The following is a 57,671-nucleotide window of genomic DNA, read 5'->3' on the forward strand; positions in this document are numbered from 1 at the left end:
GGATTAATTGACAATATTATATGTGGGATTTCGATAATGTCTTCTGGCTTATGATATAAACATATTGCAAGTTTGGGCCTATACTTCTTAATTGTTTTCAAAGCGCCTAAAAGGCTTTGATATTCGGCCCCTTCAATATCCATTTTAATAAAAGTTACCCCCCTTAATAACATCATCAATCGGTACAGTTTCAACCATGATATTGCCACAATCCGTTATCATTGCACCCGCATTATAATCATCCCCGTTAAATGCTAAAAAACCTTTATTACTCCATGTCCCTTTCTTAATTAAGTTCACCTTGTTCATAATTCCCATTTCATCAAATCGACATTTACATCTATTGGCTGAGCTTGGATTTGCTTCAAATGCATATATTTTTTTCCAGCCTTTGCACCATTTTGTAAATTCTATTGATGTGCTTCCATCATAGCATCCTGCATCCACAAAGATTTCATCTTTACTTTCTGATTTAAAATAATCAAAATATTGTTTTCCACACACACCGACAATATTTCCGCCAAAAGGATTAAGAATTCTTTCCTGCGGAAAACCTGAAAAAACAATTTGATCATATAGTTCCTGTCTATATCTCGGAGTTGATATAATAGCAATGCTATTGCGATAATCTTTCATCAGTTTAGCCACATCAATGGCACAAAACCCCTTTTCTTCAAGAGCATTTCTGACTTTCGTACTATTATCCAAAAAAACTATATTGAAATCTTTATAACGTGAATTTTTTAATATATTATAGGTGCGCATACCATATCTTCCCGCACCGCAGATTATAATACTTTCTATTTGATTAAGAACACCAAAAATATGATCAACTTCGTCCAACCTCCAATTTTTAGAGATGTATGGAAGCTGATCAAGGAATTCCTCGTTGTTTTTATAAATAAGAGCATTCATTCGCAAATCATATATCTTTTTTGATTCCTCATCCTGCAGTTTTCCACGAATATCATTAACCTTTTCTAACATATCGTACATAATTTTTGTCTCTATCATATCTTCTCTCCCAAGTTTTCTGTATTTATATTAAAACACATACAATATCGTTTCATCAGCAGTCGAGCTGTATTGTCTTAATGCAAATTTATAACTGTCATCATATTTTAACAATAGTGCAGGAATCTCAATAATATCCTGAGGCTTGTGATACACGCTTAATGCCATTCTTGGTCGATATTTCTTTATTGTCCTCTCGGCTCCCAAAAGAGCGCGATACTCAGCCCCCTCAATATCCATCTTAATAAAAGTAGCCCTTCGTCCGCTAAGCACATTATCTATGGTGTCTGCCTCAACCACAACATTCCCTTCATCTGAAATTCTTGATGCGCCGGAATGAGTACTTGCAAAAACCATTTTTGCTCTTTCATTCCACATACATTTTTCAACAAATTCTACATCATGTATGCCATTTTTGTTGTAGTATTCCTTACAACGCTCAATACAGTATGGATTTGCTTCAAATCCGTAAATAGCCTTATATTTTCCCTTAGTCCATTTTATGAAATCATCGGATGATCCTCCGTCATACACTCCTCCGTCAATAAAAATTTCATTATCCTCCGGAGTTAAATAGTCAAAATATTGCCACCCCACTATCCCAAACAATATTCCTATATATGGGTATAATATATTTTTGTTTGGAAATCCTTCATGTAAAAGTTGCTGCAATATGTCCTGTCGATACTTACTGCTTCCTATTACACAAATACAATCACGGTATCTGGTTCTGAGTTCTTCTGGCGATATAACATCGCACCCAAACACTTTCTTCCCCCAGATTTCTTTATTGTTGTCACAAAAAGAAGGAAGGAATATCTTTATATTTAGATCCCCTAAAAAGACGATATATCTGTTTACCGTTAATGCCGCATCCGAATATCACTATTCCTGATATGTCAAAAACAGATTCACACATACGATCCATCTGATATACTTCCCATTCCCAGTTGTATTTTTCCGCAATATCAAGAATATCATTTCTCAAATCATCAACATCTCTGTAAATCATATTTCTGAGCCTGGCATGAAATAAATCCTTTGATAATTCATCAGTCAGTCTGCTTTCAATCCTTGTTATCAGTTCCGAAATATTGCCCATATCACTCATTTGCATGGTTTCTTCCCCCTTTAATCACACTATAAACATACTACATTCTTCTTAATTTCTTCACCTGGTTGATACCAGATAATTTATGAATATTTCAAGACTGTTATCCGGACTTTCAAATGTGTTCTCTCGGAAATAACAGTTTTGAATTGAAAACTCAGTATTATTTTCTTTTATCATTCCATCGGCCGATATTATATAATTCCGAGAGTTATTTTCTTTATAATTTGTAACATCAACATAGATACTGTCATAGCCTGTTTCACATATATTCCAACAAACCTCATCCTTCCTAACTTCAAATAATTCCTCTATTTTTTAGAGTATCGATTGATTCTGAGCATTTTATTGTAATATACTGGTGAAAAATAAACATACTCTCCCAGTATCCTAGAGGACGAAAATCTCATATTCCATGGGCAATTTCTGTCTACTTTCTTCAATTGGATCACTTCAATTATTTCATTTTTCTTTTCATCCCATATCAATACTTCGTCTCCAATTCCCGATAACCAGAAGTACTCACCATCAAAAGTTACAGTCAATATAGACAAATCCACATTTTTTATCTTAACTTTTTTGTAGCCTTATTTTCAAAATCAAAAATACATATTGTTCCATATCCAAAATTCGGCCAATACATTTTATTATTGACTCGACAACCATTATCAAAAGCAATGGCTGGTTCAACATTTTCACCCTTCCATATAGCATTTTTTGCATCTAAAGAGTGCATGTTCAGCACCATCCGCTTACCACCATCAAAAGGCTCGCCAAACATATATATATCTTCTTCATAAGCAATAGCTTTTTTATATCTGTATCCCCCAATATTCTTCACATACACGAATTCCAGACTTTGAGTATCTAAAATAGATATGAATTCACCATTAACATAAGGAACAAATACCAGCATATTCTTATATTTTACGCAATCCGAATACATAAATTCATGCCAGACATATGGTTTATTCATTTCCTGAATCACCCGAAGAGAAGAAGAACCCTTTTCAAGCATAAAGGTGCCAGGCGAATTATATGATTTAAAATACAAAGTCCCATTAATATTTGAAATTGCAATAATTTGTGGATATTTAATTTCTTTTTTTCATCCTTTTTCAATCCTGTTTTAAGTTAGTATTTTTTTATTGGGGTAAACTCATATCTACATGCATATCAAAGATTTCAATTGTGATATGCCGCCAATCAATATTGAGAATATCAATTTCAGACTTTCATCTGATTTCATCCTCGATAATTTTGCACATCGCATTCATATTCTCCAACGAATATCTTTGATCTACCGGTATAGGAAGAATATTAGCCGCATATTCATGTTCAACCGTTCCCACTGGGCACTCTTTGATAACATTCGGCCAGAGTGTGGGCAAATATACAAGCTTATCCGCCAGCCTTTTTTTTGTTTTCATTCCATCAGAGATGAGCAGAGGATATGCGAACGGCGCTTCAGACTTTACTGGTTTTAGCCCATTATATTTTGATAATCTGTCTGATACATATTCCCAGTTTTCATTGCGTCTTGCCTTTATGGCTCCATAATCTAATGCCCTGAGGATATTCTCACTTATGAGAGACATCCGCTTGACTGGCTTACCTTCAAAATATTCATTATTGTATTTATATCCCTCATAAAATTTTGAGGCATTTACCTCAAATCGCCCCAAAAGAAATTGCATCCTATCATTGACAATATCCCGTTCATATTCCTTATCATTATTTAAGAATGTATATAGGAACGCTCCATCTGGCACACCAAAAAACTTTCTGCAGGAATATATAGTATGAACTCCTACTATTGGACTAGCAAAATAATCCTGTGCATTATCCAATATTATATTTCTGTTTCTTTTTACACTCTGCCTAATATATTCTTCAGTAAGCTGTCCGTAAAAATTAACTAAATACAGAAACTCATCTTCCTGTACATCGAGTTCAATTATGGGCTTAAAAGCTTTGTCAATATGATAAAATCCTATTTCCACACCATATTTCTCTATCATATGTTTAACTGTTTCGCACAGAAAATATGGAAGAAATACCTTCTTAATTGTTTTCGCTTCAAGCATATAACCAAGACAACTTCTCCCACAATTCAAAGCTATTCCATCCGAATGAAGAATGTCCCCTTCAAATTTTTCAAATTCTATATATCCGCCATATTCCATTATTGAACTCGCCTTTTCCTATTCTATAATTTTGTAGTCTTCTAATATATCCTTTATTTCATTACCTTTACAGAACATCATAATATCTAAAATTGATAACCCCTGTTCAAAATGTCCGATTCTTTGTATATATGGCTTTAGCTCCGATTCTAAAAATTGTAGCTTAATATTGTTACTCTTATACTTTTCTTTGTCAAAAAAGCTTTGCCCTCCCGGTGGATTAACATAAACATTCCCTTGTAATGCTTTAGTTATATATAATGCCCACTCGTCCGGTGCACATATCTTCCCAATTTGTAAATTCATTTTTGAAAAAACACTAAAATCTCCCTTAACCCCTATGAACTCACATGTTCTGACAATTGACCTACAATTTAGTTCTGACAAATTACTATATTCTGATTCATATAGAACATCTTTTACAAAATTCATTACTATATCATAGTTTGGTGCTTTTCGCTTATAAATAGTTAATTTTCCAACTATTGTTTCTCTCCATTTTTTATTATCAGCAATTTCTATATCCTTAATTGGAGTTTCCTGTGATGCTTTTTTATTGGAACAATTATATAATCCGGATTTCCATTCTGATTTAATACTCGATTTCTATTCACCCATCCGTGGCTGATATACTGTGGCGTATCGAAAAATATGAACTTATCTACATATTCTATCAAAGAGAAATAACCAATGTATGGAAAAAAATACGGTTGCATTATTCCAATCTTCATTCACGATACCTCCTTTTTTGTCCCTTTGCCATACAAAGCCTCCCTTTAAAAGAGATCCGCAATCATATCTACTTCTTCATCCGATAACCCCTCGTATAACGGCAAAGTAAGCACTTGTTCTGCTAACGACCTTGCGCAAGGGATATCAATGTATCTGTATTTATTCTTAAAGCACGCCTGGTCTGATGTTACAGGATAGAAATATTTTCTTGCATGCACACCATTTTCTTTTAATTTTTCATATATTTCATTTCTGCTGCTTTTATATGTATTAGTAATTAATATGGGGAAGTATGCATAATTTTTTGTGGATTTTTCGTTTCCTTCAAAAGTGATAATCCCTTCAATTTCTCTTAATCTTCTGATATAATGTTCAACAATATGCTTTCTCGCTTCCATAGCGCTACTGATATGTTTTAAATTGCACAAACCCATAATTGCACAAAATTCATTCATTTTTGCGTTTGCGCCAACCTGGGTAACCAGTTCTTCTCCACGTATACCAAAATTTTTAAGATTATAAAGTTTTTCATATATTTTATGGTCGTTAAAAGTAACTGCTCCTCCTTCGACCGTATTAAACACCTTTGTCGCATGAAAGCTGAATACAGAAGCATCCCCATATACGCCTATTCCGTTGCCCTCATGCTCGATCCCAAAAGCATGTGCTGCATCATATATTACTTTTATGTTGTACTTTTCAGCTATTTTCTGTATTTCTTCTACGTTACACACATGCCCATATACATGCACCGGAATAATCGCGACCGTTTTCTCAGTAACTCAAACTTCGCACTTGAATAAGTACCTATGCACCTTGAAAATTCAATAATAACTGACATAAAAATAGCATGAAACCGTCTGGTTTTGATATAATTGAGTTGTTCAGAAACAATCATATATCCGGAGGCTCATGCTATGAATAAAAGTATAACACAAGACAATCAAAATGATAACCAGATTTCGAAATCTATCAGAAGATTTTTTACACGGTTTCATCTTTCTTCTGCATTGAAAACTGCTAATGCCTACAAAAAGAAGGGAATTTCTGCAGCACTGATTTTTCAGTATCTGTTTCTTTTGATATTTTCAAACAGAAGTATGTATATGAACCTGCTGATTGGAAAAGACTCACCGGATTTTGCAAAAGATACGGTTTATCGTTTTATGAAAATGCTCCAGATTAACTGGATTCGGTTCACAACGGTTTTATCCAGCCGAATCATTAGGGATGCCATTGCTCCACTTGATTCCGCAGACCGTGTCAACGTACTGATCATTGACGATTCCATGTTTGAACGTAACCGTTCCAAAAAGTGGAACTTCTTGCAAAGGTATATGACCATGCAAAACATTGTTATAAATTTGGTTTTCGCATGCTTACATTAGGCTGGTCAGACGGAAGCACTTTTCTCCCGGTCAACAGTGTCCTTCTCTCCACCGAAAATAAAAAGAACAGAATCAATGAAGCAAAGGAAACGGATAAAAGAACGGTTGGATATAAGCGCCGTATGCTTGCTGTCAAGAAAGGAACGATCGCCATGCTGGAACTTTTAAAATCTGCTAAAAAGGCTGGTATTCCGGCTAAATACGTTCTGTTTGACAGCTGGTTCTCTTCTCCAAGCTCTTCATGCTGTCAAAGAAATCGGATATGATGTAATTGCAATGGTAAAGAAAACACCTAAAATGTTCTTCCGGTATAACAGCGAAGATATGCCGCTGACAACTATTTACAAGAAAAACAGGAAACGGCGTGGACGTTCCCGGTATCTGCTTTCCGTCATGGTAGATGTTGTAAAGGAAGGAAAAACCATCCCTGCCAAAGTGGTCTATATCCGTAACAAAAACAAGAGAAAGGAATATCTTTGTCTCATTTCCACAGACGTGAGTCTGAGTGAAGAAGAGATTATCCGCATTTATGGAAAACGTTGGGATATTGAAGTATTCTTTAAAGTCTGCAAGAGCTATCTTAATCTAAGTAAAAATGCAGATCCCTATCTTATGATGCAATGACTGCCCATACAGCAATCGTTTTTACAAGATATATGATGCTTTCCCTGGAGAACCGGGAATCTAATGATACCCGTTCTATGGGGGAACTGTTTTTATACTTTTCTGATGAGATGTCTGATATCACATGGATACAGGCTTTTCAAATACTGCTTCAAATGTTCAGAACTCTGCTTGTGGATCAGATAGATATATCTGATGAAAAAATCGACGAGCTGGTAAAAGCATTTATGGATGCAATACCTGCACTTTTAAAATCGAAGCTGCAAGTGGCATAATTGACTGAACATTGACAACTAAATACTGCCAGATATTGAATTTTCAAGGTGCATAGCTAAAATCTATGTGCGAAGTTTGAGTTCTTTATCTTATCCTTCTGGGGCGTTACTCCCCCAAAATACCATTCATATCCCTTATATTCCGTATACTCTTTAAAATTCTCCAGATTCACTCCTGCATAAATCATTGGATGGGTAGTCAGATAATTCATTTCATGATTTTGAACCACTTCTGTCCCTACTGCAAAGCTGCAAAATGCACCTATTGATTCGATATACGGATGGTTTCTGCATAACGGTCCATAGCTGTATTTTCCGATTGCAGTTACCCCCCTGCTGAACTTGACACGCCTGAAATCTCTGCAATATTCTCATTTTTTAAATACTTTACAACATCCGCTTTCAAACTGTCATAAATATTCTGATCTATACTGGACAATATCAAACAATAGTCCCTGCAATCAATCTTTTCCAGATAAGATAATTCCCTTATTTTTAAGTTATACTTACACAAATGATTATCTAAAACGTACGCTTCTTGTATACCATATGAAACATTTAGTATCCTCTTAACCTGCATCCCAATATCACCGAATGGGAAAATAATAAATTTATCAAATCCCTGCTCTAACTTTCCTTCAATACATTTTTTTATCTGACTTGTAAGTCCTGCCATAATCCTTTTATTTCCTCATTCTGACACTTTACTCACTTAGCTCTAACAATTCTTTTAATGTCATAATTCTGCATGTTACTTTTTTCGCAAGAGCAGCTCGGATTTCTTCTATATCGCGTACTGTGGTAGTGACAACCAAATCAACCGGCTCCAGCTCCTCATCTAAGTTTTTAATCGGTACATTCCCATATACCATTTCTTTGTTTCTGTCTATCTCATAAACTACCAGACTCTTAATCTCGTCGTATAAACGCCTCCCCAAACGTCCCATACCATATATGGCGGCCGTATGATAATTACTGCATATAAGCTGTTCTGTCAGACAAACTCCTGCCTGCATTTTCTGTAAAAAATAATCCAATAATTCTATAACCTTTACATCATAATTCTTAACTCCCTCATTGCCTTTCATAATTTCCTTTTTCTTTTCCACTATCCCCTCTAAAAGACCTTTTTCACACAAGCATTGATAAATCTCTTTAAAAAACAGCTCGTCTTTTTTTGAAATAACTTCTGCAATTAATTCAGGGAACTTCTTTTGTACCAGATCTAAATCGAAGGATTTCTCATATTTTTCTAACTTTCCTACTGCAATCAGCTCCATTACCGTATGCCTGCATTTATCACAGTTAAAGGTACAATTTTTCTTATACTGATATTCCATCCCCTTTCTTCCAAAAAGAAAGGGCCCCCGACAGACCCGCAGATTATCATAAGTTACCGGAAATCTTGAAATATACTCCACCTTATCCAGACGATCCATGTCTGTTCCAAATAATTGTATTCTGTAATTCTCAGTGCTTAGACAATAATACAGCCATGGGGAAGAAAACCTGCCGCAAGCCTGTACCCCAAATGTTTCCAATCTCGTATCAGCCGCAAAATAGTATATCTTAAACAACTGCTTTAACAATAAGATGGCTCCTGCATCCCGAAATGTTCCTGCAAAACCAGTTCCAACCGGAAACTCCTCCTGAATATTCGAGTCAACCGTTACCAGAGTTAAACAGGCTCCCCATTCTCTGTTTAACTCTCTGCACACCCTCCATGCTTCTTTCACATCTCTTTGAAAATTTTTTCTCGCAGCGTCGCCTCCATACTCTCCAAACCCCTGAACATTAAAAAGGGTCAAATGGGTCAATGGAAACAGTCCTTCCATATGCTTCAATATCGTATAAAATGAATCTACTCCCCTGGATGCCCCTGTTCCTATCCCTGTTCCTTTACTCAGACCTTTATATATGGGATTCGCTTCAATTCTGATTGGGCGAAACGGAGCCGCATCCTTCAAAGACGGAATCAGAATCTCCGTCAACTGATACAATAAGTCTGCCGACACACTGGTTTTATCTGAAACATAAATATCGTATCCGTTTATCATACAATATGGCAATAATGCAACCAAAAATGCGTCTACCCTGTCGCTGTATAAATAGTCTTGATATGCTTGCTCTACCTCATACCACAGTGTTCTGGTCTGCACTTCTTCTGATTGCTGTACAACATCTACGCTTATTCTTACCCTCCCTTCTGCTTTTTTCGTTATCTTCACCTTGCCTTCTATCTTCAGATAAAACATTTAAGAACTCCTCTCATTTTTCAATGTATCCCTTAAATAGCTGTCATGAGTTGCATAACTTCCATATTTTTTCTCCAATTTCTATACTCTTCATATTCACGTTTTTATTCCCAATATCCATAAACGCTTCAACCATCTGCTCTAAATTACTTGCCGTCTCATCATCTTCATATATCACATTTTTTTGGATTATTTTTGTTTTCATTAAACTTTTTGCATCTCTATAACTTTTTCAAACACTTCAACGGAACAAATTACCTCACAGATCTTTGCTCTGTCTTCCGAGAGGATTATCATTCCGTTCCCTGACCATGGCAACAGGAGCAGTTTGCCTTCTACAAATTGATATCCGATAAAAAGGCTTCCGCTTGTCTTCCTCCGAAAGAAGCCTGTCGGAATATACTCTTTTCCTATACGCCATTCATCTTTTTCTTCATCCAGTTCTAGTATTTCTTCCATTCTGTCAGGTAATAGAATCAAATGTGTCCTCCATCGAAATATCGTCATATATGAATGGAAACAAGTTGTATTTGTGTCTGTGATTTTATATTCATAACACTTATTTGTGTTGTAATCCCACCGTATAACCCAACATCTATCCGATAAAGTAAAGTATATTTCTTGTCTGTCAAAATACATATTTCTGATTTTGTATTTTTTAGGCAGATGATAGACTTGAACCTTCCACTCATCCAATGTAATACAGAAGATAACTCCGTAATCCCCACATATAAACAACATATTTTCAGCAATACAGGAAGAATATAGTCCTCTAATATCCTTTTCCTGATTTTGCCGGTATACATCGTCGAACTGCCTCTTAAGTTTTTCCATTATTTCAAATGAGCGATTGTCTGTGTGAAACATAACAAATGGAACGCTTATATCAGAAGGAATCATAAGTATGTCACTATTAATCGCATATGCCCTTGAAATAAAAAATACCTCTTGTCCCTCCATACCAGCAAAAGAAAAGGTATTGGCGGCTTTATCATAGATACTTATTCCTTTTCCAGTATATGGGATAAAATATAGTTGATTATTGATACAGACAACCTGTCTGTGTAAGTTCTTTTTTAAAATTTCTTCTTCTTTAAAATGTCCAAGGAATTCTGCCGTATCTGTCCCTATTGCGATCCGAAACAGTCCATTAAAATTTCGAGCTGAAAAATACATATACGCTCCGTCTATATGCCCATCCATAAAAAGAAGATTCTGTTCTCTTGCTTTATTCACTCTTTTTCATCCTTTTTAATACTGCCAGGTACATTTTATCGTATCATACTTTATCTGTGCCCATATTATACATAATAAGATATATACACTAAAGCCTTTTCTATTTGCACTATTATACTTTTAAACATTGCATTTGTCAATCATATGTAAAAAATCTCGCAAATTTATAGTAATTCCCGCCCTTGTTACTGAATCGTTTATAAGGTAACAAGGGGGCGGCTCCTTAAATTTTTTCTGCCGCCCTGCACAAAATACAAAAGCTTTCTTTGTTTCGGAAGGTAGGGGATACTATCCTAAACCCCTCTAATATCCCCATCATCAAAGGGGTCTCCGCACTCCGGACAGAACTTCGGCGGTTTTGTCGGATCTTCAGGCTCCCAGCCGCATTTATCGCAGCGGTATTGAGGAATCCCCGCCGGCTTTGGCTTTCCGCACTCTGAGCAGAATTTCCCCTTATTCACAGTACCGCAGGAGCAAGTCCATCCTGCTGCCTGATTCGGTTTCGGCGCGCCGCATTCCACACAGAATTTCCCTGTATTGCCCGAAGCCCCACATGAGCAGGTCCACCCTCCGGCCGACCCATGGGAGGAGCCGCCTCCGGCCTGCGATGCCCCATATGCTCCGCCGGCCTGGCTTTGTCCCTCCGGCCTCTGTCCCATAGTATACAAATCCTTAAGATTCACCCCTCCGGCTTGCGATGCCATGCCCATTCCCATGAAGCCAGACATAGCTCCGTTCTTATTCCCTGCCGCCGCGCGCATGGCATCCGCCTGGGCGCCCACCAGTGTTGCCGCCGCCATATTGGGATCACGCATGACCGCCGATTTCTGAAGCTGCTTGATCATCTCCTCATCTTCTTTAGACGCCGTCACACTATTGACACCCAGAGAATATACCATAATTCCCCGAAGCTCAGTCCATTTTTTTGACAAAACATCATTGAGGGCGTCCGACAACTCCATGGTATGGCCCGGAAGGGCGCTGTATCGGATTCCAATCTGTGAAATCCTTGCAAACGCAGGCTGCAATGCTGTAAGAAGCTCTGATTTCAGCATAGAATCAATCTGTTCTCTGGTATACACATATCCCACATTTCCACACACATTGGCATAAAATACCATCGGATTCACAATCCGGTAGGAATACTCCCCATTACACCGTATGGAAATGTCCACATCCAGCCCAATATTTTGGTCCACTACACGGAAGGGCACTGGATTCGGCGTACCGTATTTATTTCCAGGAATCTCCTTAATATTCACGTAATAGATTCTCTGATTCCTTCCTGTGCCGCCTCCAAACTGAAACCGCCTCCAGGCTTCTTTCGCAATTCCCTTTAAGCCCTCCACAAAAGAACCTCCGAACACAGAAGGGCTAGTGCTTGTGTCATAGGTATACGCCCCTGGCTCCGCACAGGCGTCGATTACCTTTCCATCCTCCACAATAATCATACACTGCCCGTTCGCCACGGCAATGTGGGAGCCGTCTGTAATAATATTGTCGTCCCCTTTTCTGTTTGACGAACGCCCTGATACCTGCTTTACTCCCTTAGCCACCAGTACATCTGCATCCAGCGCATCACAGTAAAAATATTCCTTCCACTGATCCGCCAGTGCCCCGCTTGCTGCTGACCATGCTGCCTTAATTAATCCCATAATTTTGATCCTCCTAAACCTCTTTATTTGGACGAAATCCGCCCAAAAGGACATGTATTACGATATGCCCTTTGGGTGTCTCTTTATATCCATACAGATCCATCAAAACTTTCCGCTGGTTCCAGAACTGCTGGAATGCATCCCGCTGCTGCCGCTGTCGCTTGAATGATTCTCAGTCTGGCGCTTCGTGCGCGTCACCGTATGATACAAAAATCGGTCTGTCTGATTATACAACTGAAAACTTCCTGCTCTCATATATTCCATGGCGCCATTCCTTAACACTCTGGTATTCATACTCTTTTTCCACGAAAGCACCACCCCTAAGGATACACAGAATGAAAGCAGAAACGACAGCCCAATAATCGTCGGTATCCGCCAGCCCTCTCCATATGGATGCTCCTCTGTATAAGGCTTCCCTTTCTCTGCCGCTGTTAAGTAATCCTCCGCCATAGATACATATCTTTCAAATGCATCGTAAAACTCTCCGTCAGACAGGTCATCCAAAATCTTCTCTCCCAAACGTTCTCTTCCGTATGTAGTAAACGCCTCCTGGGCGGCGCCGAAGCCTACCAGTCCCCAATCCCTCTTTGCCATACTGATGGCGAGCATCACGCCGCTTCCCGAAGACTCTGTCCCAAGTCCATACTCTGTAAAAATCCGGCTCTGCCAGTCCTTAATATCCCCGCCGCCAAAATCCGGCGTAGTAATGATATAAACTCCTGTATTGTACTGCCTGGAGACTCTGGCACATTCCTCCTCAAGAGCATCTTCCTCCTCAGACGAGAGAAGTCCCGCATCATCCTGCACCCATCCCTGGAAGCTTGGGGTATTTCCCCCCAGCAGATACATATAGCATTCCAGCCTGCGCCCAAACTGCAAATCCAATGATACACAGCGCTGCTACAAACAAGAACCTTTTTACTACGGAAAAAAATTTTTGCCCCTGTGCTGTCCCAAACTGCCCTATTGCTCATCATAACACACCTCCAAACAACAGAAGCCCCAGAATGGAACAAACTAAAGTTCCAATCGCTGTGAACCCACAGAGGTATTTCCAGAACGCGCCTTTATCTACCGGAAGCTCTCCTACCATCTTTCCGGTCTGCCCGTTGATGGCAAACTGATACTTCTTTCCCCCGTAAACTGTCTCAAACAGCCAGACAGGTAAAAGAGCATACAGCACTTTGCCGTTCTGGGATGCAAGATGACGCTTTTTCACAATCACAGACTCATAGCCCTGTACCGTACCGCGTAAGACCTGTTCCGCAGTATTATATAAACGCTGCTTTGCCCTGGCCTCTGCCGCCTTTTCATCCACATCATATTTATCCGTCTCATAGCCTGCAAGATAAGCAGGCTCAAAGCTCGTCAGTCCATTGTAATCAAAAGGCTCAATAGACTCTGTCGTGCTGTCGTCCATCTCCACGCTGCCATCCACAGGCACATGGATAAACTCCATGGTCCCTGCCCTTGAAACCAGATAGTAGGAGGTGTCCACATAGTCATACTCGCTGTCACTCCACATCCTGACACGTGTTGCATTAAAACTCATATCTGCGCTTGCCTTACAGTCAAACAGCCAGTAAGGAACATAGCATCCTCTGATATTTTTTAAATAACTACGGTCTCGGAAGTTCTTCGGAAGCAGACGCTTTCCCTTGCAGAATTCAAGCAGCTTCTTACGCGCCTCGTCCCCCTTTACCATAAACGGAATCATAACGTCCGGCTCAAACTCTCCTGTCGAAGCCGCTTTGATTACCACCACATTGTCACAATAGGGGCAGACTGTACTCACAGTGTTCTCATCTGCCTCAATCTCTGCCCCGCAGGACGGGCAGATATATAAGCCCTCCTCCGTCCGTTTTGCCCCTTGCGCCTCTTTTCGGTACTCCCACTCTAAGTCCTGCTCTCCCTCCAGACGTTCCTCCTGTTCATACTCCTCCATTACCTCTAAATCATACTGATTATCGCAGCTATGACAAGAAAGCTTCTGCGTCTTGGGAGAAAATTCAAGTGGCGCCCCACAGCAGGGGCATTTATATTGTACAAAATCCATTCTATTCTCCTTTTTAATCACCCTAATTCATACCCAAAGGGCACACCTTACACTTTAAATGCCCCGCTCTATTAAGGTTTCAAACTTACGTTAAGCTGCTAAGGGTATCAAAAAACTCCGGATATGATACATCAACGCACTGGCTGTCTTCAATCACCGTCTCACCCTCGGCTAATAGCCCTGCGACGGCAAATGCCATTGCGATTCTGTGGTCCAGATAACTCCTGATACGCGCTCCCACAAGTTTTTTTCCACCCTCAATAATCATTCCATCCTCTGTGGGCGTAGCATCACACCCCATGGCCTTTAGATTCTCCGTAACCGTATCAATCCTGTTGGTTTCCTTCACCTTCAATTCAGCCGCGTCCTTAATCACTGTTGTTCCCTTTGCACAGGCCGCCATAACCGCAATGATCGGAATTTCATCAATCAGGGTGGGAATCATCCTTCCTTCTACGGTTGTTCCACGAAGTTCACTGAACCTGACAAGGATATCAGCAGTAGGCTCGCCCCCCCATATCCCTGCAATTCACATAAGTAATGTCTCCCCCCCATGGCTTCGCAGACCTTGAGTATTCCCGCCCTGGTTGGATTAATTCCTACATTACAGATTAGGAGCTCGGAGCCTGGGGACAAAAGACCGGCTGCTATAAAATATGCCGCTGATGAGATATCACCAGGTACTAAAATCCTCTGTCCATAGAGCTGCTTACAGGGACGTACCCCTGCCGTTGCGCTGCCATCTTCATGTAAAACGGAAACAATTTCTGCCCCGAACCCTCCAAGCATCAGCTCCGTATGATTACGGGAAAGAGCCGGTTCAGTCACAGACGTGTCGCCGTCAGCGTAAAGCCCTGCAAGAAGGATTGCAGACTTCACCTGTGCCGAGGCAACCGGAGATTGATAACTGATACCGTGAAGCGCGCCAGGCTCTATCTTAAGAGGCGCACATCCATTACTCCCTACGCTCTCTATATGGGCACCCATACGACTTAAAGGCGTCATAATCCTCCCCATAGGACGGGAATTCAAAGACTCATCCCCAGACAGAACTGATGCAAAACCCTGCCCTGCAAGAATACCAGACAAAAGCCTTGTAGTCGTCCCGCTGTTACCTACATTAAGGGTCTCCTTCGGGGCAGACAGCCCGTAAAGCCCTCGTCCGTGTACCACAAGCCCCTCCTTTTTCTTCTCAATCTCAATGCCCATTTTCTGAAAACAATGAATCGTAGACAGGCAGTCCGCACCCTGCAAAAAATTCGTAATCTCCGTAGTTCCTAATGCAATAGAGCCGAACATGACAGAGCGGTGGGAGATGGACTTATCCCCTGGAACCCTGACCTCTCCCTTAAGTCCGGCTCTCGGATAAATGGTTTTAACGCTCATAGACTATATACCTGAATTTCTGCAGTAATTCCGCCGCCCTCTTTGAAGACGCCTCATCATAGAATTCAATGCGCAGAACCCCTTCTTCAAATTCTCTGTTGTGAACAATCCCGATATTCTTAAGATTCAGATTGTTGGATGCAAGAATCGTGGCAATCGCCGCAATTCCTCCCGCCTCATCAATAATGTCGCAGTAAACCTCATATGCCTTTTTAATAGGTCCCGCAAGGGAGGCCGGAATGGAATTCCGATAGTTTCTTGAGTTGTCAAACAGATGATAGATTCCCTGTTCATCCTCCCTGTCAATCAAGTCTTTCACCTTCTCCAATTCCATAACATATTCTCCAAGAATACGGGAAATATATTCTTTATTCTTCAGACAAATATGCTGCCACATCGTAGGTGATGAAGACGCGATACGAGTAATATCCTTAAATCCTCCGGCGGCAAGATTCTTCATCAACTCCTCCTTCGTATCCGTATCCCGCACAAAATTCACCAGGCTTGCTGCAATGATATGGGGAAGATGACTGATGGTTCCGGTCACATAGTCATGCTGCCGGTAATCAAGAAGAACCGGTATTGCACGCAGAGCCTGCACGAATTCCATATAGCGGTCAATCTTCTTCTGTGATACACCCTTTCCCGGAGTCAGAACATAATATGCATTCTCAATCAGCATTGCCTTTGAATTCACATAACCGCTCTTTTCAGAGCCCGCCATGGGATGCCCTCCGATAAAATACGGCTCAATTCCCAGAGCCTCCACCTCTCTGTGAATGTTCGTCTTTACACTCCCCACATCCGTCAAGATACAATCCTCATGGAGATATTTTGCTGCCTGCTTCAAAAAAGCCGTATTAAAAGAAACTGGCGCACACAGAAATATGTAGCTGCAATGATGAAAATTATCATCAATAGTAGTTGCAGCTACATCAATTACAGACTCCTGTGTCGCCAGCGCCAACGTTTCCTTATTCTTATCAAAAGCCACGATCTCATAATCCGGAAAATACTGCCGGATTGCCCTTGCAATCGACCCTCCAATCAATCCCAGACCAATAAATCCTATCTTCTGCCTCATAATTCTTCTCCTTTGAATAACGTCTAATTCATTTTACCTCAAATTTACTCCTTTTGTCAATATTTCAACAATTTAAACCGCTAAAGCAACAAATTAGACATTACCCTTTTTTACAGAAAGATTCAGCAGAATCCGCGTCACAAACCTGCCATCCTCTATGGCAAAATCCACCTCTCCGTTATAACGCAACGCCGACTTAATAATACTCGTGGTACCAAGCCCTTCCCCTTTTGCCGATTTGGGAATCCCCTTTTGAAATATAACATCATCGGTACAGGTATTGGTACACTGAATAATAATCTTCTTTCCCCTTTTCGTAATATATATATCTATCTCCTGTTCCATTTTGCCGGAATTATTACATCCGTGAATGGCATTATCAAATACATTTGCCAGTATCGCAACCCAGTCAATATCACGTATGACCGTGTCTTTAGGCACTTCTGCATCAATATTTACAACAATTCCCTTTGCTCTTGCCTGCCTTGCATAGACAGACAGGATACCGTTCACAGCCGGATGCCCACAGATTAGCTTTGCTCTCCTGTTTTCCACATCCTCCCCGTATTCCTCCAGATAAGCCAGCAGGTTATCCATATTTCCCTTTTCCACATAATCCCTGATCAGTAGAATGTGATGCCGCGCATCATGACGGATTCGTGCCGCCTCCTTCTCTGACTCGCCTACAATGTCAATCTGGCTTCGCAGAAGCTGTTCATTCAATTCCAGCAATTCCTTCTCTGTCTGATAATGATGCTCCCTGCCCAGATGAATGTACAGGTGGAGAATCGTGTACTGCAGGACTCCCGCTATAAACAGCACAAAGAACGCACGTACCATATTAAAAATGGAAAATCCCTGGAGATTCGGCCAATATGCCATGATTGCTCCTAGAAATATAGAAATAAACAGAGCAAAGGTACTGAACAAATCCATCTCATCAACCAGAAAATCCACACTTTCCAAAAATAGTTTCCTAAGCTTCTTCCATGTAAAAACCAGCATGACTAAATCGCACAGGAAACGTACCAGAATATCCACCCACAGATTCCCGCCAAACCACCAGCGGGATACGTCTACTCCCAGGAATGTACCCACCGAAAACAGATAGAAGGATGCTGCTATTTTATACAGAGACAGATAGATGACCTCACAGCTCATGAGACTGCAGAAAACCCCGACGATAGGAAGAATGGAAAACGCCGCCATTTTGACAAAACTTGGATGATCCAAAAGATACCAAAGATTGTAGCCCACCAGCATCAGCACCCCAAAAGTAATATAGCAGTAAATCGTCTTTTTCATGGAGAATCTTGGACGATCCAACATCAGAAAAAAAGACAGCATCAACGTAATACTCATTCCATTCCGCAAAAATGCAATCCAAAAAGAACCGCCTAACATCTTTTTGTCCCTCCTCGCTCCAAAAATGTCATTTCATGACACTTCTTTTTCATTATATCACGAAGAGGATTATTATTTTTAAGGTGGGATAACTCGTCATTTATCTGGGATAAAAAAAGAGACCGTCGGGAAACCACTCCCTCAAGTCCCTCTAACGCTTTATTAACTGTCAAAATAATAGGAAAAATAGACCTTTTTAAATTCCGCGGATACGTTTCTCGGAATATAGATTCTGCATTCATTATCCATGAGAATTTCTTCCTTCTCCACGGAAATGACATGGTTCAGGTTTAAAATATAAGACCGGCCGCATCTGCTAAACTGTACGAAATGTTCCAACATCTCCCACATCTCTTTGGCCGTTATTCTCACCCGACATTCTTCTGTATCCAGATACAACATCTGATAATTCTTCTGAGACTCACAGTAGACGATATCATCCGGCTTCATCTGCCGAATACCGCCTCCTGCAACCTTCATCACAATCTGCTCCTCCCCTGCCTTCTTCATCTGCTGGAACACAATTTCCATAGCATGGAAGAACCTCTCCTCATCCAAAGGTTTCACAAGATATTGGAGTGCATCCACCCCGTAGGCTTCCAGGGCATACTCCTTTGACGTAGTCAGAAAGACAATAAGCGTACCGCACTCCTGCCTGCGCAATTCCTCCGCCGCCTCTACACCGGTCTTTCCCGACATAAATATATCCAAAAGCAAAAGATCCGGCAAATATTCCCTCTCTGTAATCCTCTCCAAAAGTTCTTCTGCACTCTTGAATCGGTCAATCTTGTATTCATCCGTTTCATTTGACTTCAGATATGCTGTCAAAAAATCTTCAATTATGTCCAGCTCCCTCTCATCATCATCACAAAGGGCAATGGAATACATTAAGGCGACACTTCCCTTCTAAAAGACCTCTCTATTCCTCAGAGGTATATTCCTCTATAATCGGCGGAATCTGAGACAGCAGGTTATCAATATCCTCAAACATGGCGCTCTTAGTCGTACCGTGTCTTGCCGCTTGATTAATATGCTTTATAACTTCCTGATACTGCCCTCTTACCTGCTCGAAGAACCCGCACAAAATCTGAAGTGCGTTCTTTGATTGATCGATTACGCCAGAAATCTCCGTATGAACATTGACCGCGCCCTCCGCAGACTGGGTAATCTCATCGAACATGTCATAGGTTTTCTGCACCTTCTGGATGCTCTCCCCAAGAGCCCCCTGGGATGTGGTGATACTGCCGTTCAATCGTTCTGTACCCTGCTCCACATCTTGGATGCCCAAGTCTACCTCCTTTGTCAGACCCTTAATCTCGTCTGCCAGCTTCTTGACCTCTACAGCCACCACGGCAAACCCTCTGCCCTGCTCGCCTGCCCGCGCCGCCTCAATAGAAGCATTAATGGCAAGAATGTTGGTCTGGTCAGCAATAGAAACAATCTTATTTGTACACTGCTTAATCTTCTCTACAGCCGTCTTAAGCTCCTCAAACGTCTGCTCCATCTCACTGAAATAGTCCGCAACCTGCATAGAACTGCTCTTAAGCTCTGTCACCTCGTCCTGCGCTTGCTGTACTGACTGGGCCACCGTATCTTTCACCTGCGCAAATCCACCGGATGCCTGCTCAATGCTCATGAAATTATGCTCGAAATCTGAAAGCCTCTCCTGGAAGCTCTCTGTCTCCCTTAAAACTGTATCAAAAGAGCCCCTAATCTCATTCAATTCCCACAGAGAATCCACTTCCTTCTGGACCATTTCCTTCTCATACTCTTTTAACGTATTCATTACATGGACCACAGGATATAAGTTATCCTCGTTCTCCGATCTCATGTCTGCCTCACGCTTATTCCTTCTCCAAAACAGCATTGCCCTCTCCCCCCTTTACTCAAACACCACGCAAGTCATAGACTGGTTCACAAACCGGTTGTTATAATGTTCTCCATATCCTACAAGACCGGCATGGTTCCCCAGCTTCTCCATATCCTTAAGATATTCCTGCATATAGTGATTCTGTGTAAAGAGCAGATACCGAAACAGACAGTTCACGGAAAATACTGCGGAGACCTTTGAAAAATCCTGCCGAATCGTCTGAATCGTATTCCTCACAGTCTCCCGATAGTCCCCAAGCTCCAGCAGCACCAGAACGTCCGAATCATTTACCTGTCGGAAACAGACCAGTGAATCGCCCTTTACTTCTTTGATGGAAATAATACATGTATCATCCCCGTTCAATTTACCGAAAGGATTCTGGAATGTACGAGTCGTGATCTCCTGCTCTGTTACATGGAGGATCTCCTGATATACCTGCTTAGCAGGTCTGCCGTTCAGCGCCCCAAGCACATAATTGGCCTTATCTGTCCGAGATGCAATAAACCGGTGGTTCTCCATCTGATGGTAAATATTCTCTTTATATGCTTTTACTCTGCCGCCCTGATTCTTTACTATTGCGTAAGCTACGGCATCTTCATATATCCTGCCGTTTGCCGATACCTTACCTCCATCGCCGGTTCCGCCTACCAGCGAAATATTCTTGCGCTTTAACACAGAATAAATCGTAGTCAGCACACAGGCATCGTTTCCGGCGCAGAAATCAATACACACCGTATCATTCTGAGCCGCCTTAACACTGTTCACGTCCTTTACAAGCCGGTCTATATACCTAACAGGCATCACGGACACCTGCTCTAACACATTCGCCGCCGCAATAACTCCTTCCGTAAATGCTACGACGCCGACACCCTTCTCCACTACTGCTGAATCATAACACATTCCGATACATCCAATACTTGGAACGTTCGGATAGAGCTCCTCTAACTCTTTTACATGTCTTTCAAACTGTTCACTGTTGGAAAACAGCATAAGGAGCTGCGGTCTGCTGATACCGCGAACCGCTTCCTGCAGATTTCCACTCTGGCTTTTTCCAAAAATCTGTTTCATTATGTAGTTCCTCTCTTTGCTTGTCGAATAGTGAATATATTATATGTGATAAATGTACATTACGTCAATTAAATTTTCCTTTTTATGTTAATAATACTTCACATTTACCGTCTTCCCCAGACTCTTGGCACACTCTTTTAACTGCTCCACAAGGTTCATACGCACGCTCAAATCAAAGGGCAGGTTCGAGTTCTTATGGGCTACGTTCATTGCTTTCCCCACAAACAGATTCAGTTCCGTACACTCCTCTATGATCAGCTTCGCCAGCTTCGCAGCTCCGTTATCCGCATCCAGTTCATCGAAAAACGCCTCGTCAAATTCATCCTGTTCATACCGCTTCAGAAGCCCCAGGGACTTTCCGATGGTGAGGACGCCCTCTGTCACCAGATCCAGTCCTTCAATCGATGCAGTCGGCGGAACCGTAGGGTCCGCATAATTAACTGACGTCACAATCTCTCTCTTTAATACTCTGGATGTGATATTGGCGCTTGTACCGCCGCAGACCACCTTCCTTCCCTCCTGCTTCATGAAGTCGCGGACTACCCTCTCGTCGTCCTCCTTATGAGTCGGAGGTCCGGTAAATATATTGACAATCCGCCGCTCAATCACCCTTGCCACAGCAACCGTGGTGTCATCCCCTGGCTTATTGCCGTACAGATCGTCGCAAAGCTGGCTCAGCATTGCAGCAAGACGGGATGCTGAAAGAGTCTGCTTCGTGCATTTTAACGTGTAATCCGCCATATCCTCCCAGGTCCACCCAAGGTTCATCAGCTCTCCTTCGCCTGCCCAGATTACCCCGTCGCTCATCAACACGAAGCAGTCCTTAAGACTCACATTGAAACGGTACTCTCGGATGGCTTTGCCCTCGATTACCCTCTCCTGATATGGGTAATTCACAATCTTCCCATCTCTTACGAAGATACACAGCGGATTGTCGAATTCCACAAGATACGCCTCCCCGTTGTGAAAAATCTGCAGAATACTGAAGGTCGCATACGCTACCTCCCGAACCTTACAGACAGGAAGGGTCTTGGCAATCGTCTCCACACAGGAGTCAATGGCAGCCCCCTCAAGGAACATAGTTCCCAGAATCTTAGAGGTAAGGGTCGCCAGAATATTCGCCTTGACTCCGCTTCCCATACCGTCTGCCAGTATCACAATCTGGGAGTCCTTTGTCTTCAATATCTCAACCTTATCCCCGCACAGTTCTTCCCCATGCTTGTTCAGGCTTTTCCAGGATACATCTACACTTACACTCATACTATTCATCCTCTTCAAACAGAATCGAATCCCGAAGCTTTGACAGAGTCACCTTCGTCTCAGCCGTAGTTTCCCCCAATAATCCAGCAATCTCCTGGGCAACCATCATCTGCTTATCAATAACCTTCTGAGCCATCTCCACCGTCTCAATCTTCAGGTTATAGTGCTGCTCCTTGGCCTTTTCTTCCTTCGTGATATCCTGGTAGGTTACAAGCACAGATTCCAGGCTGTCGATATAGATAATTGTCTCCACTACCTTAAGCTTCACAGTCTCCAAATTTATCTTCTTATGGATCATCTGCTTCTTTGTCCTTAACACTTCCGCAATATCCTTATCATCAATGAACTCAAAAATATATCTCTCCAGGGCTTCTTCCCTGGATACGCCAAGCATCTCCATGGCTTTCTTGTTACACTCACGAATCCGCATATCTTTGCCAATGATCATAATCATGCTCGGTGTCACATCCATGACAATATTCGACATAGATTCTGCTTGAGCAAGGGCATAAGGAAGGCACATGCCAATCTCCGCCTTCTTCTGGAACACAGCCACAGCCTTCGCACGACAGGTGGCATACCCGCAGGCTCCGCAGTTTAACTCATCCTCTCTGGTGTATTTTCCCATGGCATGGAGAACTGCCTGCATCTCCTTATCATCCGGCTGCCTGTCAACCACCTGGCGGTCTGTGAATTCCTTATAAAGCAATACGGCGCTTCCATCGATTCCCTGGGCTTTTTCCCTATGCTTCACCTGCCTCTCGATATCCATCTTGGCGCGGATTAATGACTGCTGCCATTTATCCGAAGCAGGCCCCTTGATGCATCCGCCCTCACATACATTTACCTCGAAAAAGCACTTGCTAATCTCGCCCATCTTCAATTCTTCAAACAATTCCATACAGTTCTTAAGACCGTCAATATGTACCTTATAGTAGGAATCCTTTGACGTATCTGCCAGCACAGACTGAATCACACCGCCGCTTAAAGGATAGAGCTGGTTCACCTCTGGGCTTGGATTGCCCACAGGCTGGTCGTCACACTGGTGGATGTCGATTCCTTCTGCCCTCCACCATTTGGTAATCTCCTCAAACGTCAGGATTGCGTCAATGGCGCCTCTTACACGCTCGTCTCCAATCGCCTCCTCCTTCTTGGCAATACAGGGACCTAAAAAGACAACTTTAACCTCCTCCCCATAAATACTCTTAATCAGACGTCCATGAGCCACCATGGGAGATACCACCGGCGCCATCATAGTAACCAGAGAAGGATAGTATTTTTCAATCAGGTCATTGACGCTGGGACAGCATGTGGTAATGATATTCTCCATCTTTCCCTCCTCAAGAAGCCTTGCATACTCCCTGGTCACAAGGGCCGCCCCCTCTGCCGTCTCACGCACTTCATAAAATCCCAGACGCTTTAAGGCGTCCACCACCTGCCCCGGCCGGTCGTACTCAAGGACTCCCAGATAGGAGGGCGCAATGGAGATGACGGTCTTCATCCCCTGCCTTAAGTATCCCTTCACCCGTTCCATGTCGCTTGCAAACGTCTTCGCATTCTGAGGACAGACCTCCAAACAGTGTCCGCAGTTAATACAGTGGTCTTTCATGATGTGCGCCTGCTCATTTACTACAGAGATTGCCTTTACTTCGCAATGGCGCACGCATTTATAGCAATGCCTGCAGCTTGCATCCCTAAAATCGATTACCCGCATCTTTTCGCCTCCTGTATGATTTCTTTCTTAAATTATATCAAAACAAAGATACCCTCTCAAGTTATTTTGACAGTTTTTTCACGTTCTTGTGAGTCAAAAAACTTGCCCTTGGCTGCCTGTACCATGCCATGACAAAAATAAGAAATAGCACCCCGCTTGAACAAAGTTAGGTGCTATCTCTAAATAATCTGTAATGCCGGAAACGGAAGGGTTCATTCTACCGTATCGGCCGTCTTACTAAGAATATTTATATATTTACAGACCTTTTCACATAACTGGTATGCAGAGTCTCATGTGCCTTGTGGCTTCCCGGTGCGCCCAGATAATCTTCATAGAGCTTCTTAATCTCCGGATTCTCATGTGACTTACGAATCGTCTTCGCCGCATCATTGCGATACAATACGCCCGCCCGAATTCCACGTACATCCGTAAAGTTACGGACATCGCCGGATACCTGGGGCTGTCCTCCGCCATTCACACATCCGCCCGGACATCCCATGATCTCGATAAACTGATAATCCGCTTCGCCTGCCTTCACCTTATTAAGCAGCTCTCTTGCATTGCCAAGACCTGATGCAACGGCAACCTTCACATCCATACCTGCCACATTGTAGGATGCCTCCTTGATGCCCTGGGTTCCACGTACATCCGTAAACTCCAGATTTGCAAGCTCCTCGCCTGTCAGCGTCTCAACCGCCGTACGCAGCGCCGCCTCCATAACGCCGCCGGTTGCCCCGAAGATTACGCCTGCTCCGGTGGACTCGCCCATTGGATTGTCAAACTCCTCATCAGGAAGCATTGTAAATTCAATGCCACAGCGCTTAATCAGCCTTGCAAGCTCTCTTGTGGTGATCGCAATATCCACGTCCGGAACACCCGCCGCACTCTGGTCGTCTCTGCCAATCTCAAACTTCTTTGCCGTACAAGGCATAACGCTTACGGAGACAATCTTCTTCGGGTCAATCCCCTCCTTCTCGGCAAAATATGTTTTCAGCATTGCGCCGAACATCTGCTGAGGTGACTTACAGGTTGACAGATTCTCTGTCATATCTGGGAAATAGTGCTCACAGTATTTAATCCATCCTGGTGAACAGGAGGTAATCATCGGCAGTACGCCGCCGTTCTTAATCCTGTCAAGCAGTTCGTTGGCCTCCTCCATAATAGTAAGGTCTGCCGCCCAGTCTGTGTCGAATACCTTATCAAAGCCGATTCGCCGCAAGGCTGCCGCCATCTTGCCCTCCACATCCGTTCCCATGGGATAACCGAATTCCTCTCCAAGTCCTGCGCGGACAGATGGAGCGGTCTGTACCACCACATATTTCTCCGGGTCTGCAATGGCTTCAAGGATTTGCTTCGTATAATCCTTCTCGTACAGCGCGCCTGTCGGACAGGCTGCAATACACTGACCGCAGGATACACAGCTTGTCTCTCCTAGTCCCATCTCAAATGCCGAACCAATCATAGTGGCAAATCCACGGTTATTCGGTCCAATGACACCGATTCCCTGGGTCTTTTCACAGACTGCCACACAGCGGCGGCATAAGATACATTTATTATTATCACGAATCATATGAGCGGCGGAATCATCCAGCTCATAATGGTTCATTTCACCCTCATAGAAATCCTCGTCCTCCACGCCGTACTCATGGCATAATTGTTGCAGCTCGCAGTTCCCACTCCTTACACATGACAGACATTTCTTATCATGGTTGGACAGAAGAAGCTGCAAAGTCTTCTTTCTTGACTCGATCAGCTTTGGCGTATTGGTATATACCTCCATTCCTTCGTTGACCGGATGTACACATGCAGCTACCAGGTTCCTGGCTCCCTTTACCTCAACAACGCACATCCGGCATGCGCCGATCTCATTGATTTCCTTCAAATAACAAAGCGTAGGTATCTTGATTCCCGCAAGGTGCGCTGCTTCAAGGATCGTAGAGCCTACAGGAGCGGATACATCAAGACCATTGATTTTAAGATTAATATTTTCCATATTCTCCATCCTCCATTACTCTTTATAGATAGCGCCGAAACGACATTTTTCCATACATGCGCCGCATTTTACGCACTTATCCTGGTTAATCACATGCGGTTCTCTTACGGAGCCTGTGATTGCGTCATTCGGACAGGTCCTTGCACAAAGAGTACATCCCTTACACTTGTCCGCATCAATCTTGTAAGAAAGAAGGGCTTTACATACGCCTGCCGGACATTTCTTGTCAACAATATGTGCTATGTATTCATCCTTAAAGTAACGCAGAGTGGAAAGTACAGGATTGGGGGCTGTCTGTCCAAGTGCGCAAAGAGAATTGGACTTTAAGTGAGCCGCTAAATCCTCCAGCTTGTCTAAGTCCTCCATGGTTCCCTGTCCATTGGTAATCTTCTCTAAAATCTCCAGCATTCGTCTGGTTCCGATACGGCATGGCGTACATTTTCCGCAGGATTCATCTACCGTGAACTCCAGGAAAAACTTTGCAATATCCACCATACAGGTATCCTCATCCATAACAATCAATCCGCCGGAGCCCATCATAGAACCAATAGCAATCAGGTTGTCATAATCAATCGGCACGTCAAAATGCTCTGCCGGAATACATCCGCCGGATGGTCCTCCGGTCTGGGCTGCTTTAAACTTCTTGCCGTTTGGAATACCGCCGCCAATTTCTTCTACAATCTCACGTAAGGTGGTTCCCATAGGAATCTCCACCAGTCCTGTATTCTTTACTTTACCGCCGAGAGCAAATACCTTCGTTCCTTTGGACTTCTCTGTTCCCATATCTGCAAACCAGCTTGCGCCGTTTAAGATAATCTGCGGGATATTCGCCAGGGTTTCTACGTTATTCAGAATCGTTGGCTTCTGAAACAGACCCTTAAGCGCCGGAAATGGCGGACGCGGACGCGGCTCGCCTCTGTTGCCCTCGATGGATGTCATAAGCGCCGTCTCCTCGCCGCAGACGAAGGCGCCTGCACCCAGACGAAGCTCAATATCGAAATCAAATCCTGTATCGAAAATATTCTTTCCAAGCAAACCGTACTCTCTTGCCTGACTAATTGCAATATTCAGACGCTCTACTGCAATCGGATACTCGGCGCGGACATAGATATATCCCTGAGATGCGCCGATAGCATAACCTGCAATGGCCATTGCCTCCAGTACTACATGGGGATCACCCTCCAGTACGGAACGGTCCATGAACGCTCCCGGATCACCTTCGTCTGCATTACAGCATACATACTTCTGGTCTGCCTGATTCGCTGCGGCAAACTTCCACTTTAATCCAGTGGGGAAGCCTGCGCCTCCGCGCCCCCGAAGCCCGCTGTCTAAAATAGTCTGGATAACCTCCTCCGGCTTCTTCGTGGTCAGCACTGTACCCAATGCTTCATAGCCGCGGGTTCCAATGTATTCCTCAATATTCTCAGGGTTAATAGCTCCACAGTTGCGTAGTGCAACTCTGTGCTGCTTTTTATAAAACTGCGTATCCTGAAGAGGCAGAATCTCATTATTCCCTTTCACGGTCTCATCATACAGAAGCCTCTCTACTACATTTCCTTTTACCAAATGCTCCGATACGATCTCCGGTATGTCCTCTTCCTTTACCATTGCATAGAAAGCGCCTTCCGGATATACAATCATAATCGGACCTAATGCACACAGTCCAAAACATCCGGTCTTGACTACCGCAACTTCTTCCTCCAGCCCGTTTCTCTTAATCTCTTCTTCTAATTTTTCTCTGATCTTCTGGCTGCCGGAGGAGGTACATCCTGTTCCGCCGCATACCAAAACGTGCAGGCGGTACTTAGATCCTGTCTGTACCTCATGTCCGGAACGAAGGTTGATTTCCCCCTGATTTTTTTCTCTAATCGCTTTTAATTCTTCCAGAGATTTCATTCTATCCTTATTCCTCCCTTATGGTCGTCAATATGTTCCTCATACTATGATATTCCCTGTCTTTTTTACTCATATTTAGCCAGAATATCGTCGATATCGTCCACAGTAAGCCGTCCGTATACCTCGTCGTTAATCATCATAACCGGAGCCAGACCGCAGGCTCCGACACATCGGCAGGCGTCCAGAGAAAACTTACCGTCCGGAGTACATTCTCCGCCCACAATCCCCAATTTTTCCATTAGTTTGTTATAAATATCTCCGGAGCCTTTGACATAGCAGGCTGTTCCAAGACAGACAGATATACGGTAACGCCCCTTCGGATTCAAATTGAACTGTGAATAGAACGTTGCAACTCCGTAAATCTTCTCCAACGGAATCTCCGTCTCATCGGAAATAATCTTCTGCACCTCATAAGGCAGATATCCGTAGATATCCTGCGCTTTCTGCATAATCGGCATTAAAGCGCCCTTCTCATCCTTCAGCCCATGGATTACGTCCAGCAGTTCTTTCTCCTGTTCTTTCGTTCCATTAAACTGAACTGTAGATTTGTTAGAAAGCATTCGTATTTTACCTCCCTTGATAAAAGTTTTTGTAACATTTAAAATCACATCCGCTAAATTTCATTCTACCACATAAATTTTCAAAAATCTACAAATTTTCCCTCTAAATTGCGTTAATTTTCTGACATCTTTGTTTGATATTTCACTATCAATATTCTTTAACTATTTGCTCTGCCTTCTCTCTGATTTCCCGCACCTTCTTATGGTTCTGCCCGCCAGAACAGAAACCTATCACCAGATTTTCCCGCCGGATGATTCCTGGAAAATAGAAGTCGCACAATTCCTTTCTGTGGGCAGTATTAACCGGAATATTGACTGCCTTGCAGTCCGCCACAATGCGGGTGTTGCATACAGGGTCATCTGTGGCCGCAAGCACAAAATCTGCGCCTTTCAAAAGCTTTACGTCATAGACGTCCAAAATCCACTGAATCTGTTTCTCTTTGCTTAACTTCTTAATCCGATCCGTTACCTGAGGCGCTATAACCGTAATGTTTTCTGTAAATCCCAGAAGTGTATCAACTCTCCTTGTGGCAATCTTTCCTCCGCCAAACACCACCATTTTTTTCTCCGATATATCCACAAATAATGGAAAATAGGGTTTTTTCATATTCTGTCCCGCCTTTCGTCTCCCACCAGCCTGCGCTAAAGCTTATTTGACATCTCTTTAAGCCGTCTCCTACGCTCTTGATAATCCGGTAATACCTGCTCCACAATTCTCCAGAAATTCCTGGAATGGTTCATTTCTGTCCGGTGGGCAAGCTCATGCACAACCACATAATCTAACAGCTCATTTGGCATCAATGTAAGCTTCCAGTTAAAATTCAGATTCCCTCTGCCGCTGCAGCTCCCCCACCTTGTCTTCTGCTCACGGATGGTAATCCTGCCGTAAGTAACGCCCATCAGACAGGCATAATATTTTACGCGCTCTGGCAAAATTTTCTTTGCTTTCTCCATGCCCTCCCTTCGCATCTCCTCTGTAATTCTAAGCTTTTGCTCATGGACCTCTTTGAGCGCCTTCTGATTCTTGATAATCCAATCTCTCCGTTCTTCTAAGAATTTTTCCACCTGTGCACGCGATACAAAGCAAGGGGTGCGCACTACCACACGTCCTCCCTCCTTTATTTGGACTGCTATCGTCCTGCGGCGGGTACGTATCCATTCATATGTAATCTCGTCCATTTTAATATTTTTCTCCTTAATACTGCTGCTTTCATTCTTCTTTTTATCATATCACATAAAAAGAATTCTATATAGAAAATTTTTATTTGCTGTACTCACATTTCTGACTGTAACTAAGCAGAAATAAATAAAAAAACCATAGTAAGCTATTTATTTTCATTATTCTGATGGTAAATATCCTACATGAAATGAGATGAATCCTTTGAAACAACTTTTTAGTATATTTTTTGGATCATTTTAAATAGCTTGCTATATATTATAAAAAGGGCTGCAGGAAAATGATTCCGTTACCTCATTCTCCTACAGCCCCTCTTTCCCATGGGTTCCAAGATTTCTACTGATCAATTAATCCCATCTTCATATTCTTCTGAGTCAATATTTCCCATAAATGCATTTATGAACTCATCCGTAAGATGCAGCTTCCACACGCCGTCCTCTTTATACGCCGTGACTGTAATATCCTCTGTCCATGTATGTTCCGTCTCGTCAATAAATCGAATCAAATCATCGTCACACTCATTTACAGCCTTTGATATATTCTTGATGACAAAAGCAGCCCCAAGTCCCGTATCATTTACAGTATCCTCCACAATCCACAGAATATAACGCTCCACGGCCTCCGCCATATCCTTATTAGTAAGCTTAATCCTTACACTTGCCTTCTTACCGCCATCTTCTTCCCGTACCCCGTCAATCTCCCAGGTCAAATTCTCCACAACCTTCTTGGCAAACCTGCGTTTTTCTTTGTATCGTCTGCTCTCGAAAACATGGGGATTTAAAAGGTCCTGAAAGACCTTATACTCCTTCTCCACAGCAAATCCAAACAGCTTTAAGCAGGCTCCTTCATAGTTGTCCGTATATGCATTGAAGGTCTCTAAGTCCAATTCCTTTACTGAGCTCATCACCTGCTCTGCCGCCTCTTTTGGAGTATCTGCGCCCTCCTTTCTGACCTTTCCTGCGCAGGAAGTAAAAAGAACTGCGCTTGTCAGGATTAGTGCGATTCCCTTTTTGGCAAATATCCTCATATGTCACTCCTCCTTTTTTTGTGTTCTGCCCACATCTTATTCCTTCAACGCAGACATAGCAACCCACAGAACACAAATCGACGGTATTGCGACAAGAAAATACTCCTATGAAAATAATTCTTTTGTCTTTCGCATCCTCTCTACAACGGATACATGGAAGGGACACCTCTCCTCACAGCCTTTGCATCCGATACAGTCTGACGCATTTGCCCCAAGCTGTCCGTAATGCGCGCGTACAGTTCCTGGAATCTCCTCCTGCATGACGGCAAGATCATATAGTTTATTCACCATAGCAATATCAATCTTAGAGGGACACGGCGCACAATGACCGCAATAGGTACACTGGCCTAAGGAAAATGCATGGTTGGGAGCTTTGGCAAGAACACTAGCGTAATCCTTCTCCTGCTCTGAGGCTGTCTCATATGCCACGGCTTCAGTCACATGCCAAGGATTATCGAAGCCCACCATCACAGCGGCAACAGCCGGACGAGTCAAGGCATAATGCAGGCACTGAACAGGCGTAAGCGCAACCCCAAACGGCGACGTCTGAGCATGGAACAGGCGTCCTCCCCCATATCCCTTCATAACCGTAATCCCTACTCGATTCTGCTCGCAGAGCTTATACAATTCCTCCCGTTCCGGAGCAATCCCGCTAAGCTTCTCGTCATATGTTTCCGCAAAATATTCCTCAAGGTCTGTTACAGGCGGCATCATGTCAAAAGCCGGATTGATGCTAAAGAGAAGCATTTCAATTTCACCATGCTTCGCAGCCATCATGGCAGTCTCCGGATTGTGAGTGCTCATGCCGATATGGCGAATCTTCCCCTCCCTTTTCAACTGCCTTACATATTCCATAAATTCTCCGTTTATCACCCTGTCAAATTCTTCTTTTGTATCAACAAAATGAATCATTCCCAGGTCTATGTAATCGGTCTTAAGCCGCGTCAGCAGATCCTCAAATGCAGGCTTCACCTTCCTAAGTTCTCTTGTCCGGACATACTGACCATTTTCCCAGATTGAGCCGATATGTCCCTGTATCAGCCATTTTTCACGCCGTCCCATAAGGGCCAGACCAATATTAGAGCGGACGTTTGGCTCAGACATCCAGCAGTCTAAAATGTTGATTCCCTCTTTTTCACAGGCGTCAATAACTGCCTTAACTTCCTCTGTATTATGGCGCTCCAGCCATTCCCCGCCAAGCCCGATTTCACTGACCTTTAATCCCGTCTTTCCCAATTCTCTGAATCTCATAGATTATCCTCACTTTCTTTACATTATATACAAACTACAGTACGTCCGGTATTACGGCAGAAAAATAGAACCAGCCGTCCTCGCATTCCAATATACTAATCCCATTATTCTTTTCGATTACCCCATTGATATTTAGCATCCCCAATCCGTGACTGCCCTTTTCCTTCTTCGTCGTTGGAATTCTTTTTCCCTTTACCAAAGCCTTCTCTTTCACCGGATTGCGCACTGAGATTGTAAGCTGCCCTTCCTCCAGCATCATCTTAAATTGTATCACCTTATTCTCATCTACTTTCTCGCATGCTTCGATTGCATTGTCCAGCAGATTTACAAGCAGAGTGACTATATCCTCCCTGCCCATTGTAAGATTTGACAGGTCATTAACTGCCATCACAAGGGAGATTCCCTTCTCCTGCCCGCGCAGGTACTTTTGGTTCAGCACAGTGTTCACCACCGGATGATTAGTATTGACATAATCCTCTCCTTTTCGGATACTCCCGTTCAATTCCTCAATATAGCCAAGGGCCTCATCTGTCTGGCCCTCCTTTAACATCCCTTGAATACATGCCAACTGATTCTTATAGTCATGAAAAAGCCTGCGATAGCGCATATCCTTTTCCTGTATATTCTCAATCATCTCCATCTGATTCTCAAGTCTGTCCTGCATCAACTGCGCTTCCCTCACCTTTCGCTCTTTCTCCATTACGCTGCCGATGAAGTAAAATATCAACACATTAATCACACTATACCCAACTGCCACTACCATGACACCAATCTTATTCAGGGTATTCGTATACCACACGGTAATACTCATCAGTGTCGTCACAATCAGACTCAGCACAGGAAGCCATGCAAAACGGCTTAAGTCCTTTTCTTCCCATCTGTCTGACCATCCCTTACAGAGCTGATGAAAAAAAAGAGACAAGCACAGAAACAGGATATTACAAAACCAGTCCGACATTCCCCATGATTTTTCAAAATGCCCAGGCAGGGCATAGACCATAGCTACAGCCAGAAGATTCAAAGCCCAATAGATTGCACACCAGAATACAGTAAGCAGAATAGTCATTCTGATTCCCGCCTGATAAAAAATCTGTATCACAACGCAGAGAATTAGAATAACCCTAAGGGGCTGCAATAGATACCCCGGCGCTTCCGAAACCGATATGAGCATAAATCCCACCCCAAATGAGAGTGTTGACAACAGCCCCGCCGCAAACGCCGGAAGCGGAAGTTTTTCTGTCCATCCCTTCCCAGAAAGCAATGTTCCGAAGAAAGCATTGCAGCTAATTCCAGTCATAAGGCTAAGGACCAGACATTTCATAATTACTTCCATCTACCTACATCTCTCCTTTATATGCCACAAACGCATCCCTAACCTTGGCAAATCTGAGGCGCGGCACCGAAAATTCTTCCCCACTGTCTAACACAGCCTGGTAATTGCCGATTCTTTTGACATGCTTCATGTTTACAAGGAAACTTTTATGTATCCTAAGAAATCCATATCTTGCTAGTTCTTCCTCAATCTGATCAAGCTTCCCATAGGTCTCATATATGGTCATTTCCTTCTCCATATAGAAAAAAACACACTTATGTTTTCTGCTTTCTACATAAATGATGTTGTCTGTATACAGCGTCCTCTCCCCCTCCAAAAAGGATAACGTAACCTTTTGAAGCTGCATTTTCTTGAGAATTGCATCCATACACTCTGTCATCTGCACGTCAAGGGCATCTTTCATAATGTAACGGACTGCTCCTACCTTATATCCCTCCAGCGCATAATTTATAAATGCTGTCACAAGCACAATCCAGGTTTCCGACTGGTAACTGCGCATCTGCTGCGCCGTCCTGATTCCATCCACCTCGTCCATGTTGATGTCCAGAAACACAATGTCATACTTTACTAGATTGTCCCTCTCTGAGAGAAACTCCTTTCCAGAAGAAAACTCCTCTGTGGATGCATTGAGATTATGGAGGTTCAGATAATCTTGAAGCAGGGCGCAGATTCTATTTCTATAGTATTTCTCGTCGTCGCAGACTGCAATTTTAAGCATCGTATCTCCCCCTTGCCCTTTTGGTATACAATACTGCCATGCCTTCTCTCACTCTCAAAAAGGCATGGCTGTCATGCTCAACTTATTATACAGATTATACTTAAAATATCTTAGTCCTTGACAAGCCTTCCCTTCTCCAACATTGGGGGCAATAAACTTCTGGTATGCATACTCCCACAGAACCTTAGAGCCTTCTGCCGTATTCTGGTTGCGCCCCAATACCTGACTAAGACGAATCTTATGCTCCATCCAGCTCTTACCATCCGTTGCGGCATTTAACATCAACGGCTGGATATGGTCCATCCCATGGGCAAACCTAGCCTCTGCTGTCTCTGCTGTCTCAAACTCCTCCCACAATTCTCTAAGCTTTTTCCCCTGATCCTCTGGAAGAAGCCCAAAGATTCGGTCTGCCGCCGCAACCTCCCGCGCCCGCTTAGTCTTTTTACCTTCTTCGTCATAAGCATAGGTATCACCGGCATCAATCTCAACCAAATCGTGGATTAAAAGCATAGTCACTGTTTTTAATACATCAATCTTTTCATTGGAATACTCGCTCAAAAGAATGGTCATGATGGCCATATGCCACGCATGTTCTGCATCATTCTCCTTCCTTACGGCATCCGTCAGATACGTCTGTCTTCCAATGAATTTTTCCTTGTCAATCTCACGAAAAAAATCAAACTGTTTATCTATCCTGTTTTTTTCCATCTTTTCCTCCAAACATCTCCCTTTACCTGCTGTTCTCCACCGCGCAGGAAATCGCCTCATTGTAGGTGGGATGAGCACGCATGGCGTACATCAACTGGGCCGAGGTCAGCCCGTTGGCAATGGCCGTCGCCAATTCCCCAATCATATCGGTAGCACGGGGGCACATCAACTGGGCGCCCAGAATCACATCACTGTCAGCCGCAAACAAAATCTTGATGACTCCCCGTTCCTCCTTCGATATGATGGATTGGCCGTTTACATCCATCACATACCTGCCGCATCGAATCGGAACGCCCTTCCTCCTGGCTTCCTCCTCCGTAAGCCCCACTGACGCAATCTCCGGATCTGTATACAGACAGCTCGGTACAATAGATATCGGCACAAACAGGCAGCTTGGCACCATCTCCACAATAACAGAGGTTGGAACGTCGTTCATTCGCTCTACAACATAAGTCGCCTGGGCAGAGGCCACATGGGCAAGCTGGATTCCGCCTATGACATCACCCACCGCATAGACGCCTGAAATATTCGTTTCAAAGAAATCATCCACCACGATACGTCCATTTTCCTTCCGTATCGGTACATCCGTATCAAAAAGTCCTTCCGTATTCGCCGTTCTTCCAACGGACACCAGAACAGCGTCCACCTCCGCCTCCTGGTTCTTCCCATGGCACACATAACGGCATCTCAAGTTATTTCCCTTTTTCGACACTTCCTCCAGAATACTCTCTTTATGTATCTTAATTCCTCGGTTCGTCAGAATTTCTTCCAGTGTATCCGAAAATTCTCTGTCCATATTGGGAAGCAGACGGTCGGACACCTCAACAATGGTCACCTCCCCGCCAAGGGCATTGAATACTGTTGCCAGCTCAATTCCGATTACGCCGCCGCCAAGAATCAGTAGGCTTCGATACCTGCTTCTCTTTGCCGTCAGCAATTCCTCGCTGGTCATTACTCCAGGCAAATCCATCCCTGGAATGTCTACCATCCGCGCCTTTGCCCCTGTGGCAATCAGAGTGTATTTTCCCGAAAAAAATTCCGTCCCGCCGTCCGGCAGCGCCACCCGCACTCTCCTGTCACTCTGAACCGTCGCCGTTCCCCTTACAGACGTTATCCCAAGCCTAGAAAATTCCCTCTTAAGCTCATCTTGCATCTTTACAATGGACAAATCCTTATATTCATATATCTTACGCAGGTCGAAGCCCACCTTCTCCGCAAATAGTCCAAATTTCCCGCACTCCACCATATCACGGTACAGCGTGGCCGTATGAATCAGCGCCTTCGTAGGAATGCACCCACGGTTAATACAGGTGCCTCCCACCTCCCCCTTATCAATAATGACAACCGACATCCCTAATTTTGCCGCTTTCTTGGCCGCCACATATCCTCCTGGACCAGCGCCAATAATGACTAAATCATACTGTTTCCCCATCATTTCCCTCCTCCTGATTACAACGTATGCCCCCTGGCCTCTGGCTTGACGGCATGTCTACTCGATCTGCCAGTCCACCGGCTCTACTCCATTAGCTTTTAGAAATTCATTCGTCTGACTAAAGGGCCTGCTTCCAAAGAAGCCCCTGTTAGCCGAAAATGGGCTTGGATGTGAAGACTTTAAAACCAAATGCTTAGGGTTCGTCAGCATCTTCCCTTTCCGCTGTGCCGGCGCCCCCCAGAGGATAAATACAATGGGACGATCCTGGCTGTTGCAAGCCGTAATCGCCGCATCCGTAAATTCCTCCCATCCAAGCCCCTGATGGGAGTTGGCCTGATGGGCCCGTACTGTAAGTACCGTATTCAGCATCAAGACTCCCTGCTGCGCCCACTTGGTCAGACATCCGTGATTGGGTATCCTGCATCCCAAATCATCCTGCAATTCCTGGTAAATGTTCACAAGAGAAGGGGGAACCGCTACCCCCTTTTGCACGGAAAAACATAGTCCATGGGCCTGCCCATGGTTGTGATAAGGGTCCTGTCCCAGAATCACTACCTTCACTTTATGTAACGGAGTCAGATGAAATGCATTGAAAATATCATCTGCAGGCGGAAAGATTAATCTCGTCTTATACTCCTTGTTTATGGTTTCAAATAATTGTTTATAATAAGGCTTGTGAAACTCGTCCTTGAGCGCTTCCAGCCAGTCATTGTTGATTGCCGCCATATTTCCCCACCTTCTTAATCTTTATGTTAAATCCACTACAAGCGTACCGCTACGCCCTTCCCCCGCAGATACTCCTTTACTTCCCGTATCTCCAGCTCTTTATAATGGAACAGCGACGCCGCCAATGCCGCGTCTGCCCTTCCTTCGGTCAGCGCTTCATGAAAATGCAGAAGGTTTCCGGCGCCGCCTGACGCAATCACAGGAATGGATACTGCATCCGCAATCGCCCGTGTGAGCTCTAAATCATATCCTGCCTTCGTTCCGTCGCAGTCCATACTGGTGAGAAGAAGCTCTCCGGCGCCTAAGCTTTCCACCTTAGCCGCCCACTCCAATGCATCAATTCCCACATCAATGCGTCCGCCGTTTTTGTAAATATTCCAGCCGCTTCCGTCTGCCCGACGCTTCGCATCAATAGCCACCACCACACACTGGCTGCCGAATTTGTCTGCTGCATTGCTGATTAACTCCGGCGTATTGATTGCCGAGGAATTGATAGAAATCTTGTCCGCCCCTTCTCTTAGCAGAGCTTTAAAGTCGTCCACAGTCCGGATTCCCCCGCCTACCGTAAAAGGAATGAACACCGTCTCTGCCACCTTGCGCACCATATCCACAACCGTCCCCCTAGCGTCAGAGGACGCAGTAATATCTAAAAATACCAGCTCATCCGCACCGGCTTTATCATAGGCCCTGCCAATCTCCACCGGATCTCCCGCGTCTTTTAAGTCAACAAAATTTACGCCTTTGACCACCCGTCCGCGATTCACATCCAGACATGGAATAATTCTCTTTGTATGCATATCTTCTCCTCCAGCTTCCTAACTATATGGATATAAAATTCCTGAGTATCTGAATTCCCACGTCGCTGCTCTTCTCCGGATGAAACTGGCAGGCAAACACATTCCCGCTCTCCACAGAAGCGTGAATCTGTGTCCCATACTCAGTCACCGCCGTCACAATGCTCTCATCTGCCGCTTTCAAATAATAGGAATGTACAAAATACACATAAGCTTCTGAAGGAAGCTTCTTAAACAATCTTCCGTTGTTTTGAAGCTTCAGTGAATTCCATCCCATATGTGGAATCTTAAGTCCTTTCCCTTCCGGTATACGCAAAATCTCCCCCTTTAGTATACCAAGCCCTTCCACCTCCGGCGACTCGTCGCTTCTTTCAAACATCAACTGTAGTCCCAGACAGATACCAAGAAACGGAGTTCCCTTATGAACCACCTCATGAATCACCTCGTCAAGCCCATACTGGCGGATTTTTCCCATGGCATCCCCAAACGCCCCCACGCCTGGAAGTATGACCTTATCAGCAGAAAGTATTGTCTCTTTGTCTCTCGTAATCCTTACCTCCTGCCCCAGTAACTGCATTGCCTTCTCTACGCTCTTAATATTGCCGGCATCGTAATCAAGTATCGCTATCACTTTCGTATCCCATCCTTCCCATCATATACTGCTGGTATGCAAGGATTTCCCATATCATAAAATCCCCCAATTTTTCAAAATTGGGCCTCACAGCTATATAGAATCATTGTACATCAAGTTCAAACCAGAATTCAACACCATTGTCATAATTATTTACACCATATTTCTGATGGAAGGACTCCATAATCGCTTTCACAATAGACAGACCGATTCCGTTTCCCCCGTACTCTCGGCTGTGAGCCTTATCCGCCTTATAAAACTTCTCCCAGATATGCTCTATATCCTCCTTTGCAATGGGCGCTCCTGTATTAAACACTGTCAGCCTGGCTTTTCCATCTACAGTCCTGAGTTTGATTTCCACCACCTTTTCCATGCCTGCATGGTGAAATGCATTGCTTACGTAATTGCGGACCACCTGCTCTACCTTTAACTCATCTGCCCACACATAGACTGACTCCTCCTGCCGGAATATGACGTGGATTCCCTCCTGCTCAGACAGAATCTCCATACTCTGCAGAACTCCGTTTATAAGCGCTGTCAAATCAAACCGTTCAAACACAATATCTTCATCCCCGAATTCCAACTGGTTCAGAGCAAGCAGATTCTTCACCATCTGGTTCATCTTCGCCGCCTCGTCCATGATGACGTCACAGTAAAACTCCCGACTCTGAACATCGTCGCTTATGCCCTCCTTTAATCCTTCTGCGTATCCCTGAATCAGCGCAATGGGAGTCTTAAGCTCATGGGAAACATTTCCCAGAAACTCATTGCGCATCTTTTCCAACTGCTCTTTCTGCTCAATATCCTCCTTTAACCGATTGTTGACGCTCTTTAACTCAGAAATGGTGCTCTCAAGCTTCTCCGACATACGGTTAAAATTCGCCCCCAGTTCTCCAATCTCATTGCTTCCTCCGCTTTTATATTTCGCGTTAAAATCCAAATCCGCCATCTGGTCTGACAGCGCTGCAAGCTCTAATATGGGGGTCGTAAGCCGCTTAGAGAAATACCATGCAGAAACGACCGTCAACAGAATCAGAATACTTCCGATTGAAAGGAGAAAACGGTTGGAAATCTTCGCGCTCTCCTTGATTCCCTCAAGGGGGCTTCTAAGCAGAAACTGGCTTTGATCCTCAAGCTCTCCCCACATCTCAATATATTCCGTCTGATTCCAGGGATTCCAGGACTGGTTTATCTGGTATTCCTCCGTATCCTCCAAAATCTTGCTGTCCTTCTGAGCCTGATTTAAAAGATAACCCAGGAGTTGATTCTTAAGCTGCTCCTTATCATGAACATTGGTGAGATACCCGCCTCGTCCGTCCGCTACCAGAAATGAAATATTGTTCTTCTCCGCATGAAAGGCCAGATGCCCCGCCGCCTCCTCGTCCGTCAGCATCCCGTCTTTTAATATTCCATCCTTTATGGCCTGGTTCAACTCCCCATACATATCGATAAACTGTGTCTTTTTATTTCCAATATAATAAGGCTCAAGAAGCCAGAGATTAATGAGGAAAAGAGCCGCCACAAAACTTACCAAAAGACCAAGAAAGACGGTAATCATCTGCCGCTTAATCGAATGCTTCATCATTATTCCACCTCAAACTTATAGCCCATTCCCCAAATTGTCTTGATGTAATTGCCCTTCCCGCCAAGCTTGCTTCTTAATTTTTTTACGTGTGTGTCGATGGTTCTTGCATCTCCGAAATAGTCATAGTTCCACACATTGTTAAGAATCTTCTCTCTGGACAGTGCAATTCCCTGATTCTCGACAAAATAGGACAAAAGCTCAAATTCCTTGTAGCTAAGCTCGATTTCTTTTCCGTCTATCTTCACCTGATGGGCCGCCTTGTCAATGCTGATTCCACCGGCATCAATCACTTGTCCTGCATCAAGGGCATTGACGCGCCTTAAGATGGCCGTCACCCTGGCTACAAGAATCTTCGGGCTGAAGGGCTTTGAAATATATTCGTCCACGCCAAGCTCAAATCCCTGCAGCTCGTCCCTTTCTTCTGAGCGGGCAGTCAGCATGATGATGGGCACCTTGGAGGTCTGGCGCACCTCGCGGCATACCTGCCAGCCGTCCATGTTGGGCATCATCACGTCTAAGATTAGGAGGGCAATGTCTTTGTCCTGATAAAAGTGCTCCATCGCCTCTATGCCGTCTGAGGCTTCCAGCACGCAAAAGCCCTCCCTTTCCAGGAAATCACGTACCAGCTTGCGCATTCTGCTCTCGTCGTCAACGACTAATATTTTGATTCTGTCCATATGATGTAACCTCCGTGTGAGAATTATTGTTTTGAGTTGATTGTATTAGTATAGCAGGTAAATATGGAGAATGTGTGAAAGCATATCAAAAATACCTAGTATGTTTACTATAGCAAAAAACAAGAATGCAGACAAGGCAAATCTCCCTATACTCACCATACTATACTCACAATCTAAAAAGACCCGGAAGGACTATTATTTCCTCCCAGGTCTTTTTACGCATAACAGCTTTTGCACTTATATAATAGACAAATCTTCTTTATTAACAAATTTTTCCATTATCTTTGTAATACCCTTAGATACTTTAGAAGATATTTCCAAATGGTTTTTCTTTTCTTCAATAGACTTTATGAAAGAAACCAATTCATATCGAATTCCTTCCCCATCTAACTGGTAGAAGTATCTTCGATTTAAAGCCTGATCTTCATAGCGAATTTCAAAATAGTCTGTTTTCCACCATGGCGCGGGAACATAAATATACCCCTTCGTACCGGAGATAATAAGCTCACCTTCTGACTTCACCCCATTACCTATTTTGATTGATGCTACAGCGGATGGGTAAAGCAAATTCATTTTAACGAACATATCATGCTTTTGCTTTTTATCCGCATAACGTACCGCAATTTTAACCTCCTTATATTCTGTACCTAATATTTGAAACACAGGCAATAATGCAGTAGGCCCCCATTCATATATATTATCCCAGCTACATTTAAACGCATCTGAGCCTACAATATCTTCAGAAATTAAGCTTGTACAAGTGGAATCCACAGATACAACCTCACCAATTTTTCCACACTTTAAAAGCAGCAGTAATCTAGCGTAAGCTGTCGCATAGGCTGTCTTGACAGCATCCATCAAAATCACCTCATGAGCTTGGGCCAGCAGGGACAGTTCATCCCATTGCTTTTCAATCAAAGAACGCGGTGCTTCACACAAAATATGCTTTCCTGCTAAAATTGCCTCTTTAATCTGGCGATAATGTTGGTTCGGCTGAGAACGTATATATACTGCATCAACCTTTTCGAGCAATTTTGAATAATCATCGGTCAAAATCGGCAAACCTCTTATTTCTTCAGATAAATACCGTTCATCTTGAGCACAAATTCCAACTACATTTAATCCGTTTACAACATCACACTCTTTATAAAATTTATTGAGAAAACTTGATTCTCCCACAAGTCCCAGCGAAATAGATCTTCTGGATTCTCTAATTTCCGAGCTGGACACTCCAAGTGTTCTGGGTAGATATACAACATTACAAAATTCATTCAAATAATCAAAATATCCAATCCAATCCGAACCTACCGTAAAGATATCCACGCCATATTTTCTTATATCTTCAATTTTTTGTCCTTCATATTCTTCAACAATCACTTCATCTGCAATCCCCGTTGCCTTGACCGCAGCTATTCTCTCCATAAGAGACTGCTGATTATTGATTTTACCTCGTGTTTTATCATAGTCATCGCTGGTGACTCCAACAATTAAATAATCCCCTAATTCCTTTGCCCGCTCAAGTAGTTTAATATGTCCATAATGAAGAACGTCATATGTACCGTAAGTTATAACCCTGACCATGCTCTCCCCCCTGTTAGATGATTCCTCTCTTCTGTAAATCCTTAAATGCACTAATGAGAGTATCATAATCATCCTTCGTCAATAACCCAATATGTCCCACCCGAAAAACAGAAGTTTTCAATTTACCTCCATTTGGACACACCCAGATTCCATACTCGTCTTTCAAAATTGTAAAAATATCATATGCCGAGGCCGTTGTGGGATGAAGAGGCGTAACTGCATTTGACAGTGATTCAGATACAACTTCAAAAGGAAGCTCTTTTATCTCCTGCCTAAAATATCTGGCCAAATCTGCAATCTTTTGGATTTCTGCCGATACTCCGCCGTCTTTATCAATACACAGAAGTCTTTCGTGTATCTGTCTTAGAATACCTACGGCCGGAGTAAAAGGCGTCTGCCCGCGCTCCATATTCTTAATTGCATCTTTAAGATCAAGATACATACATTTTACCTTAGAATTCTGTACTCTTTTCAATGCCGCAGGCGCTAACACAATGATTGAAATTCCCGGAGGACAGGCAAGTGCCTTCTGAGAGCCAGTAATCATAACGCTTGCACCAAGTTTTTCCATATTAAATTCATCTGCTAAAAAAGAACTGATTGAATCAACAACCAAAAACAATTTGTTCCTTTTACAAAAATCACTTATTAGGTTCATGTCATAGTAAACACCCGTTGATGTCTCATGAGCATTAACTACAAATGCTGTATAGCCGCCTCCATTATATGGAGCAAGCATATTCTTTGTTACCTGTTTTCCCTGGTCTAGCTTAATCTCCGTAAATGGTATCTCATGGAGGGTTAAAAGTTCTACAAAACGCTGTCCAAAGCTTCCGCCATTTACAACCAATACCTTATCGCTTGATGTTAAGGTATTCAATATAGCTGCTTCCATAGCTGCTGTACCTGAACCTGTAATGAACACAGCCTTTGAACCGTCTGGTGCAGCGGAAAATTTCAACATCAGTTTCTCATTTTCAAGCATAAGTTCTGAAAATTCATTCGTTCTAAAATATGGAACCTGCTCCGCACCGATTTCCCGCACTTTTTCACTTGACTGTACTGGCCCCACTGTAAAATTAATCATTTCTTCCTCCTAAAAATTAAAAGTATCTTTTTTGCTAAAGTAATAGCAAATTTAAATTCTTCGGCACCCATAAACAGCACACAAATCATTGCCGAAACTATTACTGTGCAAATGATCACTCCAAAAACAAATCCCCTAAAACCAGTTAAACCCAGTAATTTAACAATATATTCACAAATAAAACAACTTACAAATGTGAAAAGAGTATACACACTCAGTTTTACAAAATATTTTTTGGTTGAGCTATGAAAACCATATTTAAATAATATATATGGCTCAACCCATAAACTAGTTGACAAAGTGCTTATAATCGTTCCTGTCAAAATACCAATAAGTCCTATTTTGCTTCCTAAAAATATAGAAATAACAAGATTAATCCCGGCTTCAACTAAAGCTTTATATCTGTCATACCAAAATAATCCATAGGCATCCCTGTAAGTTAAAACCGTTCTTCTAATTTGATAGATGTAAAAATTGATCGTAATACAAACCAAAACATTCGTACCCAAAATCATACTTTCACCAAACCAAGCATGTATCAGAAGATTTACCGTCGCATACAAAGAAGCCGCAATTATACAATCAATCCAAAAATTCATGAAAAAAATTTCATATAAAATTTTTTCCGATTTTTCTTTGCTTTCCGTAACGCCCATATTGCCGATACTGGCTGTCAATGCCATAAATAACTGTCCCATCACAATATTAAGTGCATTCGTAATTAAAAGGTAATTTGAATAAATACCAACCGTGACAATCCCTATAATTTTTGACTCAAACTTCGCACTTGAATAAGTACCTATGCACCTTGAAAATTCAATAATAACTGACATAAAAATAGCATGAAACCGTCTGGTTTTGATATAATTGAGTTGTTCAGAAACAATCATATATCCGGAGGCTCATGCTATGAATAAAAGTATAACACAAGACAATCAAAATGATAACCAGATTCTGAAATCTATCAGAAGATTTTTTACACGGTTTCATCTTTCTTCTGCATTGAAAACTGCTAATGCCTACAAAAAGAAGGGAATTTCTGCAGCACTGATTTTTCAGTATCTGTTTCTTTTGATATTTTCAAACAGAAGTATGTATATGAACCTGCTGATTGGAAAAGACTCACCGGATTTTGCAAAAGATACGGTTTATCGTTTTATGAAAATGCTCCAGATTAACTGGATTCGGTTCACAACGGTTTTATCCAGCCGAATCATTAGGGATGCCATTGCTCCACTTGATTCCGCAGACCGTGTCAACGTACTGATCATTGACGATTCCATGTTTGAACGTAACCGTTCCAAAAAGTGGAACTTCTTGCAAAGGTATATGACCATGCAAAACATTGTTATAAATTTGGTTTTCGCATGCTTACATTAGGCTGGTCAGACGGAAGCACTTTTCTCCCGGTCAACAGTGTCCTTCTCTCCACCGAAAATAAAAAGAACAGAATCAATGAAGCAAAGGAAACGGATAAAAGAACGGTTGGATATAAGCGCCGTATGCTTGCTGTCAAGAAAGGAACGATCGCCATGCTGGAACTTTTAAAATCTGCTAAAAAGGCTGGTATTCCGGCTAAATACGTTCTGTTTGACAGCTGGTTCTCTTCTCCAAGCTCTCTTCATGCTGTCAAAGAAATCGGATATGATGTAATTGCAATGGTAAAGAAAACACCTAAAATGTTCTTCCGGTATAACAGCGAAGATATGCCGCTGACAACTATTTACAAGAAAAACAGGAAACGGCGTGGACGTTCCCGGTATCTGCTTTCCGTCATGGTAGATGTTGTAAAGGAAGGAAAAACCATCCCTGCCAAAGTGGTCTATATCCGTAACAAAAACAAGAGAAAGGAATATCTTTGTCTCATTTCCACAGACGTGAGTCTGAGTGAAGAAGAGATTATCCGCATTTATGGAAAACGTTGGGATATTGAAGTATTCTTTAAAGTCTGCAAGAGCTATCTTAATCTAAGTAAAGAATGCAGATCCCTATCTTATGATGCAATGACTGCCCATACAGCAATCGTTTTTACAAGATATATGATGCTTTCCCTGGAGAACCGGGAATCTAATGATACCCGTTCTATGGGGGAACTGTTTTTATACTTTTCTGATGAGATGTCTGATATCACATGGATACAGGCTTTTCAAATACTGCTTCAAATGTTCAGAACTCTGCTTGTGGATCAGATAGATATATCTGATGAAAAAATCGACGAGCTGGTAAAAGCATTTATGGATGCAATACCTGCACTTTTAAAATCGAAGCTGCAAGTGGCATAATTGACTGAACATTGACAACTAAATACTGCCAGATATTGAATTTTCAAGGTGCATAGCTAAAATCTATGTGCGAAGTTTGAGTTTTTGATATTAAAATATTATCTGTGGAATTAACAACAGAACTTCCTACTTTATGATAGAGCAATGCCACAGTATTCTTTTTTATTTCACAAATAATCCCACTATCCAGCTTTTCAATATCCTTTTCTTTTAAATAAGGATACATTTTATCTGCTTTACGCGATACACAAATATTTTCTGCTATGGTGCTTATCAAATTAACAATTAAATATAAAATAAAATTACATGTTGCAATAAGTACGCCTATTTGAGCCACATTCATAACTATATAAAACACATAGCGATAAATTGTGGCTATGTAACGTTTCTGATCTGAAATTATGAGCGCTCTTTTAAATGAATAAAAATATGAAACTGACGTATTCAGCAAAAACAAGAAAAATATCAAATGGAGCTGCGGTATGCTGTTTGTTTCCGAAGCCTTCATAAAGATCTCCAAAAAAGGCATTAGGAGGATCCCTATCACAAGAATTGTAACTCCAATGACATAATATGTTTTTCTATATAAATCCATAAGCCCCTTTATTCGCGGAATATTGCTTTCTGCTAAAGGCTTATATAAACTATAATTGATAGCGGTTCCAACTCCTAATTCTGCTAACGAAAGCAGACCAACTATATTCCCAAACAGGCTATTAACGCCTAAATATACCTCACCTAGTTTTGAAATAAAAATAATTCTTGCAATAAAACTTATGATAATGCTTATTCCTTGCCCGGATACAGCCGCAGCTACGTTTATTATCGAATTTTTTGTCCTGCTTTGTCCTTCCATATATCATCTCGACCATCCATGAATAATATTATATTGTACATCCGAAATAACGGTATCCCCACTAAATACAGTGTTGTAACTGTAATACTCATTTTCGCCCAGAAATATGCTGCTAAAAATCATATACAAAAACATGGCAAAATACAAATATGTCTTTAATTTTTTTCTTTTTTTCGGCTCCATCCCGCTAAACATCGTAGGTAATATTAAAATAATAAACTGGTAAAAATAAATAGCCATTCTATTAATAATCCATTGTCGAACTGCTACCAAATTAATACCCAAACCAATTATCAAAAAGATGATCTCCTGATATCGTTTTTCATTTACTGTTTTGACATTCTCTTTATATTTCAATATTACAAATGTCAATATCATATATATGACACACATTCCGGCGACAGCCGCTATCAGTCTAAATTGACCGCTGCGTCTCCAGTTAATATATTTCTCATAGCCAGCCGCTGACGGAATTAACCTTATGGCAAATGACAGAACATGACTTACTACCAATCCAACTCCTATTCCACCTATTACAGACATCCAGTACTTTCCAAAACTAGGTTCCATTCTACGAACCAAATACATCACTATCACAACAAATAAAGCTGAATAATGAAACCATGTGGCAAAAACAACAAACAATACAAATCGCACTGGTTTTTTTCTGTCATGATTAAGATAAGCACACATAATAAAAGCCATTGCAATATACTGTTTCAGAATATTGTTTGAATATGCATAATATCCTAAAAACATATAACAAAGCAAAGCACAGGGAGTATCATCAATTTCGCTTCGCAGCATATGAAAAAGATAAGCATATGACAGCACTGCAATTACCACAAAAATTGCAAATTCATAGTCAATAAATGATTTTATAATCCATGACAAGACAGAATACCCACTTTGCGGCTGTATCAATATTTCCTTAACGGATGTATATTTTTCTTTTACTTGGTTAAAATATGTATAATAATTATAAAAATCTGATCCAGTATTTAGTCTAATAGCAGATATTGTGGTTATGATTAAATAAATAATTACGTCTGCAAAATACAATCTTCCCAGCCTTTTTTTACCCATGGAAAAAGATATCGAATTACCTTTATTATTTAATACCCCATATAGATAACATATTATTACACTAAATGAAGCGTATAATAATCCCCATGAAAGCATGTGCATATATCTGGCAAACATCATCCTATACTCCTGTATATTTCCTTCATTCTATAACAATAATTTTTTACATCATATCCTGCATCAGAGACCTTACCGCCTTGTGCTGTCCGATCATCGCTAAGAACATATTTACAAATTCTTTTAGCCCATAATGATTCGTCCTGATTATCCTTTATAGGGAGATATATAGCACTTCCAGTCACATTTGTCTCCTTTGGTATTTTATCGGATAAAAAGACTTTTGCCCCAGAAGCAAGTGCTTCAACTGCCACAATCCCAAACCCTTCATATAAAGAGGGAAGTATAAAAACATCTATTCCAGACAGAAATGCATCCATATCACGCCTCTCACCAAGAAAAATTACATTCTTATTTAAATTAAGTTTGTTGACATATTCTTCTATTTCTGTCTGTAGTTCTCCTTTTCCCACCAGCAATAATTTCGCATCTGAAATCGTTCTAGTTACTTCCTTCATAATCCGAATAATAAAATAATGATTCTTTTGACTTTGAAACCTGCCAATATTTCCGATAACTAATTCATTCTTTATCCCTAACTCATCTCTAAACAGCCTTCTTTTATATGAATCAAATGTAAACTTCTCTGTATCAATCCCATTTGGTATAATCTCCACATGTCCCTGTTCCACAAGCGACTTTGAAAAAATCCATTCTGCCGCACCTTTTGAACATGCCAGATAATGTGTACCATAGGTCTTTAGCTTACGCTTCATCAATCCTTTGACAAATTCTTTTAAGTTCTTTTGACTGGGGATAAAATTGTGCGAATGTAAGATAATTCCTTTTATACCTTCATCCTTTGCTGCTTTTCCTGCAAGTAAATGAAAGGATAATCCTCCGCTATTGATGTGAACAATGTCAGGCTTCTTTTCACGATAATATAATCTTAGCTCACTGTACAATAACCTTTGTTTTTTTATAGAATCTGCATAGATTGGAATTTCATCTATATATCCTCCACGCTTAAGGATGTCCTCTCGAAACATATTATACGTTGAGGTTCCGCAAGTCAAAAAGATGACCTCAAATTCATCTTGGTTTAAATGATAAAATATATTGAGCAGAAAAGACTCCACACCTCCATATAATCCCTTACATGAATTTATAAGTATCAATCTTTTTCTCATACTACATATCCTTCCGTCTCAAATGTGTGCCTGGTATGATTTTTCAATCCACGCATCAAAACTATGCTTTGCGACTCTAACTTCTTCAGGTGGAAACTGCATATAATCGCCATAATATTTCTTTAGATGTTCAATATAGTTACTAGCTGCAAAACACTGAAATCCCTCAAATTCCAATTCTTTTGATTGCTCATAAACTGACTTTTTTACCACTTCTTTATATGCAGCTGTATCAGCATTAGGCGCTACAAATTTACTATCCATATAAGGATATTTTTTTGCAGCTTTTAAAACCTTGTTGCGGTATTTTTTCGTATTTTTGGATTTAAAAAACGGCTGAATAATTGGCCCTATCTTTTTTGCCATGCCAGTATTTACGTGTTCAAAATCTGCACGACACAATGCGTGCATAGAGCGAAGCAGAAACATCTTCTTAAAATATATCTTTCTAATTAGACTACTTCTTGGCGTCCCATCATATACAAAAATACTTATTCCAATTTTTAATTCTTCCTTCTCACGATATTGACCGGACAGCATTCTTGATTCTCGGTATACAACCTGTGGAATGTAACCATTAAAACTATCATCAGTCTCTGCTGCCATCAGATAACAATGCTCTGATATTGCTTCTCCTTTTTTCTGTAACCTAACCAATTTCTCATAGTCCGGTCTGGACATGCTTACATCAATATCATCATCCCAAGGAATAAATCCCTTATGCCTGACAGCGCCAATCAATGTCCCTCCCAGAACGTTTACTTTCAAACTATGCTTCTTACAAAACATCAAAAACTCTTTAAATATATTTGTCTCTATTAACTGCAATTCCCTTAGTTCTGTAACCTTACGCATCTGCTTCCTCATTTCCTTTTATTCAAAAAGTCATCCCATAAATAATTTTGTAACGAATTATCATCTAATCCTTTTACTGCTTCTGTCCAGTTCAAACGATTATCTAAAATGTTACCAAAATCACCTATTCGTTTTGCCGGATTTCCTGCATATACTCCACCTGATTCCAAATCCTTTGTAACAATGCTTCCCGCCGCAATAATTACATTCGAGCCAATTCTTACATTGGGTAAGATAACACTCTTAGTCCCTATGAATACATGGTCCATGACCTCTATACAGCCATAGTACTTTGAGCATTCTCTATACCCCCCCCCCATACTATTAAACACCTTATAAATAACATCATGATTGCAGAATACAACATCAGCGGCAACGCTTACATTATTATGAAAAATAATATACTTTGGGTCTGCCGGTATCTTCCTTGGGCAGAAATAAAAATTTTCTCCTACAGCTCGAAATACATTCTTTTTTACAATCCATTTTGTTCTCATCGTTCCCCAGGGAAGCAAAGACACAAACAATCTAAAAAATTGATATCGTAAATCTTTAAACATATGTACGCCTCACAATCTGCAATCTATATTATAGTCAACCAACAGTCTGTTTATAGAGTCTACAACCTCGTCTGATAATTCTATACCGACACATTGGCTTTTTTCATACTCTCTCAATTTCCTTTCTCCCGGAAAAAGTATGGTGCTATCGTCTTTTGCCTTTGAACAATGGATATTTTCAATATATTGGTCTATCATTCCATAGAAATCTGCCGACATCACTAATTCAGGATTAATTGCTATAAACACCTGTCCAACATTCATGCTGTTGTTATCCTCGGAATAAAATCGCCCTACACCATTCTGATATGCCGCCCCTGAAAGTAATCCTGCAATAATATCGATCATCATAGACAAGCCATATCCTTTAGGTCCGGCCATTGGCAGCACCAGCCCTTTGATTGCTTCTATTGGATCTGTAGTAGAATCACCATTGATATCTAAAGCCCATCCATTTGGAATCCTTTTTCCTTTTTTTCTCGCTTCATTAATTTTGGACTTTGCCACAATACTTGTGGCCATATCAAATAATATTGGTCCTTCATTCTTGCCTGGTATACCCACAGCAACAGGATTTGTCCCCAGCATTTTTTCATACCCTCCCCATGGCGCCATCGCTGAAGGACTGTTACAGAAGGTAATTCCTATTAATTTCTTATCTGTTGCCATTTTAGTATAATAAAATGCAGGTCCATATGTATTACAATCTTTACAAAAAACAGTATATACGCCTGCATTTATCCCATGTTTTATTACTTTTTCCATACAAAAGGCTGCCGAATACATACCAATACTATTCTGTGCATTTACAGACATGAAGGCGGGAAATTCCTTTTCAATAATCGGCTCAATCCCTAATTGATATCCGCCTCTCTTTATGCGCTCCACATGAGAGGAAAAAACTGACAGACCGTGTGTGTGTACTCCATAGCTATCTGAAGCAATCAATACATCTAATAAAACATTTGCCTCTTTATTACTTAGTCCTATTTTTTCTAATATGAGCAAAGCACATTTTTTTATCTTAAAAATTTCATATCTTTTCATCCATATTTACCTCAATGGCTTAATTATCAATGCGAAAAAACTTATTTTTTCTCAATCGTACCATTACCAGTAGTAAGTACGGTATTTTCATTGTTGGCATTCGTCAAGACTTTAATTACTGTCAAAATAAGAATCTTCAAATCCAGCAGAAAAGATACATGTTCTGCATACCAAATTCCCATTTCAATCCTATCTGCCCATTGAACTTCTTTCCTTCCATGTACCTGTGCCCATCCTGTCACTCCCGGACGAACAGAAAACATTTTCATCTGTTCCTCCGTATACTGCTCTATTGGCCATGGATGATACGTCAAAGGAGGGCGGAAACCTATTAAAGACATATCTCCTTTTATGATATTGATAAACTGAGGAAGTTCGTCAATACTGGCTGCCCTAATCAACTTACCTATTCGGGTAACCCTTGGATCACCTTTAAAGGAATATTGTCCCGACCCCTTTTTTTCAGCATCCATACACATGGACCTAAATTTATATATTATAAATTCATTACCATATCTTCCTAATCTTCTCTGACGAAATAAAACATCCCCTTTTGAATCCATTTTAATTGCAATGGCAGTTATTACCAAAATTGGTGAAGTAATAAGCAGACCAACTAACGAAACTCCTACATCTATAAATCTTTTTATGTAATCACGATAAATTTTCCTTTTCATCTCAGCCCTCAATTACTTTTAATAATTTTATATTGCAAGCCGCCTTATAATCTCTTTTATTTCATTTTCATTCCCCTTAAAATAATTGCTATATACAGAAACCTTTTCCTCGTAATCACGAATATCCTTAACACCTTTTATAAATGTTTCGCTAATTATTCCAAGATGTTTTACTAAATCTGTATTACAAAAGCTTCTGGATAGAATAACACGTGTCGAACCTAACCGGTAATGCTCTGTAATAATTCGTTCAGCAGGCAGCTCCCCTTTTCCAATAGCCGCAATGCCTCCAAATCCATAGGGGATGCCCGCTTTTTTGAATTTGTAGCACAAATCCTCTACTGTTCCGTCACTGAGAAGTTCAAACATAAATTTCTTTTTATATGCAAGGCTCAAATCATTTAGTCCTATCATGATTTCATCAATGCCGTTAATCTTTAATATATCATCAATAATCTCGACAGCTTCTGGCGTCTCAACCAACAGCATTGTTTTGACTCTGCCTTTTACATATTCTATAAACTTATGAACCTCTCCAGAAGTTTTAAAATATGGCAGCATGATAAGATCTGCCCCATATTCTACAGACTTGTCAATTTCTTCTTTTGAAGATATTTCTCTTTCTGTTTCTTCATGAATAGGGTTAATTCTAACAAGCAGCTCTGCCTTTTCGATTGCTTGTGCAATCTTTCTGACATCTTCCAGCGTATGATGATTCTGAACTGTATCCATGCCGCCCTGACGATTAGCCTTTCCTATATATTCCATGTCAACAAAGATTCGATCAACACCTGCAGCTTCTGCTATTTGAGCAACGTCCGCCTTATTCGTGATATACATTAGCTTCAACGGCATATAACTCACCTCACTTATTCTTTTAACCAAACTTACTTATTCTGGTGTCATGAGCCATTCCTTATATCCCACCTAATCACACCGGATCCCCGTCCATCCGTATCCCAAACAAAACATTCTCCCTCCGGTTAAACAAGAGCACCTCCGCCGTCACATACCTGTGTCTCAGCCTCTGTCTTGTAATTCTTCCCACATATGACTTAAGCGCCCCGCTTGCGCTTCGCACCAGACCAGCTTCGTCCACCTGCACTGTTGACAGCCTCATATCATGCGTCAACTCCTTACCACATACCTTCTCCAGAAAAAGTAGGTCGTCCTTCTCCACCGGAACAAGCTCCTCCATCTGACTGCCTACCAACTGCGGAAATTGCCTTGCTTTCCTCAGTTCATCCCTAAGTTCATCCGGAAACTCAGTACGGACAAAAATGTACCCTGGAAACATATCTTTCCTGCTAAGCAAGTACCTCCCCTGTGTTCGGAATAACTGCTGTTTTTTCAGAATCCGGCAGTCTTGCCACAATGCTCGGTTAATCTTACTTTCCATCAATGCAACCGCTTCTGATTCCTTCCCAGGAATCGTACGCATCACATGCCATTTTTCATTCATACTATCTTCTCCGTTATCTCCAAACCCGCCGTAACATAACAAACATCTGACAACGATTTTCCCTCAATTCCAACCTTTTTCCCATACGGTCTTACTTCGTCTGGCTTTCTTATCATCTCAATCTTTGCCAACCTTTTATGCCGGTCTATTCTGCAAATCCGGTTCTCCAAGCCTTTTAACGGGCCTTCGGTTATCTGTGTATTTCCCTTACAGATAATCCCTTTAGACATCCTTAGATGGAATTCTTCTTTGCACAACCTTTTCAGGAACATTTCTTTTTCCTGACTCATAGGAATCAGATGCTTCTGATACTCAACCGTATCGCTGTATTTTCCGAGTTCTTCTGATAAAAACTCCTCATTCTCACTTTCCAGAAATATATGACCTGGGAACATAAGCTGCCTTTCCAAATGCCAGGCGCCCTCATACCGCCTCAGTCTGTCATAGGTCAGAACAAAAATCTTCCCGTATGCCTTTGGAGACAACTTTTCTCTGCATATTGTCAATATTTTCTGTTCCTCCTGCTTATTGCAGGTCAAAAAGTACCAGATTCTAATCCCTTCTTTCGTTGAGTAAAATACTCTGCGAAAATTTTTAAATTGATTTACGGGTAAATTTATAGACTTTATTTATAATTAATAGACAATTCAAGATACTCTCTAAAATAGATTGATATTAATTCTGTTTTTCTTTCGTGATTTTGCACCATTTTTTTACAAAAGTAAATTAAGTATTGATTTATTTATTTTAGATAGTTATAATAGATATGCTGTTTAAAGAAAAATTCGCAGAATATTTTACTCTGCGAATTTTTTTATTGTGTGAACAAACCACACCTTATATATATTGTTTTCTATTCGTAAATCTTTACAAAAAATCGAATTATCTCCGCTCAGCGCTCTCCACCAAATCACCAAACACCGGTGTCGCAAGTCCGAACCCGCCTGCCACCGTCATAATCTGTCCAGTCGTAAACGCGCTTTCGTCACTTGCAAAATATACAACTGCCGCTGCCATCTCCTCTGGCAGACCCATTCTGCGAATCGGAGTATGTTTAAGGAACAAATCTCTAAAATTATCTGTCAGATTGTTCTGAACCGCGTCCGTTGCCGTCATTCCCGGCAGCACCGCATTACAGCGGATATTGTGGCGCGCCTCGTGAACTGCCGTAAGCTTCGTCATATAATTAATGGCCGCCTTGCTGGTTCCATAAGCAACCTGTGAGATATCCGGCACCTGTCCGCCTACGGAGGAAATATTGATAATGCTTCCGCCGCCTGTCTTTGCCATCTCCTTAACTGCTGCCTGAGACGCAATAAATACACTCTTTAAGTTGATATTCACGGTATTGATAAATACATTCACGTCCGTATGAGCAAGATCCAAGTCCTCCCTTGGATTAGAAGTACCAAAGTTATTCACCAGCACATCAATGCGTCCTTCTTTTTCTACCACTTCCTCCACCATTGTTGAGAATGTTTCTTCCTTTGTAGCGTCGTTGTACACATATTTTACATTTCCGCCCTCTGCATTCAACTCATCTGCAACTGATTTCGCAAGCTCAAGATTTCTTGCCGCCATGTAAACCGTTGCCCCCTCTTTTGCACATGCCTTCACTGTTGCAAGTCCGATTCCCCTGGTTGACGCTGTAATCAATACTACTTTTCCTTCCAATCTCATACATAAACCTCCTGTATACTGTTTGCGGCTTCAAAGCCATCCTATATTAATGTAATTATTCTATCCTCTTTCTTCAAAATAATCAATAATATTAGAACAAATGCAGGATTTTGCGGTAATTTGTCTGATAAATAGAAAGATTTTATTCCCCATATGTCAAGAGGCAAGCGCTGACCACACTTGCCCCATAGTAACAGTTCAGCCTAAATCTTAAGCTTCCGATAGCTCCCCTCCTTGTCATAATCCTTCGTAAACCCGTCATCTTCATAGAGAAGATACTCTGCTCCCTCAAATCCAATCATCTCAGGACATATGGAATCCAGCTCCTCCACACATCTGGCCGCTTTCACAAGAGGAATACATCTTCCCTCCCGAATAAACAGTGGAACCTCGTTAAGAGCCACCTCTACAAAATGATGCCCCTTCTCCAGAATTTCTTCCGTATACTGCCCTTCCTTAGAGAACTTCACCAGCATCATTCTCTCCGGCAGATAGACATATCGTCCCTTTGCATTCTGGGTATACACAGGCGCAATCATCGCCTCGTCTCCAAGCATTACCTGATCCTCCACATTTGCCGCAAAAGAGTCACTTGGATAAACAAACGCCAATGGTTTGAAATAAAGCTCGTCATTCAACGCCGCCTTCATATACTCGCTGTACAGATAAGGAATTAACCGATACCTTGTCTCAATGATACCTCGGAAATCCTCCACACCCTCAAACTGGTACGCCTCCTGATCCCTGGTTCCCATTGCCGAATGATTACGCATAAGCGGTGTAAACACTCCAAGAGCCATCCACCGAAGGACCAAATCTCTGGTAGCATCTGCATCAAATCCGCCCAAATCCGCGCCTGCATACAGGAAACCGCACATGTTCAACGACGGCATCATTTTCAGATTCAACAGGATATGAGACCACCAGGACTTATTGTCCCCCGTCCAGATTCCGCCGTAGCGGTGCATCCCCACATAGGAGGAACGGGAAAACAGCAAAAGCCGTTTATCTGGGGCAATCTCCTTAAAAGCCTCTCCTGCCGCCCTTGTCATGTTATATCCGTAAAGGTTATGCACCTTGTCATGGCGTATCATCTTCCCATGCACACAATGGTAGAACCGGCTGTAATCTGCCGGAGAATTGGAAATCCCTGTGACCTTCTCTAACTCCTCCAGAGGAATCCTCTCCACATCCTCCCCTGCATACTTGCGAAGGGCAGCCAGCAGCTCGTCCATACCTTCACGGGAATAGAAAATCGCCGGCTCATTCATATCATTCCAGAAGCCTTCGATTCCCTGCTCAATCAGGATTCGGTATTTGCCGCCAAACCATTTCCTTGCGTCCTTATTTAATACATCTGGAAAATGTGTATCGCCAGGCCATACAGCAGCCACAAATTCGCTTCCATCCTCCCGTTTACAGAAATACCCTTTTTCCACGCCTTCGTCATAGACAAAATAACCTTCCTCCACCTTCACACCGGCGTCAATAATCGGAACCATGCGGATTCCATTCTCACGCATTCCCTGTACAAAACCAGGAAAATCCGGAAAATTTTCTTTATTCACGGTAAAATCCTTATAATCCTGCATATAGTCAATATCCATGTAGATCATGTCAATAGGGATGTCGTTCTTTTGGTATCCTTCTGCGACTTTCAGGAAATCCTCTCTCGTCTTATATCCCCAACGGCTCTGCCCGAACCCGAAAGCAAACTTCGGCGGGATATAGCTTCTGCCAATCATCTTACGAAACTGCTTCACAATGTCATAGGCCGAGTCTCCCTCAATCACATACAGGTACAAATCCGCCGCCTCCAGGCTCACCCTTAGAAGCTCTGACCTTGTATATCCGATATCAAATGTAATCTTAGCCGGATAATCAAAGAATAATCCGAAATTCCTCTCCCCAGATACCACGATAAAATTGTGCGCGCCATACAGAGAACGCTTATCCTCCGTGTGGTTGGGCTGATCCGTACAATTACTGATATAGCAGTATCCCCGCTTATTCAGGCCTCTGTTGGCTTCTCCCAAACCATAGACGATATCATTTCCTGCCATCTCATAAGAAAATGAAAAACCATCCTTTAAAGAAACCTGTCCCACGTTAAGAGTCTCCTGTCCCCTCTCCGCCGCCATCTCCATCACAACGGCTTCTGTCTCAAAGGGCTCTCCATACACATATTTACGTACCATACTCTAGTCTGCCTCCTTGTTCCCATCTTTTGAACTCTATTATATGATAACTTCCCCAGACTTTCTAACACTATCCATACAATAAATGATACTTTTTTGACTTTTCAGGCTTGTTCTGCCCCCTTCTCTTTCTCCGGTAGCTGCGCTAAGATAATTGCCGCAAACATCAGCACACATCCCAGTGACTCCCGCATGGAAAGCCGTTCTCCCAACACAACCCATCCGGC

Annotated in this window: 54 protein-coding genes and 5 pseudogenes (2 of these 59 running past the window's edge); 2 read left to right on the forward strand and 57 right to left on the reverse strand. The window is 42.1% G+C overall.

Translation table 11 applies throughout. The annotated features are described in order from the left end of the window. The 9 genes and pseudogenes from GN277_RS21505 to GN277_RS21545 all read right to left on the reverse strand — a co-directional run. Positions 1-143 carry the 5' portion of an FkbM family methyltransferase gene (locus tag GN277_RS21505; protein ID WP_159753515.1) on the reverse strand. Its footprint begins 67 nt before the window's first position, so only the first 143 of its 210 coding nucleotides appear in the window; the start codon lies at positions 141-143; its stop codon lies off the left edge, out of view. A 1-nt stretch (position 144) separates the two neighbouring features. Continuing rightward, positions 145-1,014 (reverse strand): hypothetical protein, encoded by an 870-nt coding sequence (locus tag GN277_RS21510; RefSeq protein ID WP_159753518.1) that lies wholly within the window; start codon positions 1,012-1,014, stop codon positions 145-147. 30 nt (positions 1,015-1,044) lie between these two features. Continuing rightward, complete coding sequence (locus GN277_RS21515; RefSeq protein ID WP_159753521.1) at positions 1,045-1,782, reverse strand: FkbM family methyltransferase; 738 nt, start codon at positions 1,780-1,782, stop codon at positions 1,045-1,047. 28 nt (positions 1,783-1,810) lie between these two features. Further along, positions 1,811-2,131 (reverse strand): hypothetical protein, encoded by a 321-nt coding sequence (locus GN277_RS21520; protein ID WP_159753524.1) that lies wholly within the window; start codon positions 2,129-2,131, stop codon positions 1,811-1,813. Positions 2,132-2,436: 305 nt separating this feature from the next. After that, complete coding sequence (locus GN277_RS21525) at positions 2,437-2,685, reverse strand: hypothetical protein (protein ID WP_159753526.1); 249 nt, start codon at positions 2,683-2,685, stop codon at positions 2,437-2,439. A 5-nt stretch (positions 2,686-2,690) separates the two neighbouring features. Continuing rightward, positions 2,691-3,101 carry a hypothetical protein gene (locus GN277_RS21530; protein ID WP_204162772.1) on the reverse strand — a complete coding sequence of 137 codons (411 nt, stop codon included), beginning with the start codon at positions 3,099-3,101 and terminating at the stop codon, positions 2,691-2,693. A 259-nt stretch (positions 3,102-3,360) separates the two neighbouring features. Continuing rightward, complete coding sequence (locus GN277_RS21535; RefSeq protein WP_159753532.1) at positions 3,361-4,311, reverse strand: hypothetical protein; 951 nt, start codon at positions 4,309-4,311, stop codon at positions 3,361-3,363. 18 nt (positions 4,312-4,329) lie between these two features. Further along, a pseudogene (locus tag GN277_RS21540) lies at positions 4,330-5,042 on the reverse strand (WbqC family protein). A gap of 45 nt (positions 5,043-5,087) precedes the next feature. Next, positions 5,088-5,813 (reverse strand): annotated as a pseudogene (locus GN277_RS21545) (DegT/DnrJ/EryC1/StrS family aminotransferase); the annotation flags it as partial. Between the two features lie 147 nt (positions 5,814-5,960). Between GN277_RS21545 and GN277_RS32590 the strand changes: the two are divergent. Next, positions 5,961-7,330, forward strand: a pseudogene (locus GN277_RS32590) (IS4 family transposase). A gap of 56 nt (positions 7,331-7,386) precedes the next feature. Here GN277_RS32590 and GN277_RS21555 read toward each other — a convergent pair. The 35 genes and pseudogenes from GN277_RS21555 to GN277_RS21725 all read right to left on the reverse strand — a co-directional run bounded on the left by GN277_RS21555 (position 7,387) and on the right by GN277_RS21725 (position 44,327). Further along, positions 7,387-7,542, reverse strand: coding sequence for a hypothetical protein (locus GN277_RS21555; protein ID WP_159753535.1), 156 nt, complete (start codon positions 7,540-7,542; stop codon positions 7,387-7,389). 113 nt (positions 7,543-7,655) lie between these two features. After that, a complete protein-coding gene (locus GN277_RS21560) occupies positions 7,656-8,006 on the reverse strand; it encodes a hypothetical protein (RefSeq protein ID WP_159753538.1) in 351 nt (116 codons plus the stop codon). A gap of 28 nt (positions 8,007-8,034) precedes the next feature. Then, a complete protein-coding gene (locus GN277_RS21565; protein WP_159753541.1) occupies positions 8,035-9,585 on the reverse strand; it encodes a hypothetical protein in 1,551 nt (516 codons plus the stop codon). Positions 9,586-9,628: 43 nt separating this feature from the next. After that, on the reverse strand, positions 9,629-9,790 hold the full coding sequence (locus GN277_RS21570; RefSeq protein WP_159753544.1) for a hypothetical protein: 162 nt from the start codon (positions 9,788-9,790) through the stop codon (positions 9,629-9,631). Next, complete coding sequence (locus GN277_RS21575) at positions 9,790-10,821, reverse strand: hypothetical protein (RefSeq protein WP_159753547.1); 1,032 nt, start codon at positions 10,819-10,821, stop codon at positions 9,790-9,792. Before GN277_RS21575 ends, GN277_RS21570 begins: the two co-directional genes overlap by 1 nt. Positions 10,822-11,114: 293 nt before the next feature. Next, positions 11,115-12,476, reverse strand: a complete 1,362-nt coding sequence (locus GN277_RS21580; protein WP_159753549.1) for an SPFH domain-containing protein — start codon at positions 12,474-12,476, stop codon at positions 11,115-11,117. Positions 12,477-12,578: 102 nt separating this feature from the next. After that, on the reverse strand, positions 12,579-13,361 hold the full coding sequence (locus GN277_RS21585) for a TPM domain-containing protein (RefSeq protein WP_159753551.1): 783 nt from the start codon (positions 13,359-13,361) through the stop codon (positions 12,579-12,581). 88 nt (positions 13,362-13,449) lie between these two features. Next, complete coding sequence (locus GN277_RS21590) at positions 13,450-14,532, reverse strand: hypothetical protein (RefSeq protein ID WP_159753553.1); 1,083 nt, start codon at positions 14,530-14,532, stop codon at positions 13,450-13,452. A gap of 85 nt (positions 14,533-14,617) precedes the next feature. Beyond that, a pseudogene (gene aroA / locus GN277_RS21595) lies at positions 14,618-15,918 on the reverse strand (3-phosphoshikimate 1-carboxyvinyltransferase). Beyond that, entirely contained in the window at positions 15,908-17,002 is a 1,095-nt protein-coding gene (locus tag GN277_RS21600) for a prephenate dehydrogenase (protein WP_159753555.1), read from the reverse strand. Before GN277_RS21600 ends, aroA begins: the two are co-directional and overlap by 11 nt. Positions 17,003-17,095: 93 nt before the next feature. Then, positions 17,096-18,406: a sensor histidine kinase gene (locus GN277_RS21605; RefSeq protein ID WP_159753557.1), complete on the reverse strand. Its 1,311-nt coding sequence runs from the start codon at positions 18,404-18,406 to the stop codon at positions 17,096-17,098. Positions 18,407-18,568: 162 nt separating this feature from the next. After that, positions 18,569-19,294: a LytR/AlgR family response regulator transcription factor gene (locus GN277_RS21610; protein ID WP_159753559.1), complete on the reverse strand. Its 726-nt coding sequence runs from the start codon at positions 19,292-19,294 to the stop codon at positions 18,569-18,571. 31 nt (positions 19,295-19,325) lie between these two features. Further along, complete coding sequence (locus GN277_RS21615) at positions 19,326-20,273, reverse strand: methyl-accepting chemotaxis protein (protein ID WP_159753561.1); 948 nt, start codon at positions 20,271-20,273, stop codon at positions 19,326-19,328. A gap of 15 nt (positions 20,274-20,288) precedes the next feature. Continuing rightward, positions 20,289-21,344 carry an FIST signal transduction protein gene (locus GN277_RS21620; RefSeq protein ID WP_159753563.1) on the reverse strand — a complete coding sequence of 352 codons (1,056 nt, stop codon included), beginning with the start codon at positions 21,342-21,344 and terminating at the stop codon, positions 20,289-20,291. An 87-nt stretch (positions 21,345-21,431) separates the two neighbouring features. After that, on the reverse strand, positions 21,432-22,604 hold the full coding sequence (locus tag GN277_RS21625; protein ID WP_159753565.1) for a SpoIIE family protein phosphatase: 1,173 nt from the start codon (positions 22,602-22,604) through the stop codon (positions 21,432-21,434). Position 22,605: 1 nt separating this feature from the next. Further along, on the reverse strand, positions 22,606-24,318 hold the full coding sequence (locus tag GN277_RS21630) for a [Fe-Fe] hydrogenase large subunit C-terminal domain-containing protein (protein WP_159753568.1): 1,713 nt from the start codon (positions 24,316-24,318) through the stop codon (positions 22,606-22,608). Between the two features lie 247 nt (positions 24,319-24,565). Continuing rightward, positions 24,566-26,311, reverse strand: a complete 1,746-nt coding sequence (locus GN277_RS21635; RefSeq protein WP_159753571.1) for an NADH-dependent [FeFe] hydrogenase, group A6 — start codon at positions 26,309-26,311, stop codon at positions 24,566-24,568. Positions 26,312-26,326: 15 nt separating this feature from the next. Beyond that, positions 26,327-28,207 carry an NADH-quinone oxidoreductase subunit NuoF gene (gene nuoF, locus GN277_RS21640; protein ID WP_159753574.1) on the reverse strand — a complete coding sequence of 627 codons (1,881 nt, stop codon included), beginning with the start codon at positions 28,205-28,207 and terminating at the stop codon, positions 26,327-26,329. 65 nt (positions 28,208-28,272) lie between these two features. Then, the gene (locus tag GN277_RS21645) at positions 28,273-28,767 is read right to left on the reverse strand and encodes an NADH-quinone oxidoreductase subunit NuoE family protein (RefSeq protein ID WP_159753577.1); all 495 of its coding nucleotides are present in this window, start codon (positions 28,765-28,767) and stop codon (positions 28,273-28,275) included. A 148-nt stretch (positions 28,768-28,915) separates the two neighbouring features. Further along, on the reverse strand, positions 28,916-29,374 hold the full coding sequence (locus tag GN277_RS21650) for a precorrin-2 dehydrogenase/sirohydrochlorin ferrochelatase family protein (protein ID WP_159753579.1): 459 nt from the start codon (positions 29,372-29,374) through the stop codon (positions 28,916-28,918). 35 nt (positions 29,375-29,409) lie between these two features. Continuing rightward, positions 29,410-29,946 carry a M48 family metallopeptidase gene (locus GN277_RS21655; RefSeq protein ID WP_159753581.1) on the reverse strand — a complete coding sequence of 179 codons (537 nt, stop codon included), beginning with the start codon at positions 29,944-29,946 and terminating at the stop codon, positions 29,410-29,412. Positions 29,947-30,287: 341 nt separating this feature from the next. Then, positions 30,288-30,971: a hypothetical protein gene (locus tag GN277_RS21660; RefSeq protein WP_159753583.1), complete on the reverse strand. Its 684-nt coding sequence runs from the start codon at positions 30,969-30,971 to the stop codon at positions 30,288-30,290. A gap of 105 nt (positions 30,972-31,076) precedes the next feature. Continuing rightward, the gene (locus GN277_RS21665) at positions 31,077-32,222 is read right to left on the reverse strand and encodes an aldo/keto reductase (protein ID WP_159753585.1); all 1,146 of its coding nucleotides are present in this window, start codon (positions 32,220-32,222) and stop codon (positions 31,077-31,079) included. Between the two features lie 34 nt (positions 32,223-32,256). Next, positions 32,257-33,555 carry a sensor histidine kinase gene (locus tag GN277_RS21670; RefSeq protein WP_159753587.1) on the reverse strand — a complete coding sequence of 433 codons (1,299 nt, stop codon included), beginning with the start codon at positions 33,553-33,555 and terminating at the stop codon, positions 32,257-32,259. 4 nt (positions 33,556-33,559) lie between these two features. Further along, a complete protein-coding gene (locus GN277_RS21675) occupies positions 33,560-34,273 on the reverse strand; it encodes a LytR/AlgR family response regulator transcription factor (RefSeq protein ID WP_159753589.1) in 714 nt (237 codons plus the stop codon). A gap of 54 nt (positions 34,274-34,327) precedes the next feature. Continuing rightward, positions 34,328-34,981: an HD domain-containing protein gene (locus GN277_RS21680; RefSeq protein WP_159753591.1), complete on the reverse strand. Its 654-nt coding sequence runs from the start codon at positions 34,979-34,981 to the stop codon at positions 34,328-34,330. 22 nt (positions 34,982-35,003) lie between these two features. Next, complete coding sequence (gene lpdA / locus GN277_RS21685) at positions 35,004-36,416, reverse strand: dihydrolipoyl dehydrogenase (protein WP_244324831.1); 1,413 nt, start codon at positions 36,414-36,416, stop codon at positions 35,004-35,006. A gap of 54 nt (positions 36,417-36,470) precedes the next feature. Further along, positions 36,471-37,139, reverse strand: a complete 669-nt coding sequence (locus GN277_RS21690) for a uracil-DNA glycosylase (protein WP_159753593.1) — start codon at positions 37,137-37,139, stop codon at positions 36,471-36,473. Between the two features lie 35 nt (positions 37,140-37,174). Beyond that, a complete protein-coding gene (gene hisF / locus GN277_RS21695; protein WP_159753596.1) occupies positions 37,175-37,936 on the reverse strand; it encodes an imidazole glycerol phosphate synthase subunit HisF in 762 nt (253 codons plus the stop codon). A 22-nt stretch (positions 37,937-37,958) separates the two neighbouring features. Then, the gene (gene hisH / locus GN277_RS21700) at positions 37,959-38,564 is read right to left on the reverse strand and encodes an imidazole glycerol phosphate synthase subunit HisH (RefSeq protein ID WP_159753599.1); all 606 of its coding nucleotides are present in this window, start codon (positions 38,562-38,564) and stop codon (positions 37,959-37,961) included. Between the two features lie 103 nt (positions 38,565-38,667). Further along, a complete protein-coding gene (locus GN277_RS21705) occupies positions 38,668-40,146 on the reverse strand; it encodes a sensor histidine kinase (RefSeq protein WP_204162847.1) in 1,479 nt (492 codons plus the stop codon). A gap of 2 nt (positions 40,147-40,148) precedes the next feature. Then, positions 40,149-40,826 carry a response regulator transcription factor gene (locus GN277_RS21710; protein WP_159753603.1) on the reverse strand — a complete coding sequence of 226 codons (678 nt, stop codon included), beginning with the start codon at positions 40,824-40,826 and terminating at the stop codon, positions 40,149-40,151. A gap of 237 nt (positions 40,827-41,063) precedes the next feature. Then, complete coding sequence (locus GN277_RS21715; protein ID WP_159753606.1) at positions 41,064-42,407, reverse strand: adenylyltransferase/cytidyltransferase family protein; 1,344 nt, start codon at positions 42,405-42,407, stop codon at positions 41,064-41,066. Positions 42,408-42,420: 13 nt separating this feature from the next. After that, positions 42,421-43,494 carry a pyridoxal-phosphate-dependent aminotransferase family protein gene (locus GN277_RS21720; protein WP_159753609.1) on the reverse strand — a complete coding sequence of 358 codons (1,074 nt, stop codon included), beginning with the start codon at positions 43,492-43,494 and terminating at the stop codon, positions 42,421-42,423. Continuing rightward, complete coding sequence (locus tag GN277_RS21725) at positions 43,491-44,327, reverse strand: lipopolysaccharide biosynthesis protein (RefSeq protein ID WP_159753612.1); 837 nt, start codon at positions 44,325-44,327, stop codon at positions 43,491-43,493. The genes GN277_RS21720 and GN277_RS21725 overlap by 4 nt, the downstream gene beginning before the upstream one ends. A 76-nt stretch (positions 44,328-44,403) precedes the next feature. Between GN277_RS21725 and GN277_RS21730 the strand changes: the two are divergent. Then, positions 44,404-45,776 (forward strand): annotated as a pseudogene (locus GN277_RS21730) (IS4 family transposase). Between the two features lie 43 nt (positions 45,777-45,819). On the opposite strand, the gene GN277_RS21735 reads toward GN277_RS21730, so the two are convergent. The 13 genes from GN277_RS21735 to GN277_RS21795 form a co-directional block, all read right to left on the reverse strand. Further along, the gene (locus GN277_RS21735) at positions 45,820-46,632 is read right to left on the reverse strand and encodes a hypothetical protein (protein WP_159753615.1); all 813 of its coding nucleotides are present in this window, start codon (positions 46,630-46,632) and stop codon (positions 45,820-45,822) included. Positions 46,633-46,635: 3 nt separating this feature from the next. After that, the gene (locus tag GN277_RS21740) at positions 46,636-47,838 is read right to left on the reverse strand and encodes an EpsG family protein (protein ID WP_159753617.1); all 1,203 of its coding nucleotides are present in this window, start codon (positions 47,836-47,838) and stop codon (positions 46,636-46,638) included. After that, complete coding sequence (locus tag GN277_RS21745; RefSeq protein ID WP_159753620.1) at positions 47,835-48,965, reverse strand: glycosyltransferase; 1,131 nt, start codon at positions 48,963-48,965, stop codon at positions 47,835-47,837. Before GN277_RS21745 ends, GN277_RS21740 begins: the two co-directional genes overlap by 4 nt. A gap of 18 nt (positions 48,966-48,983) precedes the next feature. Further along, positions 48,984-49,820, reverse strand: a complete 837-nt coding sequence (locus GN277_RS21750) for a LicD family protein (protein ID WP_204162774.1) — start codon at positions 49,818-49,820, stop codon at positions 48,984-48,986. A gap of 8 nt (positions 49,821-49,828) precedes the next feature. Beyond that, positions 49,829-50,380, reverse strand: coding sequence for an acyltransferase (locus GN277_RS21755; RefSeq protein WP_159753626.1), 552 nt, complete (start codon positions 50,378-50,380; stop codon positions 49,829-49,831). A gap of 9 nt (positions 50,381-50,389) precedes the next feature. Beyond that, a complete protein-coding gene (locus GN277_RS21760; RefSeq protein ID WP_159753629.1) occupies positions 50,390-51,427 on the reverse strand; it encodes an Ldh family oxidoreductase in 1,038 nt (345 codons plus the stop codon). A gap of 41 nt (positions 51,428-51,468) precedes the next feature. Next, positions 51,469-52,104, reverse strand: coding sequence for a sugar transferase (locus GN277_RS21765; protein WP_159753632.1), 636 nt, complete (start codon positions 52,102-52,104; stop codon positions 51,469-51,471). Positions 52,105-52,131: 27 nt separating this feature from the next. After that, positions 52,132-52,959: an aldolase/citrate lyase family protein gene (locus GN277_RS21770; protein WP_159753635.1), complete on the reverse strand. Its 828-nt coding sequence runs from the start codon at positions 52,957-52,959 to the stop codon at positions 52,132-52,134. 76 nt (positions 52,960-53,035) lie between these two features. After that, complete coding sequence (locus GN277_RS21775; RefSeq protein ID WP_159753638.1) at positions 53,036-53,566, reverse strand: transcription termination/antitermination NusG family protein; 531 nt, start codon at positions 53,564-53,566, stop codon at positions 53,036-53,038. Then, a complete protein-coding gene (locus tag GN277_RS21780) occupies positions 53,563-54,072 on the reverse strand; it encodes a transcription termination factor NusG (protein WP_159753641.1) in 510 nt (169 codons plus the stop codon). The genes GN277_RS21775 and GN277_RS21780 overlap by 4 nt, the downstream gene beginning before the upstream one ends. A gap of 376 nt (positions 54,073-54,448) precedes the next feature. Beyond that, positions 54,449-55,246 (reverse strand): 7alpha-hydroxysteroid dehydrogenase, encoded by a 798-nt coding sequence (gene hdhA / locus GN277_RS21785; RefSeq protein WP_159753643.1) that lies wholly within the window; start codon positions 55,244-55,246, stop codon positions 54,449-54,451. 203 nt (positions 55,247-55,449) lie between these two features. Continuing rightward, positions 55,450-57,444, reverse strand: a complete 1,995-nt coding sequence (locus GN277_RS21790) for a glycoside hydrolase family 31 protein (protein WP_159753646.1) — start codon at positions 57,442-57,444, stop codon at positions 55,450-55,452. A 104-nt stretch (positions 57,445-57,548) separates the two neighbouring features. Beyond that, positions 57,549-57,671, reverse strand: partial view of a DMT family transporter gene (locus GN277_RS21795; protein ID WP_159753649.1) — the end only. 792 nt of this gene lie beyond the right edge of the window; 123 of the gene's 915 nt are visible here — the last part of the coding sequence; its start codon lies beyond the right edge, outside the window — the gene reads right to left on this strand; its stop codon occupies positions 57,549-57,551.

This window comes from Sporofaciens musculi, from assembly GCF_009830285.1.
Classification (GTDB): domain Bacteria; phylum Bacillota; class Clostridia; order Lachnospirales; family Lachnospiraceae; genus Sporofaciens; species Sporofaciens musculi.

Excerpts from the sequence above, each read along its gene's own strand:
- GN277_RS21510 (WP_159753518.1), bottom strand. The coding sequence starts at position 1,014 with ATGATAGAGACAAAAATTATGTACGATATGTTAGAAAAGGTTAATGAT.
- GN277_RS21520 (WP_159753524.1), bottom strand. The coding sequence starts at position 2,131 with ATGCAAATGAGTGATATGGGCAATATTTCGGAACTGATAACAAGGATT.
- GN277_RS21530 (WP_204162772.1), bottom strand. The coding sequence starts at position 3,101 with ATGAATAAACCATATGTCTGGCATGAATTTATGTATTCGGATTGCGTA.
- GN277_RS21535 (WP_159753532.1), bottom strand. The coding sequence starts at position 4,311 with ATGGAATATGGCGGATATATAGAATTTGAAAAATTTGAAGGGGACATT.
- GN277_RS21555 (WP_159753535.1), bottom strand. The coding sequence starts at position 7,542 with ATGAATTATCTGACTACCCATCCAATGATTTATGCAGGAGTGAATCTG.
- GN277_RS21560 (WP_159753538.1), bottom strand. The coding sequence starts at position 8,006 with ATGGCAGGACTTACAAGTCAGATAAAAAAATGTATTGAAGGAAAGTTA.
- GN277_RS21565 (WP_159753541.1), bottom strand. The coding sequence starts at position 9,585 with ATGTTTTATCTGAAGATAGAAGGCAAGGTGAAGATAACGAAAAAAGCA.
- GN277_RS21570 (WP_159753544.1), bottom strand. The coding sequence starts at position 9,790 with ATGAAAACAAAAATAATCCAAAAAAATGTGATATATGAAGATGATGAG.
- GN277_RS21580 (WP_159753549.1), bottom strand. The coding sequence starts at position 12,476 with ATGGGATTAATTAAGGCAGCATGGTCAGCAGCAAGCGGGGCACTGGCG.
- GN277_RS21590 (WP_159753553.1), bottom strand. The coding sequence starts at position 14,532 with ATGGATTTTGTACAATATAAATGCCCCTGCTGTGGGGCGCCACTTGAA.
- GN277_RS21600 (WP_159753555.1), bottom strand. The coding sequence starts at position 17,002 with ATGAGGCAGAAGATAGGATTTATTGGTCTGGGATTGATTGGAGGGTCG.
- GN277_RS21605 (WP_159753557.1), bottom strand. The coding sequence starts at position 18,406 with ATGTTAGGCGGTTCTTTTTGGATTGCATTTTTGCGGAATGGAATGAGT.
- GN277_RS21610 (WP_159753559.1), bottom strand. The coding sequence starts at position 19,294 with ATGTATTCCATTGCCCTTTGTGATGATGATGAGAGGGAGCTGGACATA.
- GN277_RS21615 (WP_159753561.1), bottom strand. The coding sequence starts at position 20,273 with ATGCTGTTTTGGAGAAGGAATAAGCGTGAGGCAGACATGAGATCGGAG.
- GN277_RS21620 (WP_159753563.1), bottom strand. The coding sequence starts at position 21,344 with ATGAAACAGATTTTTGGAAAAAGCCAGAGTGGAAATCTGCAGGAAGCG.
- GN277_RS21625 (WP_159753565.1), bottom strand. The coding sequence starts at position 22,604 with ATGAGTGTAAGTGTAGATGTATCCTGGAAAAGCCTGAACAAGCATGGG.
- GN277_RS21630 (WP_159753568.1), bottom strand. The coding sequence starts at position 24,318 with ATGCGGGTAATCGATTTTAGGGATGCAAGCTGCAGGCATTGCTATAAA.
- GN277_RS21635 (WP_159753571.1), bottom strand. The coding sequence starts at position 26,311 with ATGGAAAATATTAATCTTAAAATCAATGGTCTTGATGTATCCGCTCCT.
- nuoF (WP_159753574.1), bottom strand. The coding sequence starts at position 28,207 with ATGAAATCTCTGGAAGAATTAAAAGCGATTAGAGAAAAAAATCAGGGG.
- GN277_RS21645 (WP_159753577.1), bottom strand. The coding sequence starts at position 28,767 with ATGCTTTCTAACAAATCTACAGTTCAGTTTAATGGAACGAAAGAACAG.
- GN277_RS21650 (WP_159753579.1), bottom strand. The coding sequence starts at position 29,374 with ATGAAAAAACCCTATTTTCCATTATTTGTGGATATATCGGAGAAAAAA.
- GN277_RS21655 (WP_159753581.1), bottom strand. The coding sequence starts at position 29,946 with ATGGACGAGATTACATATGAATGGATACGTACCCGCCGCAGGACGATA.
- GN277_RS21660 (WP_159753583.1), bottom strand. The coding sequence starts at position 30,971 with ATGAGGATATTTGCCAAAAAGGGAATCGCACTAATCCTGACAAGCGCA.
- GN277_RS21665 (WP_159753585.1), bottom strand. The coding sequence starts at position 32,222 with ATGAGATTCAGAGAATTGGGAAAGACGGGATTAAAGGTCAGTGAAATC.
- GN277_RS21670 (WP_159753587.1), bottom strand. The coding sequence starts at position 33,555 with ATGGAAGTAATTATGAAATGTCTGGTCCTTAGCCTTATGACTGGAATT.
- GN277_RS21675 (WP_159753589.1), bottom strand. The coding sequence starts at position 34,273 with ATGCTTAAAATTGCAGTCTGCGACGACGAGAAATACTATAGAAATAGA.
- GN277_RS21680 (WP_159753591.1), bottom strand. The coding sequence starts at position 34,981 with ATGGAAAAAAACAGGATAGATAAACAGTTTGATTTTTTTCGTGAGATT.
- lpdA (WP_244324831.1), bottom strand. The coding sequence starts at position 36,416 with ATGATGGGGAAACAGTATGATTTAGTCATTATTGGCGCTGGTCCAGGA.
- GN277_RS21690 (WP_159753593.1), bottom strand. The coding sequence starts at position 37,139 with ATGGCGGCAATCAACAATGACTGGCTGGAAGCGCTCAAGGACGAGTTT.
- hisF (WP_159753596.1), bottom strand. The coding sequence starts at position 37,936 with ATGCATACAAAGAGAATTATTCCATGTCTGGATGTGAATCGCGGACGG.
- GN277_RS21705 (WP_204162847.1), bottom strand. The coding sequence starts at position 40,146 with ATGAAGCATTCGATTAAGCGGCAGATGATTACCGTCTTTCTTGGTCTT.
- GN277_RS21710 (WP_159753603.1), bottom strand. The coding sequence starts at position 40,826 with ATGGACAGAATCAAAATATTAGTCGTTGACGACGAGAGCAGAATGCGC.
- GN277_RS21715 (WP_159753606.1), bottom strand. The coding sequence starts at position 42,407 with ATGGTCAGGGTTATAACTTACGGTACATATGACGTTCTTCATTATGGA.
- GN277_RS21720 (WP_159753609.1), bottom strand. The coding sequence starts at position 43,494 with ATGATTAATTTTACAGTGGGGCCAGTACAGTCAAGTGAAAAAGTGCGG.
- GN277_RS21725 (WP_159753612.1), bottom strand. The coding sequence starts at position 44,327 with ATGTCAGTTATTATTGAATTTTCAAGGTGCATAGGTACTTATTCAAGT.
- GN277_RS21735 (WP_159753615.1), bottom strand. The coding sequence starts at position 46,632 with ATGGAAGGACAAAGCAGGACAAAAAATTCGATAATAAACGTAGCTGCG.
- GN277_RS21740 (WP_159753617.1), bottom strand. The coding sequence starts at position 47,838 with ATGATGTTTGCCAGATATATGCACATGCTTTCATGGGGATTATTATAC.
- GN277_RS21745 (WP_159753620.1), bottom strand. The coding sequence starts at position 48,965 with ATGAGAAAAAGATTGATACTTATAAATTCATGTAAGGGATTATATGGA.
- GN277_RS21750 (WP_204162774.1), bottom strand. The coding sequence starts at position 49,820 with ATGCGTAAGGTTACAGAACTAAGGGAATTGCAGTTAATAGAGACAAAT.
- GN277_RS21755 (WP_159753626.1), bottom strand. The coding sequence starts at position 50,380 with ATGTTTAAAGATTTACGATATCAATTTTTTAGATTGTTTGTGTCTTTG.
- GN277_RS21760 (WP_159753629.1), bottom strand. The coding sequence starts at position 51,427 with ATGAAAAGATATGAAATTTTTAAGATAAAAAAATGTGCTTTGCTCATA.
- GN277_RS21765 (WP_159753632.1), bottom strand. The coding sequence starts at position 52,104 with ATGAAAAGGAAAATTTATCGTGATTACATAAAAAGATTTATAGATGTA.
- GN277_RS21770 (WP_159753635.1), bottom strand. The coding sequence starts at position 52,959 with ATGCCGTTGAAGCTAATGTATATCACGAATAAGGCGGACGTTGCTCAA.
- GN277_RS21775 (WP_159753638.1), bottom strand. The coding sequence starts at position 53,566 with ATGAATGAAAAATGGCATGTGATGCGTACGATTCCTGGGAAGGAATCA.
- hdhA (WP_159753643.1), bottom strand. The coding sequence starts at position 55,246 with ATGAGATTGGAAGGAAAAGTAGTATTGATTACAGCGTCAACCAGGGGA.
- GN277_RS21790 (WP_159753646.1), bottom strand. The coding sequence starts at position 57,444 with ATGGTACGTAAATATGTGTATGGAGAGCCCTTTGAGACAGAAGCCGTT.